Origin of the sequence: Neptunomonas antarctica (genome assembly GCF_001305295.1) — a bacterium.
Taxonomy (GTDB): domain Bacteria; phylum Pseudomonadota; class Gammaproteobacteria; order Pseudomonadales; family Balneatricaceae; genus Neptunomonas; species Neptunomonas antarctica.
Map to the genome: position 1 here is coordinate 807,402 of NZ_LJSI01000053.1, position 57,671 is coordinate 865,072.

At 44.3% G+C, this 57,671-nt stretch carries 54 protein-coding genes and 1 tRNA gene (1 of these 55 only partly in view); 37 read left to right on the top strand and 18 right to left on the bottom strand.

The annotated features are described in order from the left end of the window. Positions 1-595, top strand: partial view of a chemotaxis protein CheW gene (locus Nant_RS21620; protein ID WP_054343088.1) — the 3' portion only. 782 nt of this gene lie to the left of the window's left edge; the window shows 595 of its 1,377 coding nt (coding positions 783-1,377); its start codon lies beyond the left edge, outside the window; its stop codon occupies positions 593-595. A 63-nt stretch (positions 596-658) separates the two neighbouring features. Next, positions 659-1,069: a DUF2802 domain-containing protein gene (locus Nant_RS18465; RefSeq protein WP_054343089.1), complete on the top strand. Its 411-nt coding sequence runs from the start codon at positions 659-661 to the stop codon at positions 1,067-1,069. Positions 1,070-1,092: 23 nt separating this feature from the next. Here Nant_RS18465 and Nant_RS18470 read toward each other — a convergent pair whose 3' ends face one another. Next, positions 1,093-1,356, bottom strand: a complete 264-nt coding sequence (locus tag Nant_RS18470; RefSeq protein ID WP_179078903.1) for an EscU/YscU/HrcU family type III secretion system export apparatus switch protein — start codon at positions 1,354-1,356, stop codon at positions 1,093-1,095. After that, positions 1,353-3,263 carry a flagellar hook-length control protein FliK gene (gene fliK / locus Nant_RS18475; protein ID WP_162224957.1) on the bottom strand — a complete coding sequence of 637 codons (1,911 nt, stop codon included), beginning with the start codon at positions 3,261-3,263 and terminating at the stop codon, positions 1,353-1,355. Before fliK ends, Nant_RS18470 begins: the two co-directional genes overlap by 4 nt. 158 nt (positions 3,264-3,421) lie before the next feature. Here fliK and ccmA point away from each other — a divergent pair, with 158 nt between their 5' ends. From ccmA to Nant_RS18535, 12 genes are all read left to right on the top strand, one after another. Then, positions 3,422-4,057 carry a cytochrome c biogenesis heme-transporting ATPase CcmA gene (gene ccmA / locus Nant_RS18480; protein ID WP_054343091.1) on the top strand — a complete coding sequence of 212 codons (636 nt, stop codon included), beginning with the start codon at positions 3,422-3,424 and terminating at the stop codon, positions 4,055-4,057. Next, the gene (gene ccmB, locus Nant_RS18485) at positions 4,057-4,764 is read left to right on the top strand and encodes a heme exporter protein CcmB (RefSeq protein ID WP_054343092.1); all 708 of its coding nucleotides are present in this window, start codon (positions 4,057-4,059) and stop codon (positions 4,762-4,764) included. The genes ccmA and ccmB overlap by 1 nt, the downstream gene beginning before the upstream one ends. 29 nt (positions 4,765-4,793) lie before the next feature. Continuing rightward, positions 4,794-5,549: a heme ABC transporter permease gene (locus Nant_RS18490; RefSeq protein WP_054343093.1), complete on the top strand. Its 756-nt coding sequence runs from the start codon at positions 4,794-4,796 to the stop codon at positions 5,547-5,549. 8 nt (positions 5,550-5,557) lie between these two features. After that, positions 5,558-5,737, top strand: a complete 180-nt coding sequence (ccmD, locus tag Nant_RS18495; protein ID WP_054343094.1) for a heme exporter protein CcmD — start codon at positions 5,558-5,560, stop codon at positions 5,735-5,737. Further along, positions 5,734-6,195, top strand: coding sequence for a cytochrome c maturation protein CcmE (ccmE, locus tag Nant_RS18500; protein ID WP_054343095.1), 462 nt, complete (start codon positions 5,734-5,736; stop codon positions 6,193-6,195). The genes ccmD and ccmE overlap by 4 nt, the downstream gene beginning before the upstream one ends. Continuing rightward, complete coding sequence (locus tag Nant_RS18505) at positions 6,192-8,177, top strand: heme lyase CcmF/NrfE family subunit (protein WP_054343096.1); 1,986 nt, start codon at positions 6,192-6,194, stop codon at positions 8,175-8,177. The genes ccmE and Nant_RS18505 overlap by 4 nt, the downstream gene beginning before the upstream one ends. Continuing rightward, positions 8,177-8,728, top strand: coding sequence for a DsbE family thiol:disulfide interchange protein (locus Nant_RS18510; RefSeq protein WP_274378339.1), 552 nt, complete (start codon positions 8,177-8,179; stop codon positions 8,726-8,728). The genes Nant_RS18505 and Nant_RS18510 overlap by 1 nt, the downstream gene beginning before the upstream one ends. 2 nt (positions 8,729-8,730) lie before the next feature. Next, the gene (locus Nant_RS18515) at positions 8,731-9,198 is read left to right on the top strand and encodes a cytochrome c-type biogenesis protein (RefSeq protein ID WP_202905037.1); all 468 of its coding nucleotides are present in this window, start codon (positions 8,731-8,733) and stop codon (positions 9,196-9,198) included. Beyond that, on the top strand, positions 9,195-10,448 hold the full coding sequence (gene ccmI / locus Nant_RS18520; RefSeq protein WP_054343098.1) for a c-type cytochrome biogenesis protein CcmI: 1,254 nt from the start codon (positions 9,195-9,197) through the stop codon (positions 10,446-10,448). Before Nant_RS18515 ends, ccmI begins: the two co-directional genes overlap by 4 nt. Before the next feature lie 108 nt (positions 10,449-10,556). Then, positions 10,557-12,062 carry a cell division protein ZipA gene (gene zipA / locus Nant_RS18525; protein ID WP_054343099.1) on the top strand — a complete coding sequence of 502 codons (1,506 nt, stop codon included), beginning with the start codon at positions 10,557-10,559 and terminating at the stop codon, positions 12,060-12,062. A gap of 153 nt (positions 12,063-12,215) precedes the next feature. After that, positions 12,216-14,267 carry an NAD-dependent DNA ligase LigA gene (gene ligA / locus Nant_RS18530; protein WP_054343100.1) on the top strand — a complete coding sequence of 684 codons (2,052 nt, stop codon included), beginning with the start codon at positions 12,216-12,218 and terminating at the stop codon, positions 14,265-14,267. Further along, complete coding sequence (locus tag Nant_RS18535; RefSeq protein ID WP_054343101.1) at positions 14,264-14,482, top strand: YheU family protein; 219 nt, start codon at positions 14,264-14,266, stop codon at positions 14,480-14,482. Before ligA ends, Nant_RS18535 begins: the two co-directional genes overlap by 4 nt. A 17-nt stretch (positions 14,483-14,499) precedes the next feature. Here the strand turns inward: Nant_RS18535 and Nant_RS18540 are convergent, their stop codons facing one another. After that, entirely contained in the window at positions 14,500-15,144 is a 645-nt protein-coding gene (locus Nant_RS18540) for a CBS domain-containing protein (RefSeq protein WP_054343102.1), read from the bottom strand. A 39-nt stretch (positions 15,145-15,183) separates the two neighbouring features. Then, positions 15,184-16,506, bottom strand: a complete 1,323-nt coding sequence (gene mnmC1, locus Nant_RS18545; protein WP_054343103.1) for an FAD-dependent 5-carboxymethylaminomethyl-2-thiouridine(34) oxidoreductase MnmC1 — start codon at positions 16,504-16,506, stop codon at positions 15,184-15,186. A 317-nt stretch (positions 16,507-16,823) separates the two neighbouring features. Here mnmC1 and tviB point away from each other — a divergent pair, with 317 nt between their 5' ends. The 15 genes from tviB (at position 16,824) to Nant_RS18620 (ending at position 35,709) form a co-directional block, all read left to right on the top strand. Further along, positions 16,824-18,104, top strand: coding sequence for a Vi polysaccharide biosynthesis UDP-N-acetylglucosamine C-6 dehydrogenase TviB (gene tviB, locus Nant_RS18550; protein ID WP_054343104.1), 1,281 nt, complete (start codon positions 16,824-16,826; stop codon positions 18,102-18,104). Positions 18,105-18,113: 9 nt separating this feature from the next. Next, positions 18,114-19,145: an NAD-dependent epimerase/dehydratase family protein gene (locus Nant_RS18555; protein WP_054343105.1), complete on the top strand. Its 1,032-nt coding sequence runs from the start codon at positions 18,114-18,116 to the stop codon at positions 19,143-19,145. 222 nt (positions 19,146-19,367) lie between these two features. Then, complete coding sequence (locus tag Nant_RS18560; RefSeq protein WP_054343106.1) at positions 19,368-21,170, top strand: ABC transporter ATP-binding protein; 1,803 nt, start codon at positions 19,368-19,370, stop codon at positions 21,168-21,170. 2 nt (positions 21,171-21,172) lie between these two features. Next, positions 21,173-22,798: an aldolase catalytic domain-containing protein gene (locus tag Nant_RS18565; RefSeq protein WP_179078904.1), complete on the top strand. Its 1,626-nt coding sequence runs from the start codon at positions 21,173-21,175 to the stop codon at positions 22,796-22,798. A gap of 129 nt (positions 22,799-22,927) precedes the next feature. Further along, positions 22,928-23,659 (top strand): 3-deoxy-manno-octulosonate cytidylyltransferase, encoded by a 732-nt coding sequence (locus Nant_RS18570; RefSeq protein WP_054343107.1) that lies wholly within the window; start codon positions 22,928-22,930, stop codon positions 23,657-23,659. Then, a complete protein-coding gene (locus Nant_RS18575; RefSeq protein ID WP_054343108.1) occupies positions 23,656-24,303 on the top strand; it encodes an HAD family hydrolase in 648 nt (215 codons plus the stop codon). The genes Nant_RS18570 and Nant_RS18575 overlap by 4 nt, the downstream gene beginning before the upstream one ends. 121 nt (positions 24,304-24,424) lie before the next feature. Next, on the top strand, positions 24,425-25,675 hold the full coding sequence (locus Nant_RS18580) for a hypothetical protein (RefSeq protein ID WP_054343109.1): 1,251 nt from the start codon (positions 24,425-24,427) through the stop codon (positions 25,673-25,675). Between the two features lie 38 nt (positions 25,676-25,713). After that, a complete protein-coding gene (locus Nant_RS18585; protein ID WP_054343110.1) occupies positions 25,714-26,946 on the top strand; it encodes a glycosyltransferase family 4 protein in 1,233 nt (410 codons plus the stop codon). Then, positions 26,939-28,270: a polysaccharide pyruvyl transferase family protein gene (locus Nant_RS18590; protein ID WP_054343111.1), complete on the top strand. Its 1,332-nt coding sequence runs from the start codon at positions 26,939-26,941 to the stop codon at positions 28,268-28,270. Before Nant_RS18585 ends, Nant_RS18590 begins: the two co-directional genes overlap by 8 nt. Before the next feature lie 64 nt (positions 28,271-28,334). Beyond that, positions 28,335-29,453: a glycosyltransferase gene (locus tag Nant_RS18595; RefSeq protein ID WP_054343112.1), complete on the top strand. Its 1,119-nt coding sequence runs from the start codon at positions 28,335-28,337 to the stop codon at positions 29,451-29,453. A gap of 7 nt (positions 29,454-29,460) precedes the next feature. Continuing rightward, entirely contained in the window at positions 29,461-30,594 is a 1,134-nt protein-coding gene (locus Nant_RS18600; RefSeq protein WP_054343113.1) for a glycosyltransferase, read from the top strand. A 562-nt stretch (positions 30,595-31,156) separates the two neighbouring features. Beyond that, the gene (locus Nant_RS18605; RefSeq protein ID WP_054343303.1) at positions 31,157-32,278 is read left to right on the top strand and encodes a glycosyltransferase family 4 protein; all 1,122 of its coding nucleotides are present in this window, start codon (positions 31,157-31,159) and stop codon (positions 32,276-32,278) included. Next, positions 32,271-33,227 (top strand): UDP-glucose 4-epimerase family protein, encoded by a 957-nt coding sequence (locus Nant_RS18610; RefSeq protein WP_054343114.1) that lies wholly within the window; start codon positions 32,271-32,273, stop codon positions 33,225-33,227. Before Nant_RS18605 ends, Nant_RS18610 begins: the two co-directional genes overlap by 8 nt. An 8-nt stretch (positions 33,228-33,235) precedes the next feature. Then, positions 33,236-33,787 (top strand): sugar transferase, encoded by a 552-nt coding sequence (locus Nant_RS18615; RefSeq protein ID WP_054343115.1) that lies wholly within the window; start codon positions 33,236-33,238, stop codon positions 33,785-33,787. 26 nt (positions 33,788-33,813) lie between these two features. Next, positions 33,814-35,709 carry a polysaccharide biosynthesis protein gene (locus Nant_RS18620; protein WP_054343116.1) on the top strand — a complete coding sequence of 632 codons (1,896 nt, stop codon included), beginning with the start codon at positions 33,814-33,816 and terminating at the stop codon, positions 35,707-35,709. Between the two features lie 490 nt (positions 35,710-36,199). On the opposite strand, the gene Nant_RS18625 is transcribed toward Nant_RS18620, so the two are convergent. From Nant_RS18625 to rpsU, 5 genes are all read right to left on the bottom strand, one after another. Beyond that, positions 36,200-36,276, bottom strand: a tRNA-Ile gene (locus Nant_RS18625). 133 nt (positions 36,277-36,409) lie between these two features. Then, positions 36,410-38,266, bottom strand: a complete 1,857-nt coding sequence (gene rpoD, locus Nant_RS18630; protein WP_054343117.1) for an RNA polymerase sigma factor RpoD — start codon at positions 38,264-38,266, stop codon at positions 36,410-36,412. 165 nt (positions 38,267-38,431) lie between these two features. Next, positions 38,432-40,225 carry a DNA primase gene (gene dnaG, locus Nant_RS18635; protein ID WP_054343118.1) on the bottom strand — a complete coding sequence of 598 codons (1,794 nt, stop codon included), beginning with the start codon at positions 40,223-40,225 and terminating at the stop codon, positions 38,432-38,434. 32 nt (positions 40,226-40,257) lie between these two features. Continuing rightward, the gene (locus Nant_RS18640) at positions 40,258-40,707 is read right to left on the bottom strand and encodes a GatB/YqeY domain-containing protein (RefSeq protein WP_054343119.1); all 450 of its coding nucleotides are present in this window, start codon (positions 40,705-40,707) and stop codon (positions 40,258-40,260) included. Positions 40,708-40,759: 52 nt separating this feature from the next. Further along, positions 40,760-40,975 carry a 30S ribosomal protein S21 gene (gene rpsU, locus Nant_RS18645; RefSeq protein ID WP_054343120.1) on the bottom strand — a complete coding sequence of 72 codons (216 nt, stop codon included), beginning with the start codon at positions 40,973-40,975 and terminating at the stop codon, positions 40,760-40,762. A 214-nt stretch (positions 40,976-41,189) separates the two neighbouring features. Between rpsU and tsaD the strand changes: the two genes are divergently transcribed. From tsaD to folK, 3 genes are all read left to right on the top strand, one after another. Then, a complete protein-coding gene (tsaD, locus tag Nant_RS18650; RefSeq protein WP_054343121.1) occupies positions 41,190-42,218 on the top strand; it encodes a tRNA (adenosine(37)-N6)-threonylcarbamoyltransferase complex transferase subunit TsaD in 1,029 nt (342 codons plus the stop codon). Positions 42,219-42,296: 78 nt separating this feature from the next. Continuing rightward, on the top strand, positions 42,297-42,653 hold the full coding sequence (gene folB, locus Nant_RS18655) for a dihydroneopterin aldolase (protein ID WP_054343122.1): 357 nt from the start codon (positions 42,297-42,299) through the stop codon (positions 42,651-42,653). Next, complete coding sequence (gene folK, locus Nant_RS18660; RefSeq protein ID WP_054343123.1) at positions 42,653-43,168, top strand: 2-amino-4-hydroxy-6-hydroxymethyldihydropteridine diphosphokinase; 516 nt, start codon at positions 42,653-42,655, stop codon at positions 43,166-43,168. Before folB ends, folK begins: the two co-directional genes overlap by 1 nt. A 37-nt stretch (positions 43,169-43,205) precedes the next feature. Here folK and Nant_RS18665 read toward each other — a convergent pair whose 3' ends face one another. Genes Nant_RS18665 through Nant_RS18700 form a run of 8 tightly spaced genes read right to left on the bottom strand, consistent with a single transcriptional unit; the run spans position 43,206 to position 51,786 of the window. Continuing rightward, the gene (locus tag Nant_RS18665) at positions 43,206-44,372 is read right to left on the bottom strand and encodes a tRNA nucleotidyltransferase/poly(A) polymerase-related protein (RefSeq protein ID WP_054343124.1); all 1,167 of its coding nucleotides are present in this window, start codon (positions 44,370-44,372) and stop codon (positions 43,206-43,208) included. A gap of 5 nt (positions 44,373-44,377) precedes the next feature. After that, complete coding sequence (gene glpE, locus Nant_RS18670) at positions 44,378-44,719, bottom strand: thiosulfate sulfurtransferase GlpE (protein ID WP_054343125.1); 342 nt, start codon at positions 44,717-44,719, stop codon at positions 44,378-44,380. 26 nt (positions 44,720-44,745) lie between these two features. Continuing rightward, positions 44,746-45,573, bottom strand: coding sequence for a symmetrical bis(5'-nucleosyl)-tetraphosphatase (locus Nant_RS18675; RefSeq protein WP_054343126.1), 828 nt, complete (start codon positions 45,571-45,573; stop codon positions 44,746-44,748). A gap of 6 nt (positions 45,574-45,579) precedes the next feature. Then, positions 45,580-45,966 carry a Co2+/Mg2+ efflux protein ApaG gene (gene apaG, locus Nant_RS18680; RefSeq protein WP_054343127.1) on the bottom strand — a complete coding sequence of 129 codons (387 nt, stop codon included), beginning with the start codon at positions 45,964-45,966 and terminating at the stop codon, positions 45,580-45,582. Between the two features lie 47 nt (positions 45,967-46,013). Continuing rightward, positions 46,014-46,829: a 16S rRNA (adenine(1518)-N(6)/adenine(1519)-N(6))-dimethyltransferase RsmA gene (gene rsmA / locus Nant_RS18685; protein WP_054343128.1), complete on the bottom strand. Its 816-nt coding sequence runs from the start codon at positions 46,827-46,829 to the stop codon at positions 46,014-46,016. Then, complete coding sequence (gene pdxA, locus Nant_RS18690) at positions 46,819-47,826, bottom strand: 4-hydroxythreonine-4-phosphate dehydrogenase PdxA (protein ID WP_054343129.1); 1,008 nt, start codon at positions 47,824-47,826, stop codon at positions 46,819-46,821. The genes rsmA and pdxA overlap by 11 nt, the downstream gene beginning before the upstream one ends. After that, positions 47,826-49,124: a peptidylprolyl isomerase gene (locus tag Nant_RS18695; protein WP_238377189.1), complete on the bottom strand. Its 1,299-nt coding sequence runs from the start codon at positions 49,122-49,124 to the stop codon at positions 47,826-47,828. The genes pdxA and Nant_RS18695 overlap by 1 nt, the downstream gene beginning before the upstream one ends. Continuing rightward, on the bottom strand, positions 49,111-51,786 hold the full coding sequence (locus Nant_RS18700; protein WP_054343130.1) for an LPS-assembly protein LptD: 2,676 nt from the start codon (positions 51,784-51,786) through the stop codon (positions 49,111-49,113). Before Nant_RS18700 ends, Nant_RS18695 begins: the two co-directional genes overlap by 14 nt. A gap of 136 nt (positions 51,787-51,922) precedes the next feature. Between Nant_RS18700 and Nant_RS18705 the strand changes: the two genes are divergently transcribed. Genes Nant_RS18705 through djlA form a run of 3 tightly spaced genes read left to right on the top strand, consistent with a single transcriptional unit; the run spans position 51,923 to position 54,517 of the window. After that, a complete protein-coding gene (locus Nant_RS18705) occupies positions 51,923-52,954 on the top strand; it encodes an aminoglycoside phosphotransferase family protein (protein WP_054343131.1) in 1,032 nt (343 codons plus the stop codon). Positions 52,955-52,961: 7 nt separating this feature from the next. Then, positions 52,962-53,666 (top strand): N-acetylmuramate alpha-1-phosphate uridylyltransferase MurU, encoded by a 705-nt coding sequence (gene murU / locus Nant_RS18710; RefSeq protein WP_054343132.1) that lies wholly within the window; start codon positions 52,962-52,964, stop codon positions 53,664-53,666. Positions 53,667-53,671: 5 nt separating this feature from the next. Next, a complete protein-coding gene (djlA, locus tag Nant_RS18715) occupies positions 53,672-54,517 on the top strand; it encodes a co-chaperone DjlA (RefSeq protein ID WP_054343133.1) in 846 nt (281 codons plus the stop codon). A 44-nt stretch (positions 54,518-54,561) separates the two neighbouring features. Here the strand turns inward: djlA and Nant_RS18720 are convergent, their stop codons facing one another. Continuing rightward, positions 54,562-55,716, bottom strand: a complete 1,155-nt coding sequence (locus Nant_RS18720; RefSeq protein WP_162224958.1) for a DUF3530 family protein — start codon at positions 55,714-55,716, stop codon at positions 54,562-54,564. Between the two features lie 106 nt (positions 55,717-55,822). On the opposite strand from Nant_RS18720, the gene rpe reads away from it, so the two are divergent. Next, a complete protein-coding gene (gene rpe, locus Nant_RS18725; protein WP_054343305.1) occupies positions 55,823-56,506 on the top strand; it encodes a ribulose-phosphate 3-epimerase in 684 nt (227 codons plus the stop codon). Beyond that, positions 56,506-57,177 (top strand): phosphoglycolate phosphatase, encoded by a 672-nt coding sequence (locus tag Nant_RS18730; RefSeq protein WP_054343135.1) that lies wholly within the window; start codon positions 56,506-56,508, stop codon positions 57,175-57,177. The genes rpe and Nant_RS18730 overlap by 1 nt, the downstream gene beginning before the upstream one ends. Positions 57,178-57,671: the final 494 nt, after the last annotated feature.

The following is a 57,671-nucleotide window of genomic DNA, read 5'->3' on the forward strand; positions in this document are numbered from 1 at the left end:
GCCAGAGCCAGAGCCAGAGCCAGAGCCAGAGCCAGAGCCAGAGCCAGAGCCAGAGCCAGAGCCAGAGCCAGAGCCAGAGCCAGAGCCAGAGCCAGAGCCAGAGCCAGAGCCAGAGCCAGAGCCAGAGCCAGAGCCAGAGCCAGAGCCAGAGCCAGAGCCTCCTTTTATTATGGGGGAATTAAACTGTGTTTTAGTTAATGTTTATGGGCTTAAGTTGGCGCTGCCTTTTGAACATATAGAGGGTGTTATGTCTCTAAGTACGGTGACATTGGCGCTTAATAATGATTATGACTGGATCTTAGGCAGTTTTGGGCGTTCGTTACCAGATACATTTATTGTTGATACAGGCTGCTGGTTAATGCCCAATAAATACGACGCAACAAAATCTCGCTATGAGGAGTTTGTGGTGCTTGAAGGACGGCGCTGGGCATTGGCTTGCGATGAGTTGGTCAAATCAGTACGTATTCCGCGCGACCGCATTAATCCAAACGCCGATAGGCAAAGTCGTCCATGGCTCCTCGGTACCTACATGGAAGAGCGTTGTGCTATTGTTGATGTCAGAGTATTACTTGAACAGTTAGAGCAATCGTTTTAAAAGTGAATAATACTGTTAATCTTTGTGGAATTAAAATTTAACAGTCTGACCTAGGGGGCTCTGTTGACAGAATCTAGTGTGTGGTTGGTTTCTTTTTTGACCGTCATAGTTGTCTTGTTTGCGGGATTAAGTCTTTATGTTTTCTCTCGGCAAAAGCAGCATGAACGACAATATAAAGCGCTAGTCACCGTGCTGCGTAATGAAATTCGTTCGATAACAGGTAGCTCTATTGGTATGGGGAAGCGCCTTGCAGATATTGAACAAAAACTCAATATTACTGTTGAAAAGCAGTTGGAGCTTGAAAATAGAGATCCAGGAGAACTGGCTTATAATCAGGCTGCTCGTTTAATGGAAATGGGCGCAGATGTTGGCGATTTGGTGAAAAATTGTGGGATTGGCAGACCCGAAGCGGAATTAATGGCGTTACTCCATAAAGAGTTGCATACACATCACGGTATAGAGCAGAAGCATTAAAATGTTGCGCTAAAGTATTGCCGTTATTTTTTTAGGTTATAGGCAAAAGCAATTACTTCAGCGATTGCTCTATAGAGCGCTTCAGGTATCTCATCGCCTAGCTCCAATCTTATTAACACCTCTAGTAATTCGGGGCTTTGGTGAACATGTATGTCATGTTCTTTTGCCAATGCCAGTATTTGCTTAGCAATGTCACCTTTGCCTTTTGCTACTATTGTCGGTGCGGCGGCTGAGCTGTGGTCGTATTTTAGCGCAATAGCCGCCTCGATTTTTTTGTCATTATTCATGTTTTAATATCAATTAATTGTTTATGGATAGGTGTTGTCCGGGCTCTATGCTGACCTTGTTTGCATACCAGTGTGGGCACTTGTAATCCCAGCGTGTTGAGTTGTTTTTTGAACTGATCAAGTTGGTTTTTGATGGATGTTACGGTCTCTTGTTGTGAGCAGGTGAAAGAAGCGGTCAGTTCATTTTGCTCTTCATTAAGGCTTAGATCTGCATCTATACTCCCTTCTTGTTCCAGCTCAAAATGGAGTCTGACTGTCCAGAGGGTTTCAACCTCGCCACGGGTGTTTTTCTGATTACGTTGACTTATATGTAGCTCGACATTTTCGAGTGATTGCTGGTTTTGAATAGGTAGATCTAATTGGAAAAAGCGCTCATTACTCTCAATTCTATCCTGACGTTGTTGTACAGTGCTTAATTGATTAGTGGTGATGCCAGCTAACATTTTACTGACAGTCGCTTGGATTATCTGTTTTTGATCCGCAGGGAGCTGTTCAGATAGTGACTGAATTTTTCCCAAAAATTGCTTGATGTCTTTATTCACCGGTTTATTCTGCGCCAGTTTGTTTTCTGTAAACAATCCACCAAAGTGAATGTTTTGTTTAATGGCTTGCTGTGCCTGCATTGCCCCTGGCTGGACGCCGAAAAGCTGAAGTAATGACTGAACTACTTTATCAATATGCCCAGCTGTTGTCGTGTTACTCATCTGAGTGCTATTCAGTAGCTGCTGGATGCCGCTAGAAAGAGGAATTTGTTGCGGCATAAATTCCCGGAAACTAGTTTCTACCGTTTGAGTCTGAGGTGGAGTTAATGGCTGTGTCAAGGAAGGTTGAGGGCTTGAAACCGGCTGTGACCAGCGAATAGTTAATTGTTCCCCGCTACCTCGGGTTAGCATTACCTGTTGTAATGGCGGAGGGTTAGCGGTTGTTTGCAGTACTATTGATTCACCTTTTATATTCAGCGTCATGGTGTTAGCAAGTTGAACAGTACGATATTGATTCGAACTGTGTTGAGTAGGGGATGCTTGTTGTGAGGGCGCTTGGGTCTGGAGTTGAGTCGCTTGCTGCACCAAATTTTGTGGTTGAACTGCAGGCTTTATTGCCGGTTGAGCAGGCGTCTGAATGGGTGACGTTGGTTGTGTTTGAATTTGTGGCTGGGTTTGAAATTGTGATGGCATCTGGCTAGGTTGTTGAATCGGACTATGTGCTTGAATAGCTGAGGATAATGTTGAGCTCTGTGGTTGATATATAGATTGGCTTTGTGGCTGAGGTATGGGCTTTATTGCCGGTTGAGCAGGTGTCGGTATTTGAGCTGTTAGCTGTGGTTGTGTTGTGGTTTGGGGTTGCGTTAGTGGTTGAGTAGGCGTCTGTTGCTGGATGCCTGTTTGTAACGGTAGCGGCGTTAACGCTGGTATGGGCGCCGGGGTAGACGTCGCTGCCGGAGTTTGTGAAATAACTCGGGCATTAATGGTTTGGCCGCTAGGAACTAAGCGCTCAAGCGTAGTTAGATCGCGTTCTGAGCGGATAACAGGTGTCGCCGCAATCTGATAGGTTCTGGTGGTCACTACTTTATCAGAAGCAGTAGCGTTGGTATTCGTCGTTTGCGCCGCAGAGGCTGTATTTAAGGTCGGCGCTGGGGTGCTCAATTGTACCGACAGTTGGCCATTATTCGAGCGCGATAGTATCACCTGGCTGCCCTGTGCAATGGGTTGTTGCACTTTGAGTTCCATCAGTAAGCTATTGGCTTCGAGCTTAAGCCTGAAGACGTTTGGGCTGAGTTTATCCTGAGATACTTGCCGGACTGTCGCTTGCAGTGATTGTCCTGGCGGAATTAGCTTGTCACTGCTGCCCGTGCGTGTATTCCCTGAAGAATCGAGCAGGCTAAGTGATTGCGGTACTATGGTATTCATGACGGTATTCATTGATACACACTTTTTACATGAAATCTAATCAAGAGCAATGCCCCTGTTGAACCTTATTTGTATATAATGCACTGCTTATACATCGGCCGATAGCGTATAAAGTGTAGCGTGATACTTTTAAATACGCAGTTTCCGAGGAAAAGATAGTGTCAAAGCCGTTATTAGCTGTCGTAGATCTGTTTTGCGAACGGGATGAGCGTACTTTATTTGAAGCCCTTTCGTTTGAGCTTGCGGCAGGAGAGTTGCTGCAGATAGAGGGCGCGAACGGTAGCGGAAAAACAACATTGCTAAGAATATTGAGTGGGCTTTCTAATGATTTTGAAGGTGCCATGTACTGGTGTGGTGAACCTATTGCTCTGGCGAAAGACGATTTTTTGTCCTCGCTACTATATTTCGGGCATCAGCCTGGGGTAAAGGGTGTATTAACGCCGGTCGAGAATTTGCAGTGGTACGCTGCTATTCATCCTGCGTTATCGGCGGATAAAATTTTACCCGCCCTAGAAGCTGTTGGTCTTAAAGGTTATGAAGATGTTCCTTGTCATTCACTGTCTGCAGGTCAGGGGAGACGGGTCAGTTTGGCGCGGCTTTATATGAATACCGCCAGACTATGGATTTTGGATGAACCTTTTACCGCCATTGATAAACATGGTGTTATCGCTAAAGAAGCACTCTTAGCATCACATGTTAGGTCAGGAGGGAGTGTTATTTTGACGACGCATCATGATTTGACCGCTTGCGGGCCTGTAACAAAGATTAATCTAGACCAATTAATGGGAACTTGATGGCTGAATTGTGTACTAACCCATCTGAAATATCGTTAGGGAAGTTGTTCTCTGCTGTACTGAAAAGAGATTTATTACTGTCTTTCAGACGTAAGAGCGATTTGGTTAATCCGTTGATTTTTTTCCTGATGGTGGCAACCTTGTTTCCATTAGGTGTGAGTCCTGAACCCGATTTTTTGGCTGATGTTGCCCCGGGTGTTGTTTGGGTGGCTGCATTGCTGGCAACGCTGTTGTCATTGGATGGTATATTCCGTTCGGACTATGACGATGGCACTTTAGAACAAGTGATTTTAAGTCCGCAGCCGCTTATGGTGGTTTGTTTAGCAAAAGTTATCGCGCACTGGATGACCACCGGTTTACCGTTAGCGCTGATGTCGCCTTTATTAGGCGTGATGTTATTTTTACCCGCCAGTGCGATGTTCGGATTAGTAACAAGTCTGTTAATTGGCACCTTGGTTCTTAGTTTGGTTGGCGCCATTGGAGCCGGTCTGACGGTTGGTTTGAAACGCGGAGGGGTGTTGATCTCTTTGTTGGTGCTACCGCTCTATATACCCGTACTGATTTTTGGTTCGGGTGCGGTACAGGCCGCTGTAGCAGGTTTGCCTCTGACAGGTTATCTGGCGTTGCTGGGAGCGATGCTAGCGTTAGGAATGGTTTTGGCGCCGCTGGCAATTAGCGCGGCAGTACGAATTTCAGTAAGTGGTTAAGGGACTTTGAAACTAAGGGGTTTTGAAAAATGGCAGTAAGTAAATGGATTCCACGTTGGTTTTATCAACTGGCATCGCCCCGCTGGTGTTATGACATCACAGGTAAGCTACTGCCTGTTTTTTTAGTGGCGGCTGCATTATTACTTTTGGTCGGTCTCGTATGGGCACTCGCTTTTGCGCCGCCTGATTACCAGCAAGGAAACAGTTTCAGAATAATGTATATCCATGTTCCTTCTGCAATACTGGCGCAGTCATGTTATATGCTGATGGCAGTTGCGGGTGCTGTGGGTCTGATATGGAAGATCAAGGTGGCGGATATGGTGGCCTTTGCCTGTGCTCCGATTGGTGCGTCTATTGCCGTAATGGCTTTGGCGACAGGCGCTATCTGGGGTAAGCCTACATGGGGTTCCTGGTGGGTGTGGGATGCGCGTTTAACATCAATGCTGATTTTGCTTTTTCTCTATTTAGGTGTGATGGCACTGTATGCGGCGATGGATAATGAAACCATGGCCGCAAAAGCAGCCTCGGTATTATCGTTGGTGGGTCTGGTTAATATTCCGATTATTAAGTATTCAGTCGAGTGGTGGAATACACTGCACCAGCCTGCGACATTTAGTTTGACCGAGAAACCATCAATGCCGATTGAAATGTGGTTGCCCCTCTTAGTTATGGTATTGGGCTTTTACTGTTTTTTTGCCGTGTCTTTGATGTTAAGGCTACGGAATGAAATTATCCGTCGAGAGCGTCGCTCAGGTTGGGTGCGTGAATTGATTACTTCCCGCTGAGGTTATTTGTGCAGTTTGAAACGATTTCTGAATTCATCGATATGAATGGACATGGGCTTTATGTCTGGGTGTCATATGGGCTTGGTATTGCGATTATCATTGGCAATATTGTCTTACCACTATTTACACGTAAAGAGCTGATAAAAAATCTGGCTCGTCGTATGCGCAGGGAGAATAAAACTCAATGAATCCGAAACGAAAAAAGAGGCTTATCCTCGTACTTTTTCTTGTTTTTGGTGTGGGTGTCGCGGTGAGTTTAGCGCTCTATGCTCTGAATCAGAACATTAACCTCTTTTATTCACCTCAGCAGATGGCTAAGGGGGAAGCGCCCGAGAATACCCGTATTCGTGCTGGCGGGATGGTGGTAGAAGGTAGCGTCGTACGTGATCAGCAAAGTCTGCATGTTCAGTTTGATATAACGGATTATGCTGAGTCGGTTACGGTTGAATATACCGGAATCTTGCCTGACCTTTTTCGTGAAGGCCAGGGCATCGTTGCACAAGGTTCTATGGACGCGAGTGGTGTTTTTCAAGCGGTAGAAGTGTTGGCAAAACATGATGAAAACTATATGCCACCAGAAGTCGCTTATGCGCTCGAAAAGGCAGGAAAAATGCCAGTAACACCTAAAGAGGCCTTTAATAAATGATTCCTGAACTTGGTCAATATTCGCTGATACTGGCGCTCACACTTTCGGCTCTTTTAGCCATTGTTCCTTTGGCTGGTGCCTATACAGGCAACAGGCTTTGGATGAGCTATGCCAGACCGCTGTCTAAGGGACTGTTTCTGTTTTTGCTGATTAGTATGTTGTGTCTTGGTTATGCCTTCATGACGGATGATTTTTCGGTGTCTTATGTCGCCGGCAATTCAAATACAGCCTTGCCTGTGTATTATAAATTCAGTGCTATCTGGGGCGGCCATGAAGGGTCCTTGCTGCTGTGGGTGTTTATTCTGAGTTGCTGGACCTGCGCTGTTGCTGTGAAAAGTAAAGAATTACCGCTGGATATTGTTGCGCGTGTTTTATCTGTGATGGGCATGATTAGTGTGGGTTTCACCATGTTTACGCTGATGACATCGAGTCCTTTTACACGCTTGCTGACGAATACCCCGTTAGAAGGTGGCGACCTTAATCCCTTGTTGCAGGATATAGGGCTGATTATTCATCCTCCTATGCTCTACATGGGATATGTTGGCTTTTCGGTTGCCTTTGCTTTCGCTATTGCGGCGCTAATGAGCGGTCGACTGGATTCTGCATGGGCACGCTGGTCTCGTCCTTGGACAAACGTTGCCTGGGCTTTTCTGACATTCGGTATCGTACTGGGTAGTTGGTGGGCTTATTATGAGCTTGGCTGGGGCGGTTGGTGGTTCTGGGACCCTGTTGAAAACGCATCGTTTATGCCATGGCTAGTGGGTACCGCACTGGTACATAGTTTGGCAGCGACGGAAAAACGCGGTGTTTTCAAAAGCTGGACAGTTTTGTTGGCTATCTTTGCCTTCTCGCTTAGTTTGTTGGGAACCTTTTTGGTACGTTCCGGGGTGTTAACCTCTGTTCATGCGTTCGCTACGGATCCGGAACGGGGTTATTTTATACTCGCGCTCTTAGCGATCACGATCGGCGGCTCTTTTCTCCTGTATGCCATCAAGGCGGCCCATGTTAAAAGCGAATCATCGTTTGAACTGGTATCACGGGAAAGCTTCTTATTAATTAATAATATTCTTTTAGTGATCGTCTGCCTGATGGTGTTATTGGGAACTCTGTATCCCTTAATTATTGATGCCATGTCGCTGGGAAAAATTTCGGTGGGTCCTCCTTACTTTAATGCGCTGTTCGTACCGCTTATTGCGATTATGGTGGTGTTTATGGGTATTGGCTCTGTCACTCGCTGGAAAAAAACAGACCCTCATTACCTGCTAAAACAGTTAGGTATTCCGGCTGTCATCGCCGTCGCTTTGGGTTCGGTTTTTCCGCTTATCTATGCAGGTGCTTTCGAGTTTAAAACGGCGTTAGGTATGGTGTTAGCCTTCTGGGTGGTGCTCGCCGTGTTGCGTGATGTACTCAATAAAGTTAAAAACAAGCGGACCTTGTCGGCCGGTTTAAAAGGTCTTTCGCGCAGCCATATTGCCATGATGATTGCGCATGTGGGTGTTGCTGTGTCTATCACCGGTGTATCACTGGTCTCAATCTATAACGAAGAACGGGACCTGCGTATGATGCCGGGTGATACCCTGGTATTTGAGAATTTCACCTTTGTGTTTGAAGGCTCAAAGCATATCCAGGGGCCGAATTACACGGCTGACCGAGGCATACTGACCGTCCTGAAAGATGGCAAGCCTTACACCGTTATGCATCCTGAAAAACGTCTGTACACGGCGCGGGGCAGTGTTATGACGGAAGCTGATATCGATCCTGGCTTGTTTGCTGATCTGTATGTGGCGATGGGTGAGCCGTTAGCAGACGGTGCCTGGGCTATCCGGGTGCAGTATAAGCCTTTTGTACGCTGGATCTGGTTAGGTGGTTTGTTAATGGCATTGGGTGGCGTGTTAGCGGCGAGTGATCCGCGTTATCGTAAGCAGCGCGCGCGTCAATCTGGTCTGAATAAACAGCTTTCTTCTGAAAGTGTGACGGTTTAATGGGTATCAATATGCGTCGCTTCTTTCTTTTTATCCCGCTTATCATCTTCCTTGTGATCGGTGCCTTGTTTTGGCAAGGCTTAAAGCTGAATCCCACTGATTTGCCCTCAGCATTAATCGACAAACCAGTGCCAGACTTTAGTTTGCCCGCGTTGCAGGATGATGCGCGCGCTATTACTCAGGACGATCTTAAGGGAGAGCCCGCGTTGCTGAACGTCTGGGCGACCTGGTGTCCTACCTGTAAACAGGAACACGCGCAGTTGAATAAAATTGCCCGTGAAGAAAATGTCGTGATATACGGCATTAATTACAAAGACGAACGCGCCGCCGCAACAGAGTGGTTACGCCGCTATAGGAACCCTTATGTCTTGAATGTGTTTGATAAGGACGGAACCTTAGGTCTGGATCTAGGTGTCTACGGGGCACCGGAAACCTACGTGCTGGATGCACAGGGCGTGATTCGTTATAAGCATGTGGGCGCGGTCAATGAAAAAGTATGGGCCGAATTAAGAAAGATTCTGCAACAGGTTTCTGCAGATTCTCAGGGGTAATGATGAAATCCATAATTGCGCTATTATTAGTGTTCGTGTCAATGGGGGTTAATGCCGCGATTGATGCCTACGAGTTTAAAGACGATGCTAACCGCGAACGTTTTCAGCAACTCACCACTGAACTGCGCTGCCCTAAGTGTCAGAATCAGAATTTGGCTGACTCCAACTCGCCGATCGCCACTGACCTTCGCCGTGAAGTGTATCGTATGGTTGAAGCCGGTCAGCAGGATGAAGAGATCACCGATTTTATGGTGTCCCGCTACGGTGAATTTGTCTTATATCGCCCGAAAGTGAACGAAAGCACCTGGATCTTATGGTACGGGCCTTTTGTGTTATTGGCTGTGGGTGCTGTGGTTATTTTACTAATTACCCGCAAACGTAAGCGTACTAATAACACTCCGGATGATTCGTTAAATGAAAATGAAAAAACGCGCTTGGCGAGATTGCTGAATAAGGGAAATGTTAAATGATTCAATTGTGGTTAGGTATAGCTCTGCTAACAGTGTTGGCGCTGTCTTTTGTATTTATCCCTTTTATTAAGGCGAACAGAGCACAGAAGAATGCTGAAACGGTGGGCCGAACCCATAAGAATATCGAAATATTTGAAGAGCGTTTAGCTGAACTTGATGTTGAACGAGTCGCCGGTAATCTACAGGATCACGATTACAACGAGCTAAAGCTGGAGCTTGAAAAGAACCTGCTTGAAGATGCGAGTGACGATGAAAAAACAGTTTTACCCATGCAGGTTGGTTCCAGGCAGCTAGTGGCGGTTACATTAATGGCGTTGCTGATTCCTGTGATCTCATTCGGATTGTATTTTCAGTATGGCAGCGCCCAACAGTTGCAGGTGGCACTAGAGGGGCCTGAACAAGTACAGTTTGCCAGCGGTGAGCAGCCAACGGTAGAAGAAGCATTGCAGATGCTGGTAAGTGAACTGGAAAAGAATCCAGATAATGCCGAAGGGTGGTATATCCTGGCAACCACCTATATGAATGTAGGTGAATTTGAAAAAGGCGTATCTGGTTTTAAACGTGTGTTGGAATTATTGCCTGAGGATGCTCCTCAGTATGTGGGTGTGATGGGGCAGTATGCGCAAGGGCTCTATTTTGCAAAAGGCGGCAAAATGGATGAAGAAGTAAGGCAACAAATTCAGCGAACGCTGGATCGAGAGCCATTAGAAGTCACCGCGCTGGGATTACTGGGTATTGATGCTTTTGAACAAAGCCGATTGGAGGATGCAATAGCTTACTGGCGTAAAGCGCTAGTCAATGCTGAACCCGCTGCTGCCGAGTCTATAAAGTCTGGTATCCAGCGAGCATTAGAACAACTCGCTACAGAGGGTAAACCAATACCCGACGTACCTGAATTAGTGAACGCATCGATTCAGTTGCAAGTCAGTATTGCTCCACAGTTGCTTGATAAGGTTACGCCAGATCAAACCGTGTTTGTATTTGCGAAACCCGTCGGCGGCAGGATGCCGGTTGCTGCTGTACGTTTGACGGTAGCTGAGTTGCCAAAAATGATCACGTTGGATGACAGTTTGGCTATGACGCCACAAGCAAAATTGTCACTACAATCTGAGGTGGAGATTGGTGCCCGGATTTCGTTCACGGGACAGCCGCAGGCAACCGTCGGCGATTTACAATCGGCAACGGTGTTGGTTTCAGTCAAAGATTCGTCAGAAGCCGTAATGCTGTCTATCGATCAGATTGTTCAGTAGTGCTGTTGGGTTTATAGTAAGCACTGTAGTTGTAAGTTCTATAGTTGTAATACTATAGTGCTAAGTGTCATTAATACCTTAATGTTATTCGAGGCAAATATTTAAACCATGGATATCGGCTTAAGAGAATGGTTAATAATTGGGGGCCTTTTAGTGATAGGCCTGATTGTTTTCGACGGTTGGCGCCGTATGAAAGGGCAGCGCAACACCCTGAAAATAGATATTGATTCAAATTTTGTTGACTCAGAAGAAAATGATCACAATTCAGAATTGCCCAACGGCGGCGCCAGAATGCTTCGGGATATAAAGACAGGTTTGTTTTATGTCGATCCCGCCGCTGATCCATCGCGTTCTCATGAACGTATAGATCCTGGTTTTGATCATCTTGCCGAATACGTTGAGCCGGAACATACTAAAAAAGCCGATGCTGAGCTCAAGCGCAATGAGCCCGGATATGAATCCGAATATGGACCAGAATATAGAGCACCTGCCAGCGAAAAGCGTGAAGCAGAAGAACAGTTACGTCCCTCTCAGGCGTCGTCGTCTTCGAAATCAGATAGGCGTGAAGCTGGTTATTTCAGTGAGGATGAAGAACTGGATCCGTTATTTGATGATATTCCTGAAATACTCTCTCCTGCCAGAAAATCCAGCACCGATCTGTCAAGAAATGATGTGTTTGCAAATGATACGGCTCAAGTGGACCAGAGTGAATTCAATAGAGCTGATTTAAAAACAGCATCGATAACACAACGTTCAGAGTCGATATCTGCAGTTCAGGAAAAAATAGCTACAGATCAGGAAAGAGCTTCAGCCGTTCAGAAAAGAGCTTCAATAGCTCAGAAGAAAGCAGGGCAGTCAGAATTTCTTGATTTGGAACAACCGATTACAGTATTGATGCGCCAGGCGTCTGAAAAAACTGGCTGGAATGAAGACCCGCTGCCACAGGAGGAAGAGTCTACCTCTTCAACCACAGATAAAGGACATCCTTCCACGGCGACTGCTCCCGAATCTTCTGATAGTTATCGTCGTGATACAGACTCTTCTGAAACGGATGAAGCTGTATTTATAGATGAAGCCTTATCCGAAGAAGAGCTAATCGACGAACCTGGGCAGGATTCTCTTTTTGATGACAAAAAACTAGCACACGCAAGAAGTGACCGAAAAGCAAGAGAGCAAGCGCCAGAGCCTGAAGAAGTGCTGGTTATCACGGTAGTCGGTAAAGATGCACCGTTGGAGGGGCAAACATTACTGCAAGTTGTCTTGGCCTGTGGCATGCGGTTTGGTGATATGAATCTATTCCATCGTTTCGAGGAGGGAATAGATAAAGGTGCAGTACAGTTTAGCATGGCCAATGCAGTGAATCCGGGTACGTTTGATCTTGAGCATATGTCTGGAATGACAACGCCGGGTGTCAGCTTCTTTATGTCGATGGGTGAACCGGCTGATGCGAAGAATGCGTTCGAGTGCATGCTTGCAACGGCTGAAACAGTATCTAAGCATGTAGGTGGTGATTTGCTGGATGAAAACCGTTCGGTTATGCGGCCTCAGACGAAGGCCCATTATCGGGAACGTATCCGTGAATTCGAATTACATAATAGGCATCGTCGGGGCTAGTCTTAAACTAGTCCACCCGAGGCCTTTAGGGTCTGCGTTTTATAAGCCCAACATTAAGATTCAGTATCGCAGCTCTTGCTGCAAATTTTTGTGTTGTAAAGCAAGCTGCCGTGTCAGCCAATTTCTAATATATAGCCTGAATAATTACCTTATATGCCTTTAAATACCTCTTTAAACAGTTCTCTGCTTCAGGAAATTCAGCAGCTGCGTGCTGTTATTGATCAACATAACTATCGTTATTATGTGCAGGATGAGCCCGTCGTCCCTGATGCTGAATTCGACCGATTATTTCAACGACTAAAGCAATTCGAGCAACAGCATCCGGAACTGATAACGCCGGACTCTCCGACACAGCGTGTCGGCAGTAAACCTATCAGTGGATTTACTGAAGTACAGCATGAAATGCCGATGTTATCGTTAGATAATGCGTTCTCAGAAGAAGATCTTCGAGACTTTGATCGCCGTGTGCGTGAACGTCTGGGTGATGACTCGCGTAACATTGACTATGCCTGTGAGCCAAAATTAGATGGTATAGCTGTGAGTCTGCTCTACGAAAACGGCGTTCTTATTCGTGGAGCAACCCGTGGCGATGGAACCACCGGTGAGAACATCACACACAATGTCAGAACCATTCCTTCCATACCGCTTAAACTCTTAGGGGATGGTATTCCTGATCGCCTGGAAGTGCGTGGCGAGATCTATATGCCAAAAGCCGGTTTTGCTTCGTTGAATGAGCGAGCACAAAAAAATGCAGATAAGGTCTTCGTTAATCCTCGTAATGCGGCAGCCGGAAGCTTACGTCAACTGGATGCGAGGATTACAGCAACACGTCCGTTAGAGATGTGTTGCTATGGTATTGGCGTATTTTCCGGAGGAGAGATGCCAGCAACGCATGTGGAAACCATGCAGCAGCTTAATCGCTGGGGTTTTAAAATGAGCCGATATCTGGAGCAGGTCGAAGGAACAGAAGGCTGTCTGGATTACTATCATCGGATGGCGGAGCTCAGAAACGGTTTGCCATATGAGATAGATGGTCTTGTCTTCAAGGTTAATGAGTACTCACTTCAGCAGCGTTTAGGATTTGTTTCACGTTATCCTCGTTGGGCTATTGCTCATAAATTTCCTGCGCAGGAAGAGATGACTCAAGTAGAAAATATTGAATTTCAGGTAGGTCGCACCGGCGCCATCACGCCAGTAGCGCGCTTAAAGCCTGTCTTTGTGGGTGGGGTGACCGTCAGTAATGCCACCCTGCATAACATGGATGAAATCACACGCTTAGGCGTAAAAGTCAAAGACTGGGTGATTATACGGCGTGCCGGCGAAGTGATTCCTAAAGTCGTCAGCGTGGTCGTTGATCAGCGTCCTGCGGATGCTGTTGATGTGATATTTCCAGAAGTCTGCCCGGTATGCGGTTCCGATGTGGAGCGTATTGAAGGTGAAGCGATTGCCCGATGCAGTGGTGGGCTCAGTTGCTCAGCGCAGCGTAAGGAGGCCTTGCGCCATTATGCTTCACGCAAGGCAATGGATATTGAGGGCTTAGGGGTAAAGCTTATCGATGCGCTGGTGGATAAAGATCTTTTGAATTCAATTGCTGATATTTACCATCTAAAACATGAAGATATCGCTGGGCTGGAGCGTATGGGGCCGAAGTCTGCCTTGAATGTACTGGCCGCCATTGAAAAATGTAAATCAACAAGCTTGGCGCGTTTTATTTATGCCCTGGGTATTCGTGAGGTGGGAGAGGCAACCGCGCGTAATTTAGCTAATGCGTTTGGTAATCTGGATGGCGTGATTCAGGCCAGTGAAGAGCAACTATTGGGTGTGTCCGATGTAGGCGACATTGTTGCCCGGCATATAAAAACCTTCTTTCAGCAAACGCATAATCTTGAGGTGGTTGATGCCTTACGCCAAGTAGGCGTCAATTGGCCAGAACATACACCAGCGCCGGAGGAAGACTTACCGCTGAGCGGTAAAGTCTATGTACTGACCGGCACGCTTGAGCGTATGAGTCGGGACGAAGGCAAGGAGAAATTACAATCACTGGGTGCCAAGGTATCGGGTAGTGTGTCTAAAAAAACGGATTGTGTGGTCGCCGGTCCAGGGGCGGGAAGTAAGCTAGCGAAAGCTGAATCGTTAGGGGTCAGTGTGCTGGATGAAAACGCCTTTATACAATTGCTTACATCTTATGGGGTCTTAGTAGAATGATTGTACCGGTAGAAGCTGTCTCTGATGAAGCGCTTGAGGGCATGATAGAAGAGTTTGTTACTCGTGACGGAACCGATTACGGTTTTGAGGAAACGCCCCTCGCGCAGCGCGTAGAACAGATAAAACGTAAATTGACAAGTAAAGAAATCGTCATATTATTTAGCGAAGCCACGGGCGAAGCTAATCTTGTGCTACGAGAGCGCTTACAACGCTAAGCTTATCGGCTAACGGTTCAGGCCCAGCTTTCAATGTGAGGTCCGCTGATTAATAACCGCAGTAGATCCGACCGGCAAATTATTCCTAATAACTGGCTTTCCTCATCGAATACTGGCATCGCATTGATTTTATAATCAATAAAGCTGGATGAAATAACCGAAATATCGGTGTCGGGTGAAGCGGCAATCAATTGTCGAGTATAAAAGTTGGCAATGCTGACAGTTGATTCTTTGCCGTGCTCAATAATATCAATATGTGAAATGATTCCTACCGGATCATCGTTGGCCCCTGTCACCATTAAATGGCTGATATGTAGCTCCTGCATCCGTATCCAGGCGGCTTTGAATGTGACTTCACGGGCAATCGTATGCACCGGCCATGTCATAATTTGTGCGGCCTTGAGTTTTACGCTGTGTGATTTAGGTTTATCGGGATTAATGGCGCTGTAGGTGTTGGGCGTCTGTTGTTTAGGGCTGTTGGCTGTTGTTTCCCCTTTAAGGAAATCAGTAAAACTTTCGCCATCCGCATGCAAGCGCTTTTCAGTCCCTGAACTGTCGTGTAGTGCCTTGGGTTGCGTAGTCGCATCTACTCCGCGTGCCGGAAACAGAGAGCTAATCGGTGTTTCGATCCGGTTACCATGATCTATAATAATTAACGACATCAGTATATTTTCCTCAAGTGTTAATTGAATAGCGGCTGATTACTTTACTCCTTGAGATTCATTATGGTTGTTGCTTCGGACCAGCGATTTAATAATAAAACGTGCAGGGTGCAATGCATAGCTAATCTTGCGGGAAAAAGGTAACGGTTCTCCGCATATCGATGCAGCCAAATACTCCGCTGCCAATGGCGCTGTAATCAGTCCTTTCGAGCCATGACCGACATTCACATAAAGGCCACTATGTAACGGCGCCGGGCTGTTAGCAAACTTCCATTTTCTATCATGCTGTAATTTAGCATAGTGGTCCATATATTGATGAACGATAGGTGCGGGGCCAGCAATCGGTAAGTAATCAGGTGTCGAGCAACGGTAGCCAACTTTGCCTGTCCATTCATCAATGGGTGGGAGTTGATTGGCGAAATCAGGCACAACATTAGATAGCATAGTAAGGTTGGCTTCATGATCTACATGCCGTAGCTGTGGCGATTGATCATGCAGATCAAACGTGGCACCAAAACTATAGCGGTTATCCAGAGAGGGTGAAATATAGCCTGCACCACAGATCACCGTTTTTAAAACGGGCATGCCAGACGCTGTTGGTGTTACGGATACCTGTCCGCGAATCGGTTTAATCGGTAAATGGCTGAGTAAATTAAATTCTTTAGCCTGTGTGGCTGACGCGACGATCAAGATATCGGCGCTATGCTGATTGTCGCTCTGGTCGGTCACGCTCCAGCTACAATCGCCCGGTTGAGTAGGGCTCTGTTGAGCGATAGAGATGACTGTAGTTGACAGCGTTAGCGTAATATAGGGATGGTTAATCAATGTATCGCAAAAGCTTTTAGGCTGAACCCAGCCAGCCCGTGGCAAGTAAAGTGCCTGATGTTGAATATCAGTGCCGGCAATAATCGAGGCTTGCTCCGCCGATACACTCGAAACCACCTCATGCGGGTAATGCTCGCTGGCTATTAAAGTATTCTGACGAGCCACTTCCTTCGCGGAAGTAGCGAGTTGCAAGACACCGCATTGAGAAGCTATTTTGCCATCCATGCAGCCCTTAATCATTAACAATCGCAGCGTGTATTCCAGACCGCATAAATGAAACTCACCTGCCAGCGTAGGTGCCGTAGGCAGCTTAGCGTATAAAACGCCCTGATGATTACCGGAAGCCTCCTGACAAATAGCATCACAACGATCAATCAACTGCACACTAATTCCGCGCCGGGCCAGTGCTTCGGCCATAGCGCAGCCTGAAAGGCCCGCACCGAGGATGATCGCTGTTTTAGGTTTAGTTACGGTCGGTAACGTAAACCAAGGCTGCTTATTGTGTTCGGGGGCAGGTGCCGTTTCAGGTGGTAGCATAGGTATGTGGGCTCATTGGGGCGGAAAAGAGTATTGTAGGGGAAATGGTAGTGAATGTGAGGGGCTTATCGTACAAGTCCATCCTCATATGCTAGAATTGCCTTCATTTTACTGATTGAAGAGCTGTGGTTTTTTGTCTAAATTGGTAACTATTAATTTTTAATGAGTAGTATCTATTAGTGGCTAATCTCTGTTTTTCGTCTACGCTTTTGTCTCAAGGAGGAGATGGCATATACTCTTACCTGTAGCAAATATGAATAAATGATTTTAATGAACTTTCTTCTCTTTTTATTGGCTTTTAATCGGTAGGCACGTTAATGGATTTTTCTATTCAAGACACTCGCATCGCAATTCTTGGTTTAGGTTATGTCGGGCTACCTCTCGCCGCTGAGTTTGGTAAGCATTATCCAACGGTAGGTTTTGACATCAATAAAGCCCGGCTGGAGGAGTTACAGGCCGGTGTTGATAGTACGCTTGAAGTCAGTAGTGAAGAACTCGCAGAAGCATCATTATTAACATATAGCTCTGAAATTGACGCGCTGAAAAGTTGTAATGTTTTTATTGTGACGGTGCCAACGCCTATTAATGAACACAAGCAGCCTGATCTTACGCCCTTGCTTAAAGCCAGTGCCGTCATCGGCAAAGCTTTGAAGCAGGGTGATGTTGTTATTTATGAATCGACCGTTTATCCCGGTGCGACAGAAGAAGATTGCGTTCCTGTTTTAGAACGTGAATCTGGTCTGAAATACAACGTTGATTTTTTCTGTGGATATAGCCCCGAGCGTATCAATCCGGGTGATAAAGAACACCGTGTTACCACTATCCTGAAAGTGACCTCCGGATCGACACCCGACGTAGCAGATTTTGTCGATAGCCTTTACCGCTCAATTATTACTGCCGGCACCTATAAAGCCAGCTCTATCAAAGTGGCCGAGGCTGCCAAGGTTATTGAAAATACGCAACGTGATGTCAATATCGGTCTGATTAACGAATTAGCGGTTATTTTCAATAAGCTAGGTATCGATACAGAAGAAGTACTCAAAGCAGCCGGAACGAAATGGAACTTCTTACCCTTCCGTCCGGGTTTGGTCGGTGGTCATTGCATAGGCGTAGATCCCTATTACCTCACTCATAAGGCACAGTCTGTTGGTTATCAGCCTGAAATTATTCTGGCAGGGCGTCGTCTGAATGATGGCATGGGTGCATATGTCGTTAGTCAGTTAGTTAAATCTATGCTGAAGAAAAGAATTCAGGTAAATGGTGCGCGTGTGCTGGTATTGGGATTAACCTTTAAAGAAGATTGCCCCGATCTGCGTAATACCAAAGTGGTCGATATCATCAATGAACTTTCAGATTACGGTATTAATGTTGACTGTCATGACCCTTGGATCAATGTGACAGATGCTGAACACGAATATGGTATCACACCGGTATCAACGCCGGAGCAGGGTGCTTACGATGCCGTTATTATTGCGGTAGCGCACCAACAGTTTAAAGCGATGGGAGCAGAAGGCATTCGATCATTTGGTAAGCCGGAGCATGTACTCTACGATCTTAAATACATTTTGCCTGCAGAAGCTACTGACCTTCGTCTTTAAGGAAAAAACATGACTCGTTACGAACAGATTAAAACAGAGCTTCTGGCCACCCCGAAAACCTGGCTAGTGACAGGTGTTGCAGGTTTTATCGGATCTAACCTATTAGAGCATTTATTGAAACTGAATCAACGTGTTATCGGCCTGGATAACTTTGCAACCGGCTTTCAACATAATTTAGATGAAGTGCAATCACAGGTAACGGCTGAGCAGTGGAAAGGGTTCAGGTTTATTAAAGGCGATATTCGCCAGCTTCAAGACTGCCATACAGCCTGTACGGGTGTTGATTATGTATTGCACCAGGCAGCATTGGGTTCTGTGCCCCGTTCGATTAACGATCCTATCGCTACCAATGAAACAAATATCAGCGGCTTTCTGAATATGCTGGTGGCAGCACGTGATGCAGAGGTAAAAAGTTTTACCTATGCGGCGAGTAGCTCCACCTATGGTGATCATCCGGCATTACCCAAAGTGGAAGAGACTATTGGCAATCCACTATCTCCTTACGCTGTTACAAAATATGTAAACGAACTCTATACAGATGTGTTTGCGCGCACCTATGGCTTTAAATCCATAGGACTGCGTTACTTCAATATTTTTGGCAAACGCCAAGATCCGGATGGAGCCTATGCGGCAGTTATTCCTAAATGGACCGCCGCCATGATCAAAAATGAGGAAGTTTTCATTAATGGTGATGGCGAAACCAGTCGTGACTTCTGTTTTATTGAGAATGCCGTGCAAGCGAATATATTGGCTGCTACCTCCGGTGAAGCAGCAAAAGGTGAAGTGTATAACGTTGCTGTGAGTGGGCGAACGGATCTGAATCAGTTATTTAACGCCATTAAACAGAGCCTTGGCGATAATGAAGTGCGTTACGATAAAGAACCTGTATACCGCGCTTTTCGTGCCGGTGATGTGCGCCATTCTCAGGCCGATATCAGTAAAGCGCAACGTCTGCTGGGTTATGCTCCAGTATTCGATATCGAAGCAGGGATAACTAAAGCGATGCCTTGGTATGTAAGTTTTATGCAAGGTGATAAGTAGTTTATGAAGATTTTTCCTGCCGGTGATGTCAGTAGTTTTACAGGATATTCTTAGTTCAACGGATAATGTTTGCATAGTTGTGTCTAGTGGTAACTGATGCATATATGTGCACTCTAGTAGAAACAAGTAATATTAGCTGTGGCATGTAACCCATTTGAGGGTGATGCATTATTTTTGAACTTATTTTTACTATAAAAATAGTTTATAAGGTTTATAGGGTTTATGAAAACTTTTCGGAATATCCTTGATTTGTTGACTCATCATGAAAAGCGTCAAGGTCTAAGGGTTTTATTGATGGTTATTGGGATGGCTTTACTTGAGTCAATAGGCGTGGTTTCGGTGATGCCATTTCTTGCTGTTTTAGGGAACCCAGAGATGATTAATATAAATCCTGTGTTAAGCGAATTGTTCGATATGTCGAAGAGTTTTGGTGTTAATAGCGCAGATCAATTTCTCATGGCGCTTGGTGTTGGCGCGTTTTTGATTATAATTACCTCTTCTATATATCGGGCCTTTACTCACTTTTATCTTAATCGATTTATTGAGATGCGTAGAGACTCGATAGGTTCTCGATTACTTGAGACTTACCTGTATCAGCCTTACTCCTTTTTTCTTGGTCGTCATAGTGGAGAGATGTCAAAAACTGTATTATCAGAAGTGGATCAGTTTGTACATCAAACTCTGCGCCCTGTGATTATGATGCTGGCTTATTCAGTTGTGCTTGTAAGTCTGATTGCTCTACTTGTGATAGCTGATCCGAAACTCGCCATAATTGTAGCGGCGACATTTGGTTTGCTTTACTTTTTTGTGTACCTGGCAATTCGTGGTTATCTTGAAAGAACAGGTAAATTACGCGTAGAAAGCAACAGCGAACGGTTTTTGATGGCGGCTGAAGCTTTTGGAGGTATCAAAAGTATCAAATTGCGCGGTTGTGAGCCTTTTTATATGGACCGTTTTTCTTCTGCGTCAAGGCAGTTTGCGCGAATTTATGCCGGGCATCAAACGCTGACTCAGGCCCCCAAATTCTTAATTGAGGCAATTGCCTTTGGAGGAGTAATCCTACTCACATTAGCTTTGCTGCATCAGCAAGGAGGTGGGCAAGGTGGTGCATTGGGGCAGGTGTTGCCTTTGCTTGGATTATATGCATTTGCTGCATATCGTATCCAGCCTGCGACTACAGCAATTTATTTAGGTATGGCAAATCTTAGATATGGAGCTCTTACCGTTGAAAACTTACGCCGGGATTTGTCGATCGGAGTGCCTGATTCTCATCAGCAAAATGTTACAGGTTTTGATCATGCGCGAGAGTATATTGAATTAGATAATGTGGATTTTAGTTATCCTGAGACGACAAAAATGACATTATCGGGCATTAATTTAAAAATACCGGTCGGTAGCTCTATTGGAATTGTCGGAAGTACAGGATCTGGTAAAACCACGCTAGTCGATATTATTTTGGGGCTTCTTCGGCCATCGGAAGGAGCGATACTGGTTGATGGTAAGCTAGTGACTGAGAATAACCTTCGAGATTGGCAGCGAACTCTTGGATATGTCCCTCAGGAAATATTTTTGACCGATACTAGTATAGCTCAAAATATTGCTTACGGATTATCGCGAGAAGAAATCGATATGGCGCAGGTAGAGCGCTGTGCGCGGATGGCTCAGGTGCATGACTTTATTTCTCAAGAGCTTCCAGGAGGTTATGAATCCTTAGTTGGTGAGCGTGGTGTTCGTTTGTCAGGAGGGCAGCGCCAAAGAATTGGTATCGCCCGTGCTCTTTATCATGATCCCTCTGTTATGGTCTTTGATGAAGCAACGAGTGCCTTGGATACCGTTACAGAACAAGCTGTCATGCAAGCAATAGAAAAATTCCAAAATAATAAGACAATTATTATAATTGCTCACCGCTTAAGTACAGTTAGTAATTGCGATAATGTGGTTATACTGGCCGGTGGGCACGTCAAGGCTCAGGGCAGTTTTAATGAACTATCAGAGAGTGACCCACAGTTTAAGGCTATGGTGTAATCATGAATATCAAAAAAAATAACATTAAGATGCTCGATTGTACGCTTCGTGATGGTGGTTATTATACAAACTGGGACTTTTCGAGTGAATTGATAGGGCGCTACCTTCGTGCGATGAAAGCGGCTAAAGTGGATGTTGTTGAATTAGGATTCAGGTTTTGGGGAAATGAAGGATTTAAGGGGGCTTGCGCCTTTACAACAGATGAGTTTTTGCGAACGTTAGAAATTCCTTCTGGGCTTACGGTTGGTGTGATGCTAAATGCGTCAGATATCATAATGGACGGTGCCTTAAGCGAAGAGAGGTTGCAGCTCCTAATACCTGAGTTTGCAAGTACTACACCACTTGATTTGGTCCGTATAGCTTGTCATGTTCATGAGTTTAGAGCCGCTTTGCCGGCGGCTAGCTGGCTAAAATGTCGAGGGTATCAAGTTGGGTTTAATTTGATGCAAGTGGCAGACCGATCTGTTCAGGAGCTTGAGAGTCTAAGTCAGGAAGTTGCTGCTTTTCCTGTGGATGTACTCTATTTTGCAGACAGTTTGGGAGGGATGCAGATCAGTGATGTTTCGCGCGTGATCAGAGCTCTTAGTTCAAGTTGGCCGGGTCTAATAGGAATACATACTCATAATAATCAAGGGCTAGCTATGTCCAATGCTTTAAAGGCATTGGATGAAGGAGCTGCTTGGGTTGACTCGACTATTGCAGGGATGGGGCGTGGGCCTGGTAATGCGCGAACAGAAGAAATGGTTGTTGAAGTGGATAGCCTGCTGAATAGGACCTCGGACTCGCTGCCCTTATTGAGCTTGATTAGCAGTACATTTGGGCCTATGAAGGAAAAAAAAGGCTGGGGGACAAGTATTTACTATTATCTTTCAGGGAAGTACGGTATACATCCGACCTATATCCAAGAGATGCTAAGCGATCCACGCTATGATGATGAGGATATTCTTGCCGTGATTGACCATCTCCGCGAAAATGGTGCGAAAAAATTCTCAATTGATGAGCTTGATATCGCTAGTCGTTTTTACAAAGGTGAGCCTAGGGGAACATGGGAGGCCGCTTCGCTACTCGAAGGCCGTGATGTGCTGATTCTTGGAGCGGGCCCGTCTGTTATTGAACACAGAGAAGCAATCGAGCGCTACGTGCATCGACAGAAACCCTTGGTTCTTGCTCTGAATACAAGGACTGATATTGCTGGTGAGCTTATTGATTTCAGAGTTGCGTCTCACCCTGTGCGAATGCTTTCAGATGTAGAAGCCCATCTTTGTCTAAGTCAGCCGTTGATAACACCCGCTTCAATGTTACCGAAGAATCTTTTGGCATCCTTTGCCGAAAAGGTTTTGTTGGATTTTGGTGTGGGTGTTGAACCAGATACCTTTAAATTTGGGCGAGAGTATTGTATTACACCTAGTCCGTTGGTTATGGCATATGCTCTTGCAGTTACTTATAGTGGAAAAGCTAAATCTATTTCTCTGGCAGGTTTTGATGGGTACCCACGAGGGGATGCTAGGAATGATGAAATAGATATGGTTCTGCAGAGCTTTAAAGTAATGAATACTCGTCAACCTTGTGTATCTATTACTCCGACTATTCACAGAGGTATAGTTGTCAAAAGTGTCTATTCTTTATGATGCTCAACTTTCTCCTTATTTTACACCTGTGGCTACAGGAATAAGTATTTTGAGTTGGAATCGCTGACAATTCGGTGCTTAGTTAACAATTCTTGTTGATTAATAAATTTAAAGAGTAACTTATATATTATGTCTAGTTGCGTAATTATTCCAGCCCGTTATGCCTCAAGTCGTTTCCCTGGTAAGCCTTTAGCTAAAATTCATGGACGTCCGATGATTCTTTGGGTCGCAGAATTATCTGCAGAAGCTGTCGGGAGAGAGCATGTATATGTGGCTACAGAAAGTGAGCTTATTGCTGAAGTTGTTATTTCAGCGGGATTTAATGCGATAATGACTGATCCAGAAGCGTTGACGGGAACAGATCGAGTTGCCGAAGCAGCACAAAAACTGGATTACGACGTGTTTATAAATGTGCAAGGTGATGAGCCGATAGTCCGTCCTGAAGATATCCGTCGATGTATCCAAATCAAACTAGATCATCCTTATGATATCGTATGTGGATACTGTTGGATGAATGATAAAGAAGACCCTACAAGTGTAAATGTGCCTAAGGTCGTCGTTAATGAAGCTGATATGATGGTGTATATGTCAAGATTGCCTGTTCCTGGTCATAAAACTAAGCAGAGTGCCCCTGGTAAATACGCTAAGCAGGTATGCATATATGGTTTCAGTCGTTCCGATTTGGCTCAATATAGGGCGTTCGGTCGTAAAAGTTACCTCGAGAGTTGTGAGGATATAGAAATACTGCGCTATCTTGAATTGAACCTAAGCATAAGGATGTTTGAAACACCTTCGGGAAGTCTTGCTGTTGATATACCGGAAGATATAAGTGCAGTAGAGGAGGCGATATTTCTACGATGAATCTCCGAAAATATAATACTTTCATCTTCGACTGTGATGGTGTGCTTCTTGACTCGAATAGATTAAAGACTGCAGCATTTTACCAGGCTGTTGAGTCATATGGAGATCAGGCAGCCGAGAAGTTTATCCAGTATCATATAGAGAATGGGGGTGTTTCCCGGTATAAAAAAATTGACTACTTCTTTAATGATATATTAAAAGTTACTATCGAAAATTTCGAAAAAGAACGTGTATTAGAGCTTTACGCTCATTTAGTCAGAGATGGTCTTATGAAATGCAAAGTTGCATCTGGATTACATGCTTTGCGTAAAAAATACCCAGCAACCCTATGGATGGTTGCGTCTGGGGGAGATCAAAAAGAGCTGAGAGAAGTCTTTGAGGCCCGAAACTTATATCAGCTATTTGATGGAGGGATTTTCGGAAGCCCTGATGATAAGGGTCTTATTGTTAAACGTGAAAAGGAATCTGTTAACTTCTTACATCCAGCAGTATTTTTTGGAGATAGTCAGCTTGACCATAAGGTTGCCAAGCAAGAAGATATAGATTTTATTTTTGTCCATGAGTGGACTGAGTTTTCGCAGTGGAAGAAGTACTGTGATGAACATCAAGTACTTTCAATAAATAACTTGGCTGAAATTAGTTAGTACTTAGAATGAATAGATCGTATTTGATTGTAATGAATATATATAGCTTAAATAATAAATCATATCCTTATGAATCGTGAATGCTATATAAATATTACAGCGCCAATTTTTTGAGATTTTAATGCAAAAAAAAATCAGAATAGAACAAATAGTTTTTCTTTGGAGGAATTTAGTTATCCTCATCTTGAAAAACAGAGTGACCTCACGACTAAGGATAGGGCTGAAAAAAATGGTGCCCGAAAAAGTAGTTAGAAATTTTGACGGCTTTAGGAAAACCTCAAGTGAAAGACGGTATGAAAAAATTAGTAATGATATTGACGATATAGAGTGCGCGGAACACCACTCCGATGATTCAATATCATTTTTAGTAGGTGACCTGTTAAATAAATACAAATTGGATGGCGTGCGCCCCTGTATGAGAAGTATTCAAGGGCTTGATAGCGATAGCCTGTCAACTGACCAATGGTTACAGGCTTATTTTTCCTTTTTTTCCAACGGCTTGGTTTCAGAGTCCGCAGTATTGAGATCTAAAGCTGTTGCTCGCTCCATACAGAAGCATGAACAAGTGCCGGGAGATTTAAAACGAGATCATCGAGCAATGAGTGCGATGATGGAACTTGGTTGGGATGTAAAAAAAATAAAATCGACAATGGGTGGCTTGTCATCTGAGCTTGACCCAATAATTCAAGCAGGGTTTTCTCGGTATCAGAAAAATGTTTCCAATAATATTAAAGATGAAAAATATGCAAAGATGGTGAGTGGGAAACGTATCGCTATACTGGGCCCTGCAGCATCAAAAATGCTAGATGTCGAAGAGTTGAGGCAGTATGATCTATTGATAACGACTAATGAGCATGGGTGTAATCCACTCGCGAATGAGTTTATAGCTAGTGGTAAATGTATATCATACTATAACTCCTACCATTCTAAATTGCTCCATCAAGAGCGTACTATCCGACCTTACAATACAAAATTGTTCTCAATATACAGATCTTTCGAATATGATTACCAAGTATATCAAGCAGTCCGAGATCATGCGAGATTAATACATAGAAATGATTATTTTTTCAATGGTGTGCCTCAAGCATTTCAAGCGATTTTGCACGATCTATCATATTTCGAATTTTCAGAAATTAAAGCTTTCGGTTTTGACCTTTACACATCGGAGCATCCTTATCGCAGCGGTTACCAATCTCCTACGCATAGGGTGTTATATGATCTTGGTAGACATGATTTAATATCAAATTTCCTTTATGCAAAGTCATTTTATGACTCAGGAAGATTGAAAGCTGATGATTCATTGCATCGTGTGCTAACGTTAAGCTTGACAGAATATTTGGAGAGGGTCGAGAGCTGTATCGTACACTGGTGAATTGATAATTGATAATTGATAATTGAGAAGATGATTGTATGAGTAAGACTGTTCGCTCGATTCTTGTATTTACACAAATGTTTCCAAAGTCGGGAAATGATGCTGTGATTAGTGGAATGATAAAAAATCCTTTCTATCAAACAATATCTCTAAGTAAGATGGGTTGTGATATAGATGTTGTTTCGACAGGTGATAGCCGCGATTCTTATGAGTTGGATGGGGTAAGGGTTTACTCTATAGGTGATGGTGTCTTAAAAGGGATGGTGAAATCTTTTTCTTATGAATTGAAGATGTTTATAAAATACCTCTCCTTATCTAGAAATAATAGTTACGATGTTATACATGTACATCACCTCAATATCCCATGGCTTGGTCTTCTGAAAAAAATGGGTCTTTTAAAATCACATCTTGTTTATACTGCGCATGGTACTTCGACACCAGAACTTAAGGCTGCTCGTCAAGGTGGCTGGTTGTTTTATTTTTTACTAAAAGTAAATGGTAAATTGCAACACAGTATGGATAAATGGTGTTGGAAGCAAGCGGAGTTACTATTGTCGCCGAGCGCGTTCCAGATAAAAGAAATGCAAGAACTTTATGCTGTTGGAAATAAACCAGTTGAAGTCGTTTATAATGGCTATGATGAGAACCTTTATTTCAAACATAAAGAGTCTGGACAAAAAATAAAAAATCGATTGGGAATCGGTGAAACGGAAAAGGTAGTTATTTTTGTTGGCAGGGCTGCGCGCAAAAAGGGGATAGATCTTCTGATCAAAGCAATGGATGAAGTCCGAGATACATTAAGTGACACTAAACTTATAATAGTGATGGGCTTTATTGGTCGTCAAAAAGATTTCAGGAAGCAAATATATAATATGGCGTCTGAAAGGGAATATGTCATATTATGTGAGAATGTTCCAGAGTCTGATTTGGCTAGCTACTATAACGCAGCAGATTTATGTGTAGTGCCTTCGCTTGGGTATGAATCAATTCCTACTGTGATTTATGAAGCTATGGCTTGTGGTTTGCCTGTGTTAACTCAGGGAGCGTGGGGGATTCCTGAGGTTTTGAATGGAGACTTTCTTAAGGAAAGTGAGCTTAAAAATAAGGCATTCCCGAAGCGAATTATCCAGTTGTTGAGTGACGAAGAGCTTCTCAATCGCTATGCGACAGAGAATTTGAAAAATGTCGCACAGTTTTCTTGGCGTAATGGGGGGAGTAAGCTTTTAGCTATCTTCAATAAGCATTTTAAAAATGAATTTGATAATGAGTAATTTAGTGAAAAAAAAGCTCCTTCTTTTGGATTTTGCCCAAGAGACAAACTCCGGTGACGATATTATGCAGAGATCGATTATAGAGCTCTGCGAAAGACATTTGGAGGGAGAACTCAGTATTACTAGCTACTTTGGTACCAATGAGTTTTCTTATGCAAAGAGAGAGTTCAGAGGATACAGGGAAGATTATTCCTTAGATACATCAGGAGGAGTCTATCCTACCGTGTTTCTTAAACCTATAGATGGACTTTTAGGGCGGTTAAAGCCGACTAAGAACATTCTTCGGGTAATGTATGTTATGTGGTTTTGTGTGATTCTTATGTTGTTGCGGATGGGAGTCCCGTTGATTATTACAAAATTTCTCTTGTCTAAATCTCAGAGGCAGGCTTTTAAAAAGTATTTATCTGCTGATATAGTGGTTTGGAATGGTCGTAATTTTAGAGGTAAAGGACGTTTTTCTGAAGCCTTAAAGATTTTTGAGTTGTGTGTTAACCCCCTTATTTGTATGTTTTTAAAAAAACCTGTTATATGCGTTGGTTCGTCAGTGTGGACTTTAAATAGCAGTATTTCACGATATTTGATTCGTTTGGTGGTTCGCAATTCAAAACTGTTTTTAGTTAGAGAAAAAAGTACACTGCGCTATATAAACGAGTGTGTATTAGGAGGAAATAGCTGTAAGTCTCTCCAATATATGCCAGATTTGTCATTTTACTCATTGAATAAGGTCATTACACAAAAAGAACTTAATTCTGTCAGTGAGTCCAGAAGGGTAGTCGCTTTGACACTTGTAGGAAGACGAGAGTTTTTAAACGATGAGGTTCACCTGCGTTACCTGAAGGCTATATCAGATCTTATTAATCATATCACTCATTTGAATTATAAAATTCGGGTAATACCACAAGTAACTTACTCACTAGAACCTTATGAGCAAGAACTACAGAGCATCATTAGTCAGAATGTTGATGCAGATATAGAAGTCGTTCAAAGCTATCTAGGAACTGAAGAATTATTAAATGAGTATATCTCTGCTGATGTGTTGGTGGCCTCACGCATGCATTCAGCGATTTTTGCCAGTTCTGTGGGCACTCCGATTATAGCGATCTCATATGACTCTGGTGCTAAGTGGGCTATATTGGATGACCTTGGCGTAGACTCTGAGATGATTCTGTCAGCAGACTGCGTATCATCAAGCGCGCTCATAGAAAACTTTAATAAAGCAATTTTACTTGGTAAATTAAACGACTCTAAAAACCTGACGCAGCAGCTTGCTGCGCAAATTGACAGAGTCTTTTATGAGCTTAAATCAAAATCATGGATGGTGTAGGTATTCTGATGGCTGATGTTGGATTTTCGCCTATTTTTCTATTTCTGAATGAGTTGCTTCTAAAATGGCTTCATTAAAAAAAATTAGTTTAATTATGCCCTCTTTCAGAGGAGGGGGGGCAGAGCGGGTCTTTATCGACTTGGCCGAGGGGCTGGCTGATAAAGGTTTTAATGTTGATTTAGTAGTGATCAATGATGAAGGTCCATATCGAGATAGCGTCAATCCAAAAGTTAACGTTATATGTATTTTTGGGCGCAGTGCTTCTCGAAGTGTTTTTAAATTGCAGCGTTATATTAAAGGCTGTGGTTCTACGACTATATTCTCATGCCTTACCCATCTGAATATTATTGTATTGATAGCCTCACAACTGGCACGTTTTAAAGGTAGGATTGTGGTAACCGAACATAATCACTATTCACTAGAAAAAGCAGGCCTGCCCAGTCGTAAGGCATTTCTGCTTAAATTATGTGCGAAATATTTATACCCATTAGCTGAGAATGTTATCGCTGTATCTGAAGGGGTGGCAGATGATTTGAGTGTAAGCTTAGATCTTGATAGAGATAGCCTCCAAGTAATATATAACCCGATCGATTCTAGCCGCATTCGCACGCTCTCTGAGTGTATTCCTCTTAATATTAGTCCTATTGTGAATGAGCTGTTCTCAAAGCGCTACCTGATCGGGATTGGTAGATTAGTGAAACAGAAACGATACGACTTAATGATAAAGGCGTTTCGTCAAGTGCGGAGCCGCGACAAAAATATCATTCTTGTTATCTTAGGAGATGGGCCTCAAAAGAATCAGCTTATGAAGTTAATTGAGGATGAACAGCTAAATGATTGTGTTTACCTTTTAGGCTTTATCGACAACCCTTTTTGTTTTTTAGCTGCAGCTGAAGCTCTGGTCTTGTCATCTGACTTTGAGGGGTTCGGTAACGTCATTGCTGAGGCGTTAGTCTTAGGTGTGCCTGTAATATCTACCGATTGCCCTAGTGGGCCAAATGAAATTTTGATGGGAGGTCAATTTGGTACTTTAGTTAAGCTTGATAATCCTGATTCTCTTGCGGCAGCAATGGTGGCTGTGCTTGAAGAAAATAGATTTCAAAAGAATGAGTTGATTGAAAGAGGAAATGAGTTTGATAAGGTGGTTGCAGTTGAACAGTACGAGAAACTATGTAGAGGATGAACTTCGGATGAAAGTATTGCATGTTATAACTGACTTAAAAGATGGAGGAGCGGAGGCTGTGCTATACAGATTAGTACATGCATGCCCAGAGCATAGTCATTATATTGTATGTCTTGGTAAGGGTGGGAAGTACTCGGATTTATTTTTTCAAGAAGGCTTTTCTATTACTTTACTAGATATAAAGTCTGGAATAGGAGGTTTTTTACGGGCATTAACTTTTTTAAAATTAGTAAGAAGATTTAAGCCCGATTTAATTCAATCTTGGATGTATCATGCCAATTTCTTTGTTGGTGTGTATGGGTTTTTTTTTCCCAAAGTTCCTGTTTTTTGGGGAATACATCATACTAATCTTGATAAGATAGCAGATCCAAAAACTACTCATTTGATGTCTAATTTATGCTCTAAGCTTTCTTATAAAGTTCCTGTGTCGGTTATTTGCTGTGGTTATAAGTCACAGTTAACTCATTTGGAATATGGGTATTCAAAAATTAATCTGATGGTTATACCTAATGGTTATGATACAAGTGATTTTATGCCTGCTTTAGAAAATAGTAGTTCTATTAAAAATTCAATACTCAGTAATCATGATGGGCGGTTTGTTATTGGTTCGGTGGCTCGCTTCGCGCCTCAAAAAGATCATGAAAATTTATTACTCGCTTTAGCAAATGTGAAAGAGAAAGGCGTTTATTTTTGTTGCTTATTAATAGGTTACGGATTGGTTAAAGAAAATAGGGAGCTAGTGTCGAAAATTTCGGAATTAGGACTAGAAAATGAAATTATTCTTTTAGGTCAGCAGAATAACATAAACGAAATTATGAACATACTCGATGTGCACGTAACTTCAAGTGCTTTTGGGGAGGCTTTTCCTAATGTTATATGTGAAGCAATGGCTTGTGGTACTCCGTGCATCACCACGGATGTAGGTGACGCAGGATATATAGTTGAGGGTTCAGGTTGGGTTGTTCCATCTAAGGATCCGGCTGCCCTTGCAGAGGCAATAATTAAAGCAAAATGTGCCATGAATGATTTTGGTTGGAATGTGCGTAAAGATAATGCTCGTAACCGAATTGTTGATAATTTTTGTATTGATAAAATGGCTCTTAATTATAATAATCAATGGGATAAAATAAAAGTAGATTAATTGGTTAATTTGTAGGTCTATGTATTAATTTCTAATAATAAATAAACCTGTATTGATAAGTATATAATTATTTTTCAATGTTTTTGGTGCACTAGTAAGGTTGGTTTTTAAGTATGGACTATTTTGAAACTAGTATTTATGACCCTCCTGTTTTTTTTACTACTCTTAGGGCTTGGTTATAAAATAGCTGGAGTTTTTTGGTTTTAATGCTGCATTATTTTTTATTATAGTTATATTTCTGATACTTTTAAATATTAGCCCCTCATATTTTGGTAGTGATCATGTTGCTAAGGTGGTGGCGCTTTATTCTATTATCCCTTTGTCTGTAGAAATATCGCCTATTAGTTTGGTTTTTTGTATTTTTTCTATTAATTTGGTTATATAAAAAATATTATAACTCGTGTTTCTAGTTTGTTTTATCCTATATTTGTAAGCTATATGCTGCACTTTTTATTCGATATTATTTTTTTGTTGTTTTTTGTGCTGATTTTCATATAAGACCTTTGTTAGATGTTAATAAAGATAAAATTCGTTTCTATTAAATTTGGTTGGTGACATTTTGTTGAAAATTATATTTGTCGTAAATTCTCTTGAGTTTTTTATTTCTCATCGCTTGCCTATTGCGATTACTGCACGAGACTGTGGCTATACCGTCCATATTGCATCTATGGGTAGTGTAGAAGTTGAAAAAATCAAGAATTATGGTTTTGTTCATCATAGAGTTCCTTTTACTCGCAGAGGTCAAAATCCATTCGTTGAATTTAGAGCATTTATTTACTTATATCGTTTGTTTAAAGACGTACAACCAGATTTGGTTCATTTGATAACAATTAAGCCCGTGCTTTATGGTGGTATAGCCGCTAGGATGGCTAGAATAAAGTCAGTGGTTGTAGCTATCACAGGCTTAGGTACTGTGTTTATAGCGCAAACTAAAATGGCGATTATCCGTCGCAGGCTTATATCTTTAATGTATAATTTAGCAATTGGAGAGACGGCGACTGTAATTTTTCAGAATCTTGATGATCGAAACATACTTTTAAAGTTTTGCCGCCTAAAGTTAAAGCAAGTTAGAATTATTAAAGGTTCAGGCGTAGATCTTGATAGCTATCGGTTGAGTCCTCAACACCAAGGTGTTCCCGTTGTCGTAATGGCTGCACGTTTATTGCGAGATAAAGGGGTCTTTGAGTTTATAGAGGCTGCAAGAATACTCCGCCTACGTAGCGTTCCTCTAAAAATGCGCTTAATCGGAGAGATTGATCAAGGTAATCCGACAAGCGTTTCCGAATCTGAAATGGAGTTATGGAGAAAAGAGGGTGTAGTAGAGTTGATAGATTATTCTAAAAATATTCCTCATCAGTATGCAGCAGCAAATATTGTGTGTTTACCTTCTTATCGTGAAGGCTTACCAAAAGGACTTGTAGAAGCAGCAGCATGCGGTCGCGCAGTTATAACAACTGATGTACCAGGTTGTTGTGATGCCATCGTACCTGGAGTTACAGGGATTTTAGTTCCAGTAAGGAATGCCACAGCACTGGCTGATGCAATTCAAGACTTAATAGAGAGGCCTTTAAAACGTAAGAAAATGGGTGAAGCAGGAAGGAAGTTAGCAGAGCAGGAGTTTGGTATTAAAAAGATCGTTGAGCAACATATGAATATCTATAAAGAATTATTGACCGATGCTTGACGGTGTTTGTGTGTTAATTACAGGCGCTAATGGTTTTCTCGGTAAGCACCTAATACATGTTTTTTCTGAGAAAGGTATTGATGTTATTGGTGCATATCGTGCTGTTTCAACTTCTAGTGATCAGAATTCGGTTGCTATAGGTAATATTGACTCAATGACAGATTGGTCAAACGTACTGAAGAAACGGCAAGTGGTTATCCATACAGCAGCGCGCGCACATATAATGAAAGACTCAGCAGTTGATCCATTAACAGCCTATCGTGAGGTCAATACTGCCGGTACACTACACTTAGCGCGTCAGGCCGCTATGGCTGGTGTTAAACGTTTCATTTTTATCAGCTCAATAAAAGTTAATGGTGAAACTACGACATCTTTACCGGCTTTTGCTGTGAATGATACGCCAGCACCCCAGGATCCCTACGGTGTGTCCAAAATGGAAGCCGAAGACGGCTTACGTAAAATTGCACAGGATGCGGGTATGGAGGTCGTTATTATCCGTCCTCCTTTGATTTATGGGCCAGGAGTAAAAGCTAATTTTCGTAACTTAATGAAGCTGGCAAATACCGCTGTACCGCTACCTTTTGGTGCTATCCATAATATACGCAGTATGTTGTATATTGGTAATTTAGTGGGTTTTATTGTGAAGTGTATTGATCATCCGGCAGCGGCAAATCAGACTTTTTTACTCTCTGATGGACAGGATTTGTCGCTTACGGAGCTGTTATGTTTGTTGCGTTCATCTATGAAAAAACCGACTCGTCTGGTTCCTGTGTCTGCTTCTTTTTTTCGTGTAGCAGGTTCAGTTACAGGTAAACGCGCTGTGGTTGATCGCTTGGTGGGGTCGTTACAAGTTGATTCTAGTAAAGCCTGTGAGTTATTAAATTGGCAGCCGCCTTATACGGTTGAGCAAGGAATTAAAGCGACAACCGATCATTTTTTAAAAGAGTAAATAGTACAATGTTACGTATATTTGATGTTGTTTTTGCATTACTGGGACTGGTATGTGGCTTTCCAGTGTTACTGGTAATTTACATTCTTGGGCTATTCGATACAGGATCACCGTTATTTTTACAGGAACGCGTGGGCCGAAATAAAAAGCCTTTTACGCTGGCAAAATTTCGGACTATGAAAGTAGATACTGCTTCAGTTGCTAGCCATCTTGCTTCCTCTTCATCGATTACTAAGCTAGGTGGCTTTTTACGTAAAACGAAGTTAGATGAGTTACCACAATTGTGGAATGTACTAAAAGGTGAAATGAGTTTAGTGGGCCCGCGCCCTAATTTGTACAATCAGGAAAAGCTGATCAGTGAGCGTGATGCGCTTGGTGTTTATGCTGTTCGCCCCGGTATTACTGGTCTGGCGCAGATCAGTGAGATTGATATGTCTACTCCTCAATTACTAGCAAAAACGGATGCTCAAATGATTCGAGAAATGTCGCTCATTAATTACTTTCAGTATATCTTTAAAACGGTTGCCGGTAAGGGCGCTGGCGACCGAGTTCAATCTTAATTAGTATCGTTTTTATGGATGAGTAGATGTTTAGTTCTATTACCTGGTTGTTCAAACAACCGCGCAGTATAAAACGGATCATTAGTGTTGTACTTGATATTGTTTTTATCACCTCTGCATTTTGGGGGGCATATATACTTCGGCTTGAAAATTTAGAGTTGTTATCATCTGCTAAGCATTGGGGTATGTTGGCTGCCATCTTGCCAGTGACGATTTTATGTTTTATCCGCCTGGGCTTGTACCGTGCTGTTTTGCGTTATTTAAGCCACCAGGCCATTACCACTGTGTTAATCAGTATCGCTGTTTCAGTAGCAGCTATGGTTATTTCAGCACATTATCTACATGCCTTTCTGCCTCGTTCAGTTCCTGTGCTTTATGCTGCATTCGTACTTATTTTGTGCGGGGGGGCGCGTCTTTCTGTGAGAGCTCTGTATAACCAGAGTACCAAACGACAAAAAATTCCGGTTATCATTTATGGCGCAGGCTCTTCTGGCAGGCAATTAAATACCTCATTGCTTCACGGGAATGAATATCGGGCGGTGGCATTTGTAGATGATAATTCTGTATTCGTTAACAGTGTGTTACAGGGCTTAACCGTTTACTCTCCTTCTGAACTTGCTTGGCTAACTGAGCGTTTTGGCGCGCAAAAAATATTGCTGGCGGTGCCAAGCTTAACACGCCAGCGTCGACGTGAAATTATTGAAAGTTTAGCCCTTTTACCTCTCGAGGTTCTGACGATTCCGGGGATGGCAGATATTGTTAGTGGTATGGCTAAAGTAAGTGAGCTCCAGGAAGTCAGTATTGATGATCTGCTGGGAAGAGACCCTGTTGAGCCTTATACTGATTTAATTGCTGCCAATATCACTAATAAGGTCGTTATGGTTACGGGGGCGGGTGGCTCGATTGGATCGGAGTTATGTCGACAGATACTGCAACAACGGCCCACTATACTTGTATTGTTTGAGATGTCTGAATTCGCGTTGTATCAGATAGATCAGGAGCTAAGTGGAATCTGCAACACTACAGCACTTAATGTGCGTGTTATTCCACTGATGGGTTCGGTTCAGCGGCAAAATCGTTTAGAAGCCGCCATGCATGCCTACAGTGTACAAACTGTTTATCATGCGGCGGCTTGTAAGCATGTTCCCTTGGTTGAATATAATGTGGTTGAAGGCGTGCGTAATAATGTGTTTGGTACCTGGCGAGCAGCCGAAGCTGCGATTAATACGGGTGTTGAAACGTTTGTATTGATATCTACTGATAAGGCGGTGCGGCCCTCCAATGTGATGGGTACCAGTAAGCGCTTGGCTGAGTTGGTATTGCAAGGCTTGGCGCAGCGACAAAGTAGTACACGTTTTTGTATGGTCCGTTTTGGTAATGTATTAGGGTCTTCTGGTTCTGTTGTTCCTTTATTTAAGAAGCAGATAAAAGCGGGTGGGCCAATTACGTTAACGCATAAAGATATCACGCGTTATTTTATGACGATTCCCGAAGCGGCTCAGTTAGTTATTCAGGCGGGCGCCTTAGGTCAAGGTGGTGATGTTTTTGTACTGGATATGGGAGAGCCCGTACGTATTATTGATTTAGCCACAAAGATGGTTCGTCTGATGGGTTACGATGTAAAGAGTCTTGCAATCCCTGCTGGTGATATCGAGATTAAAGTCACAGGATTACGTCCAGGTGAAAAGCTATATGAAGAGTTACTGATAGGTGGTGATGAGCAGCCCACCTTGCATCCGCGTATACGCACAGCACATGAAGTATCACTTCCCTGGGATCAGATGGCGGCTTATCTCGCTCGCCTTAATATTGCGTGTGAGGTTTATGACCAAGCGGAGATCAGGGCGTTATTACTGGAAGCGCCTGTGGCGTTTTCGCCGCAGGCTGGCATCTGTGATCTGCTATGGGTTGAGAATAATTAGATAGGTCTGATTGTATGAATATTCGAGTAAACGAGATCAATAATAACCGTAGAAGCCAGAAAGATTAGAAAAATATGACTAAAAACACGAAGGCTAGAGCAGCAAGAGAGATAAAAAAGAATTAATGGTTTTCATCCTGAATACCCGCCTGAGCCACCTAACTTACGCAGAATAGTGACGATTACAGACAATAACATGGGCACCCTATAGCCCAAGAATAGAACTATATCGTAGTAACTATATTGATTGCTATGGTACCGGACAGATACTGAAATTATTTAATATTAGCTTCATTGTGCAGGGTGGAATTATTCTGACTCTACAGAGGATCTTAGGTGAGACAGTATCAACGTGAAAATGTGTTACGCCGCCTATTACTTGAGTATCGAATCGAGGCAAAGGCATATAAGTAATGTGACAATTTTGTAGAAAGAGATGAAAGTCGAAAGGGTAGGGGGAAGTTGTAACTTGTTGATTGTATCAGTGAAAATGGTGGGCCTTACTGGACTTGAACCAGTGACCGTTCGATTATGAGTCGAGCGCTCTAACCAACTGAGCTAAAGGCCCATTTACACTTTTCAGGAGGAATCGACTGATTATAAGTCGAATGCTCTAATTAACTGAGCTAAAGGCCCTGAAGAGGCGCAAATAATACATGCTCTGTATCATTTGCGCAATAGGTTGATATGCAAAGAGAAAACTATTCGTCCAGGAAGCTGCGTAAATGATCCGAGCGGCTCGGATGGCGTAGCTTTCTTAGTGCTTTTGCTTCGATCTGGCGGATACGTTCACGTGTTACATCAAACTGTTTGCCTACTTCTTCAAGTGTGTGATCGGTATTCATATCAATACCGAAACGCATTCTCAGAACTTTGGCTTCACGTGCGGTTAGTCCGGCCAGTACTTCTCGTGTTGCTTCGCGCAGGCCTTCGCCGGTTGCTGAGTCGACAGGGGAGGTATGGTTACCATCTTCGATAAAGTCGCCAAGGCTGGAGTCTTCATCATCACCGATAGGTGTTTCCATCGAGATAGGTTCTTTGGCAATCTTCAGAACCTTTCTGATTTTATCTTCTGGCATTTCCATACGCTCTGCCAATTCTTCTGGCAGTGGCTCGCGGCCCATCTCTTGTAACATTTGACGAGAGATGCGGTTCAGTTTGTTAATCGTTTCGATCATGTGAACCGGAATACGGATTGTCCGTGCCTGATCCGCAATAGAGCGGGTAATGGCTTGTCGAATCCACCAGGTAGCATAAGTCGAGAATTTGTAACCACGACGGTATTCGAATTTGTCGACGGCTTTCATCAGACCAATGTTACCTTCCTGAATTAAATCGAGGAACTGAAGGCCGCGGTTGGTGTATTTTTTAGCGATAGAAATAACCAAACGAAGGTTAGCTTCTACCATTTCTTTTTTGGCACGTCGGAAATGCGCTTCACCGATTGATAGGCGACGGTTAACGTCTTTAATATCGGCCAGTGTAATCTGTGATTCTTCTTCAAGTTGAAGAAGTTTGCGCTGTGCGCGTTGCAAGTCGGGTAGATTAGCCTTTATTGCGGGAGCAAAGTCAGCGTCAGATGACGCCATCTCATCCAGCCATGCAGAATTTGTTTCATTACCAGGAAATTCTTTAATAAAGAATGTTCTTTTCATTTTAGAACGTTGTATACAGATACGCATAATAGTGCGTTCTTGTTGGCGTATACGTGTAATGAAGCCTCGCACGCGTGAAACTAATGTTTCATAAAAACGAGGTGATAATTTAATAGGAGAGAAGGAATCTGATAATTCCAGCATTGCTACATCAAATTCTTTGCTGTGACGGCCGCTATTCTCGATAGCTTCGTATACGGCAAGTAAGCTCTCTTTGATCCGCGTGAAACGTATGCGTGCTTCTTCAGGATCCGGACCGCGATCAGCTTCTTCTTCGTCTTCGTCACTTGAGTCGCTATCGTCATCGCTATCACTGTCGTCATCAGTGGCGTTGGCGGCGGCTTCTTCTTGCAGTGCTTCGTCGATCTTAGCTCGGGCCAGCATGACGCTATCCGGGTCGATATAACCACTGAATATGTCGCTGAGTCGGCCTTCTTCCTGAACGACAGAGTCATACGCTTCTAGAATGATCTCTACGGAACCTGGGAAGCATGCCAAAGCAGACATGACTTCACGTATGCCTTCTTCGATGCGTTTGGCGATAACGATTTCGCCTTCGCGGGTCAGCAGTTCGACGGTGCCCATTTCGCGCATGTACATACGCACAGGGTCTGTAGTGCGACCTGCGTCTGATTCAACCGCTGCGAGTGCTGCAACGGCTTCTTCATCGGCGTCTTCTGATGAATCGCCGCCCTTCATGAGAAGGGTTTCAGCATCGGGTGCTTCTTCTGACACGGGAATACCCATGTCATTGATCATGCGGATAATATCTTCAACCTGATCGGGATCGGCGATGTCTTCAGGCAGGTGATCATTCACCTCAGTATATGTAAGATAACCCTGTTCTTTACCACGGGCGATCAGTTCTTTGAGACGAGATTGCTGCTGAGAGATACCTGTCATAGATGTCCTACGATGATGCGATTTTGAACGACAAAAAAAGAGAGCGCAACATTATAACGTCGCACACATACCAAATCCAGCTTAAACCCGAGTTAAGGGCCACACAGGGTTAACTTTAGTCTATTTCTGTATAATTGGGGTTAAATTGAGAAAAACAACCGGTTGTTAGTTTGATGTTAGTGATCGTAAGCGTTTTTTTTCTTCTGTTGTCAGTGTCGAGAGTGACTTTTTTTGTAATTTTTCCAGCTCTGCTTCATTTTGTCGTGAAAGCAGTCTTGTCCACACTTCATCAAAAAGTTGATTAGGGTCGCCACTCAGGACGGGATCCAGATGAGAAATTTCACTTAGCTGTAGTAAGTGGCGGTTTAGGGTAGCGTCGTCGCGCCAGTCAATCAGTAGTGGGCCTAAAGAAGGGCTGGATGTTTGTTTCAGGTAGTCGATAAGTAAGCGTAATAGTTCAATATGATGCTCGTTGAGAGAGGCCAGGCTTTGCGAGCTCTCAATTTTTTCTATCAATTTAGGGTGATGCAGTAGTAAGGAAATAATATGGCTGCAAAGGCTCGCCGTTTCTTTCGTAGGTGTGGTTTGTGCCTGCTGTTGTATTCTGCGGTAGGGCTTGGGTGCTTTGTCTTCCTGATGTTGTGAATAGGAAGGGATGCTTTGTGTCAGGTTTATTGTGTTGTTGATTTGATCCAGCGTCAGTCCTGTTACTTTGCAGATACGATCGAGCATCATTTGCTGCAGTAAACTGGTTTGCATTTGCTGTATAAGAGGAAGTGCTGCATTGCTGAATTTTGCCTGGCCATCCATTGACGTCATATCGATGTCTTCCTCTAATGAGCGGAAGAAAAACTCGGACAGCAGTGGTGCCTCGTTGAGACGTTTCTCGAAGCCTTCTCTTGATTCGCGTCGGATCAGGGTGTCTGGATCGTCTCCTTCGGGTAGAAAAAGGAAGCGTGCCTGAAAGCCGTCTTTAATAATTGGGAGTGTGGCTTCAAGGGCGCGTTCAGCTGCTTTTCTGCCGGCGCTATCACCGTCAAAACAAAAGATAATTTCTGGCACTGTTTTGAATAGGCGTTCAATGTGTTGTGCGGTGGTCGCGGTGCCAAGCGTCGCTACGGCGTAAGTAATTCCGAATTGAGCCAGGCTGATGACGTCCATGTAGCCTTCGACAATAATAATGCGCTCAAGTTTTTGAGAAAGCTTACGCGCTTCATAGAGGCCGTAAAGTTCCCGGCTCTTATGGAAGGTATCCGTTTCGGGGGAGTTCAGGTACTTGGGTTTGTCGTCTCCGAGCACTCTGCCGCCAAAGGCGATGGTACGTCCGCGCATATCCCGGATAGGGAAAATAATTCTCTCCCGAAAGCGATCGTAAAGACTGTCGCGTTCTTCGTGCCTGATAAGCATGCCGCTTTTTTCAAGCAAAAGTAAATTATCGGGGGTGGTGCCAATCTTTTTAAGTAGATTGTCCCAGCCCGGAGGTGCATAGCCGATGCCGAAAACCTGTGCGATTTTTCCGGTTAAACCACGGGACTTTAAGTAGGTTACAGCTTGGTCGCGATGTGAACTGGTTCTTAACTGTTCTTGGTAGAATGATGTGGTTTCGTCAAGAATATTGTACTGGGCTTTATATTCGCTGTGGCGTTGTTCTTGCTGCTCATCTCGCGGGACGTCGACGCCTACAAGTTTGGCGACTTCTTCTACAGCTTGAGGGAATTCAAGGCGATCGTATTCCATCAGGAAGCCGATTGCATTGCCACCTGCGCCGCAGCCGAAACAATAATAAAATTGCTTGTCGGGGCTAACAGAAAAAGAGGGAGATTTTTCTTGGTGAAACGGGCACAAGCCGGAATAGTTTTTTCCGGTTTTCTTAAGTTTTACGCGACCGTCGACGATATCGACGATATTGACCCGTGCAAGAAGGTCGTCAATAAAATTTTGCGGTATACGTCCAGCCATATTCTACTCAATCATAAGGATTGTTGAGAATCTTAACGTGTCAGACGCTCTTTTACGAGTTTAGAAAGCATTCCCATATCAGTACGGCCTTGCACTTTTGGCTTTAATTCAGCCATTAGTTTTCCCATGTCCTGCATACTGCTTGCGCCTGTTGTGGCGATCGCTTCTTCCAGAGCCATGTTTACTTCATCAGCATTTAGCGGGTGCGGCAAGTAGGTTTTAATCACCTCCAGTTCTTGTCGCTCGATGTCCGCCAGGTCAGTGCGGTCCGCTTTGTCAAATTGTGAGATTGAATCTTTGCGCTGCTTTGACATTTTGTCTAGCGTCGCGATGACTCTTTCATCATCCAGCTCAATACGCTCGTCTACTTCGATGCGTTTGATTTCTGCCAAAATTAAGCGGATGGTCCCCAGTTGCACTTTATCTTTAGCGCGCATGGCTGCTTTCATCGCTTCAGTAATCTGTTTTTTGAGTACTGGCATTGTGGCCTGTCCTGTGCTGAATAATGTTTAAATCTCGAAAAAATCTTTCTGCTTAGTACATGCGTACGCGACGTGAAATATCACGTGAGATTTTCTTAGCATGACGTTTTACAGCGGCTGCTGCTTTACGTTTACGTACAGATGTAGGCTTTTCGTAAAATTCGCGTTTACGTACTTCAGCTAATACACCCGCTTTTTCGCAAGAACGCTTAAAGCGACGAAGTGCAACATCAAATGGCTCGTTATCTTTTACTTTTACTGCAGGCATGTTTAATCAACCTAACCTTGTTAATAAAATAATGAAATCTCACCGGTATCTTGCTAAAACCATATTTACAAATATGCTTAAACGCAATCATCCCAAATGAGGCGGTAAATTTTAAGGGTATGAGTGGGTATTGTCAAAGTGATATTCGTGTAATTGAGTAACATATAAGGGATAATATGGCAGTTTCCGCAAAAAAGTGAGTTAAAAAAGAATAATGAAAGTTTTGGGAATAGAAACGTCGTGTGATGAGACGGGCGTCGCCATTTATGACAGTGAGCAGGGTTTGCTGGCGGATACTCTTTATAGCCAGGTTGCCATGCATTCTGAGTATGGCGGGGTCGTGCCTGAGCTGGCATCGCGTGACCATATTCGTAAATTATTACCTTTGATTAGCGAAACCTTAGCATTGGCGAACCTCGAGGCATCATCTATTGATGCGGTTGCTTATACTGCAGGTCCGGGTTTAGTGGGGGCGCTGATGGTTGGTGCATCGACAGGTCGGGCTCTGGCTATGGGGTGGGGAGTTCCGGCAATTGGCGTACATCATATGGAGGGTCATCTGCTTGCACCTATGCTGGAAGACAACCCGCCTGAGTTTCCCTTCGTTGCATTGCTGGTGAGTGGTGGGCACACACAGCTCGTTAAAGTGCCCCGCATAGGGAGTTATGAATTATTAGGTGAGTCTTTGGATGATGCGGCCGGTGAAGCCTTTGATAAAGCCGCTAAAATGCTCGGCCTGGATTATCCCGGTGGACCTTTAATTGCGAAATTGGCGGCAAAAGGTGATCGCTCACGGTTACGTTTCCCGCGTCCTATGACTGATCGCCCCGGTCTTGATTTTAGTTTCTCCGGTTTGAAAACCTTTACGATGAATACCATTGCTGCACATAAAGTGGATGGGCAGCTCTCTGCGCAGGATCAGGCGGATATTGCGGCGGCGTTTGAAGAAGCGGCTGTTGATACCTTAACCATCAAGTGTCGGCGTGCGCTTCAGCAAACAGGACTTAAGCAGCTTATTATTGCCGGAGGGGTGAGTGCGAATCTGCGGTTGCGTGAATCCCTGGAAAAAATGGTTAAAAAAGAAAAAGCTAAGCTGTTTTATGCGCGACAAGAGTTTTGTACGGATAATGGTGCGATGATTGCTTATGCCGGATGTCAGCGTTTACTGGCGGGGCAGTCAAGTGATCTTGTGATTGAAGCCAGGCCTCGTTGGCCCATGGATCTTTTAGAAGATTGTCGCTAATTTAATCTTTATCAATCAGCCTAATTTAATGTTTATCAATAGGCCTCATTTAATGTTTACCAATAGGATAGCTGTCTAGTGGATATTGTTTATATCAGGTCCTTGCAAGTCGAAACAGTCATCGGGATTTATGACTGGGAACGCGAAATTCGTCAAGTAGTATCATTGGACGTGGAAATGGGTACGGATATCCGTCAGGCGGCGTTAACTGAAGATATAGAAAGCACGCTCAACTATAAAAGTGTTTGTGATCGCTTGATTGCATTTATCCAGGGCAGTGAGTTTTTATTAGTCGAGACGATGGCTGAAGAGATTGCCACATTAGTCATGCAGGAATTTAGCGTGCCCTGGATAAGATTGCGAGTAGGTAAGCCCGGCGCTATCCCTGAGGCTGCTGAGGTTGGGGTGGTGATAGAAAGAGGGAATCCTCTCTGATGCTGCGTGTTTACCTGAGTATTGGCAGTAATATCGAACGATATAAACACGTTATTGCGGGTCTGGATGTATTAGAAAAACGTTTCTCTCCGTTGTCTATCTCTTCAGTATATGAAAGCGAAGCCGTTGGTTTTAAGGGAAACCCTTTCTTAAATCTGGTTGTCGGTCTTGATACCGAACTCGATATCGGTGGGTTTTCAGCATTGTTGAAAAGTATTGAGGATGATAATGGACGCCTTCGTGGGGGTGCTAAATTTGCGCCTCGTACATTAGATGTCGATATTTTAACATTCGGAGATCAGGTGGGTTTGATTGAGGGTGTTCAGTTACCCAGAGATGAGATTCTAACCAATGCTTTTGTGTTGTGGCCGTTATCTGAAGTGGCGTTTGACAAAAAGCATCCGGTGTTAAAGCAGACATACCTGTCGCTCTGGAATAGTTATGATAAAACCCAGCAGAAACTCTGGCCAGTAGATTTTAAGTGGCAGGGCAGACTGATTTCTTTGGCGCGCTGATAAGGCTCTTGTTTTGTGCGTTGCTTGTTTGGTTTATTTACAGAATCGATGGTTCATTTTCGCACATTGTCAGCTGCTGGCGTTTTATTTCAGTACCGAGTGCCGCGCCTTTAAAGCCTTGCTGAATTATTTGGGCAGGGCTGATGTCTTTGAGCTTGATGAGCAGTGATTCGAGTGCCTGTGTATTTAATCTTTCCTGGTAAAGCGCACTGATCAATAAAGTACATGTTTGCAGTATTGAACCAAGACGCTCCGGGCGGCGTATAAGGTCGAGTGCCTGAATCAAGGTAAGACGTTGTTCTGCAGAGACGGTCGACCAGTGATGTAAAACGGGCAGTGCGGTGAGGGTGTGAAGCGCCAGATCTCTGTACTGATTTGGAGTTCTCAGTTGTTGACAGAAATTGAGCAAGGCTTCTTTGGCGTCAGCTGCTTCTATAAAACCTTCTTCTCTAAAACAAAGCACGCACAACGCTGCAAAGCGAATCTCGTTGGCTGTGTCATCTGTAAACAGCTGTTGTAGCGATGTTGCCGCCGTCGCTGTTGCTGCTGATGTTACTGAAGGGACCAGTTTCTTAAAAACTGGAAATAGTGTCGTTAACGCGTTTGCCTGATCTAACGTAGTGAAAAATACCAGAGGTGTTTTTTCAGCCAAAGCGCGATCCAGTTCTTGCCATACCCGTTCGCGTGTTAAGTGCTCGAGTTCATCGCTGGCAGAGATATTCTGCATTAATTGCAGTGTTTCAGGGGCTAGCGTGAATCCAAGATGGGCATAGCGCGCAGCAAAACGAGCGACCCTTAATATACGTAGAGGGTCTTCGCTAAATGCCGGTGATACATGGCGTAAAAGTTTGGCCTGGAGGTCATCCAGGCCACCGTAAGGATCAATTATTTTCCCGTCCTTAGATTGCGCCATAGCGTTGATGGTCAGATCTCGACGTGACAAATCTTCTTCTAGCGTCACCTCCGGGCTGGCATAGTACTGAAAGCCGGTATAACCTTTTCCGCTTTTGCGCTCAGTGCGTGCCAGTGCGTACTCTTCATTACTGGTAGGGTGAATAAAAACAGGAAAGTCACTGCCGACGGGTTTATATCCCAGTTCGAGCATTGCTTCAGGTGTTGCGCCTACGACCACCCAATCCTTATCGTAAATCGGATAACTGAGTAATTGATCTCTAACCGCGCCGCCAACAAGATAGATTTCCATAGGGGCTATTTATCAGGGTTATTTATTGTAGATTCAATATGTTCAGGTTGGGTTTTGCCCCAGTCTTCAAATCCGCCATCAAGACTGCATACCTGCTCAAACCCCTGATGAACCAGATACTGAGCCGCTGATTGACTACTGATGCCGTGGTAACAGCAGACAATCAGTGGTTTTTCAAAATCAGCCGCCAGCATGAATTCATGCATATTGTCATTTGACAGATTAAAAGCGCCGGGAATATGCCCTTGCTGGAAGCTTTGGCTGTCTCTGATATCGGCAACAATAGCGCCTTTTTCAAGCCATTCAATAGCCTGACCAGAGTTGATACAGGTGTATTTATCCGTCATGATTACTCCGCCGTAAAGGCTGGTTTTTATAAGCTGGGTGTTTGTAAACTGGGTGTATGGTAATAAGTTAAATCATCCAGTCGAAGCGCCGTCAATGTTGAGCCCCAGACACAGCCGGTATCCAGCGCATATGTATTGTCTGTATCCGTTCTGCCTTCCAGCGCGGCCCAGTGACCAAAAATAATTTTTTGATCGTCTGTTTTGCGGTGAGGGTGTTGGTACCAGGGGAGAAACCCTTTCGGTTGTGTTTCTAAGCCGCCTTTAGAGGCAAACTCAAGCTCGCCTTGGGTTGTGCAAAAGCGCATACGGGTTAAGTAGTTAGTGATAACGCGGAGTCTTTCCCAACCTTGCAGTTCGCTATTCCATTTTTTTGGTTTATTGCCATACATATTTTCGAAAAACACAGGCGCGGATGTCGAGCGTAATATGCTTTCAACTTCATGCGCTAAGCCTTGTGCTGTAGGTATGCTCCAGTCAGGAGGAATGCCGGCGTGGACCATGGTAAAGCCCAATGTTGAATCTGTATGTAATAGGGGTTGATGTCGCAACCAGTCCATCAATTCATCACGATCTGGGGCGGCAAGTATCGAATCCAGTGTGTCATTATTTTTTTTGCGTGTCGGGTTAAAGTGTACCGCTAATAGATGTAGGTCATGATTACCCAGCACAGTAACGGCTTGGGATTGCTCACTCAACTGCTTAAGGAAACGTAGCGTTTGGAGAGATTTCGGACCCCGGTTTACCAGATCACCGCATAGCCAGAGCGTATCTGTCTGATTGAAGTTGATGCGCTCCAGTAAGTTCTGGAGTTCATCAAAACAACCTTGAATATCACCAATCGCATAAGTAGCCATAAGCTGTTAATGCAATGCGTTGGGTAGCGCTAAGGTAAACGCAGGAATAGGTGCGTTAAAGCGATGGCCGTCCGAAGTTTCCATCGTGTAATGGCCGAACATGCTGCCAACACGCGTAGCAAGCACAGTGCCGCTGGTATATTGGTAATATTGCTGAGGTTGTATGATGGGTTGCTCGCCAATCACACCTTCGCCTTCAATTTCCTGTACATGTTCATTACCATCGGTCACGACCCATCGGCGGCTAAGAAGCTGAACGGGTTGGCTGTATTCGTTGGTAATGGTTATTTCGTAAGAGAAGACGAAACGGTGAGATTCTGGATCTGACTGCCCAGGTAAAAAGCGTGTTTGTATTTCGATTTTGATCTGGGTGCTGGGGTCAATGTGATCCATGAAGTCTCTATTATCTCTGTTTTGGTGTCGAATTCGGTCATTAACAACTAAGGTGTCAACGGCTCAGGCGTTAAAAAATCTGCAATGCTAATAAAGTCTTTCAATGACAAGCGTTCAGGGCGCAGTGAAGGATCAATATTAAGTGATTCAAGTGTCTCTGTACTAATCAGTTCTTTTAAATTATTACGCAATGTTTTACGACGATGTGCGAACGCTGTTTTAACCACCTGCTTTAATAATAGCGGATCTTTTGCTACAAAAGGCAGTACTTTATACGGAGTCAGCCTTACGATGGCTGAGTCTACCTTAGGTACCGGATTAAACGCCTCAGGGGGAACGATAAATAAGGGCTCAACTTCGCAATAGTACTGCGCCATAATACCCAGACGACCGTAATTGTTTTCGCCCGGTTTGGCTGCCAGCCTGTCAACGACTTCCTTTTGCAGCATAAAGTGCATATCTAACACATCACCGGAGTGGCTGAGCAGATGGAAAATCAGTTGTGTCGAGATGTTGTAAGGGAGGTTGCCGACAATACGTAGCGGGCGATCATCTTCACGCAGACTTTTAAAATCAAACTTCATGGCATCCGCTTCAAAAATGCGGAAACTGTCTTCATATCTGAAAAATTTAGTACGTAAAATGGGTGGCAGGTCCCGGTCCAGCTCGATCGCGTCGAGAGCGCCTGCTTCAGCCAGAATTTCTTCTGTCAGTGCGCCTAAACCCGGACCTATTTCAACCATATGGTCGCTGGGATGCGGTGCAATTGAGCGGATAATTTGTCGAATAATGCCTTGATCCTGAAGAAAGTTTTGACCAAAGCGTTTTCTTGCCTTATGCATAACGGGTTGTTTATGACTCATGAATACTCTTTGACTTGTTGCGAGCCATCTCGGCTGCATAATGAATGGCTAACGTCAGGCTGCCGATATCTGCTTTACCGGTTCCTGCCAGATCCAGGGCGGTTCCATGATCAACAGAGGTTCGGATAATAGGCATGCCCAGCGTGATATTGACGGCATTACCGAAGCCTTTGTACTTTAATACGGGCAGGCCCTGATCATGATACATGGCAAGCACTGCATCGCAATGATTTAAATACTTAGGCGTAAATAAGGTGTCTGCAGGCAGCGGTCCCTGTAGCTCATAGCCTTTGTTACGTAGCTCATTCAGTACTGGTTCTATGGTGTCTATCTCTTCGCGGCCCATATGGCCACCTTCCCCGGCATGTGGATTTAAGCCAGAGACAATGATTCTTGGCGAGCTAATGCCGAACGTATGAATCAGATCATGCCGTAGCACTTCAATGATCGTTCTCAATAAAGGTTGAGTAATAGCCGTGGCTACCTGGTTCAGTGGGATATGCGTGGTCACCAGTGCAACCTTGAGTCCCTCCGTTGCCAGCATCATCACGACTTGCTGGCTGCCGGTCAGCGTTTCCAGAAACTCAGTATGACCGGAAAAGGGAATGCCGGCATCGTTGATGATGCCTTTGTGAACCGGTGCCGTCACCATGGCATCAAACTGTCCGCTAAGGCAGCCATTCGCGGCGATGGTCAGTGTTTCCAGAACATAATTAGCATTTTTGGTATCGAGTTGTCCTGCAATGACTGTTCTGCTCAACTGAACCGGAAGCACTTTGATCGTCCGTGCTACTGTGGGTGACGGCGGATCCTCTGGATTGAACTTCTCAATAACGATCGGCATATCCAATTGAAGAGCGCGCGCACACAGCATTTCGGGATCGCAAATAGCTATTAGTTCATCTGGATGCGATTTCTGTACCAGTTGAATAATCAGGTCAGGGCCTATGCCCGCTGGTTCTCCGGCGGTGATAGCAAGACGTTTACAGTGTGACATTATGGCTTAATCTCGACATAGGCTTGTGAACGGATTTCTCGTAGCCAATTCACCAGTTCTTCAGCATATTTGCGCTTGCTGATGGTTGATCTGGCCTGGGATTCCTTGACTTGATCCCCCATATCCTGAGTCCGGCGGTCCTGTACTTGTAAAATATGCCATCCAAAACGAGATTCGAACGGTGCGCTAAGTTCACCGATAGGTGTGCGTTGCATTACTTGCTCAAACTCAGGAACCATTTGTCCTGGAGATGCCCAGTTAAGGTCGCCTCCCTCAGAGCCACTGGCGGAATCATCGCTTAGTTCTTTTGCCAGTTCTTCAAATGATTCGCCCTGGTTCAAACGCGTGTATAGTCGCTCAATCAGTCTTTTGGTTTGTTCCGGGGAGCGAATTTCACTCGGTTTTAGTAATATATGCCGTACCTGAGTTTGCTCTACTAATTGTACTGTGCCACCACGCTTGTCTCTGAGTTGTGCAATGTAGAAACCACTGGGTGTTTTAATGGGTGCACTAATGTCCCCGGGTTTCATATTGGAGACCGCTGCTGTCAGAGTTTCTGGTAGTTCAGTTGCTTTGCGCCATCCCAGATCACCACCATTGAGTGCATTAGGTGCGTTGGAGGTGGCGATGGCTGTCTCAGCAAAGTCGGCCTTGTTAACGAGCGCCTGATAAATTGAATTGGCTTTTGTATCGGATGCCTGGATCTGTTCTGGAGACGCCTGTTCAGGGATCGCAATAAGAATAATGCTAAGTAATAATTCAGATTGATTAGCGGCACCGCTGTCGGATTTCAGAAAGTTTTTGATCTCCTGATCAGATACGCGGATACGGCGGCTAACGTTGCTTTGTTGAACCTGCGCTATCAGCATCTCACGGCGTATCTGCTCTCGCGCCGTGAGATAATCTTGTCCTTCTGCAATTAATGCTTCACGGAATTGCGGCAAGGTCATGCTGTTACGACTGGCAATATTATTGATTGCGTCATTCAGTTGGCGATCCGTTACTTTGATACCTTGTTGATCAGCCAGTTGTAACATCAGGTTATCGAGCACTAGCCGGTCCATTACCTGGGGTTCTAAAATATTATCCGGTGGTATGCGTTGCTTACGAGCGTTTAATTGCTCACGTATTATTTGAATCCGTTGTTTAAATTCGGATGCCAGAACGACATCATCGTTGACGATAGCGACAACGCTGTCAAGTTGAAGGGGGGCCGCATGTAAGTGGCTGCTAAGAAGTAGCGAAGCCAGGGTTACAAGGCCAAATTGACGAACTTTCATTAATTTAGAATTGATCATTTGTCTCTTCGCGTTGTTCAAAACCGGTTATTTTTTCAGCGAAACTTGATCCGCCGCTGCTACCAAAACTGCCGAGTCCTTTTAGCACGAACTGCAGATATATGGCTGTATCTTGTTCATCAGTATCCTGAAGCCACTGGCGTGTAATGAGTCGGGTTTTCCAGCAACAGCTTTCATACTCAATACCGATGGCGGTATCCAGATTATCACTATTAAGCCAATCATATTGCCAAACCCCTAAAGCTGACCAGTTTTTACTGACTGGCCAGATGAAGGAAGCGGTACTTTGATCGCGGACATCCTCGGAAAAACGGTAGCTTAAGTTAACAATACGATTGATATCTTCCTGATACCGAACGGCCAGATTGTTCTCCGTATTACGGGTATCTTCATGATCGAAGTTAGCATTAAAGGTAACGTTCATGCGAGTATTCGGACGCCAGCTAACGCTGGTGGCAATGTCTGAAAAATCCGATGTTTCAGCATCGGTGTCGCTGTCCAGGGTGACATCACGGTCGCCAAAATAGATAGCTTGTCCAATGCTCGCCGTGATTGCTTCACGTCCTTTTAGGTCGATCAGGCGGGTAGTGACCCCAAGCGATATTTGTTTTGTATCCCCGATGCGGTCATACCCGCTGTAACGGTTATTTCTAAAAAGTGACGCGTAACTGAAACTATATTCCGTTGTATCAAAATCCGGTATGGCTGATTGATCTTGATATGGAACATACAGTCCATAGAGGCGAGGTTCAAGCGTTTGCTGATAAGTGTTATCTGCTAATGTGAACTCGCGGTCAAAGTAAAGCCCTGAATCAATACTCACCACAGGTACGCTGATCGACGGTGAGTCGTTTAAATCATCTACCTGATTATCGAGCTGATATTGTGAATACCATAGTTTGAATCCGGGTTTAATGTATCCGCTGGTGCTACGAAACGACGCCGTTAGCTCGGGTTCCATATGAAAACGGCTACCAATAATTCGCTCATCATCTGTTAGCCCCGTCAAATCACGGTCAAACTGTGTCAGGCTAACCACATAACTAGCCGATAACCAGTCAGGCTCAAGCGTCGGGTTACCCCATATTTGTAGTTGCGGTAAGCTACGGTAAGGCGCTGTGTTGTCATCGATGGTTTGATAGCTTTGTAATAATAGTTCTGCCTGCCATTGATTTCCATAATAGGTAAGCGAACCGCTTTGATTAAGATGGCTTTCTTCGGTAACACTTAGTTTGGTACCCAGATCATCAAAATAGTCGTTATCACTGACCTGAAGGTAATTAATATTACTTCTCCAGTGCTCACTTGGTATGCCCGTATGCTCAACCCCCAGCAACCAGCGGTCTTCGTCTGTCAGGCTGTCGCTGGGTAGAAACGAGGTGCTCAGTGTGTTCATTGAATGCGAATTCATATATCTGAATTCGTTTTCCAGCAACAGGCCCCTTTTTTCCAGAAAACGTGGGGTCAGTGTGTCGTCCATATTGGGCGCAATATTAAAATAGTAAGGCGTGCCAATATCAAAGCCCTCGGTATCTGAGTAGCTTATTGTCGGGTACAGAAACCCTGAGTGACGTCTGTCATCTATAGGGAAGTAAAAATAGGGAACATAAAGTATCGGGATATTTGATATGCGTAATGTGGCATTTTTTGCCCAACCAAAACCACTTTCCTGGTCCAGATGTATTTCTTTAGCGAATACTTTCCATGAATCAGTATCAGGCGGACACTGAGTATAAGTACCTTCTTTTATCGTGATTGTAGCATCTTCATTACGGGCGATTTGCGCAACAGAGCCTCTGATGTTTTTCTCATAGAGTACATATTCAGCATCGTTTAGCGTTGTCTTTTTTGAGTTGGTATTTGTTTGGGCTGTTTTTCCTGTAAACAGTAACCCTGGCTCGCGATAGGTTGCGCCACCTTTAAGGTCAATCTGCCCCGTTTCCTGATTAATTGTTGCCGAACTGCTGTAAAGGCTGCGAGTGCCTTGGACAACTTTTACGCTACCTGTTAATTCCGTCCCCTGCCCCAGCTGCGTGCGTGCCTCTGATGCATCGATGACGATTGGCTGGAACTGGAATGGTGTCCCATCATCGATAGGGAGTTCCGGTTCTATATAACGACCGCTGCAATGATCGGGTGATTTTCCTTTAGGATAAGGATACCAATTCAGATGCGCATAAGGCGATAGAGGCAATATCGCTTTATAGGGGATATCTGTTGCGGCCGTCTCAGACTGTTCAGGTTTCATCGGCGTCAGCGTTTTAGCGACGGGCTTCTCACCTGAGTTACTTTCTATATTGGGTGCAGATGCCTTAGGGGCTGGGTTATTAAGTGCTGAGTCATTGAGTACTGAATCATTGGGAGTGGCTTCGGTTGGAGTAGGCAATGCCTTGTTGCTTGTTTCAGGCTTAATAGCAGTATTGCCTGCTTCAATGGCTGGTCTAGGCGCGTCTGTTCCCATATCAGTCTGAATGTTATCGGCCGCGGGTATGTCTTTGTTCGTGTTCAAGATAGGCTTTGACGAATCTGAGCAATCCCAACTGCCATTAATCTGGCGGCAGTCCCAATCATTTAGTTCGGCCAGTGCCATTTGATGATGTGACAAAAGGGCAGCAGTAATAGCCAGTGTCAATTTGTGTGAAGCGCGTTTCAGAATTGGCATTCCAGGACTTCCCTGTAGCGGATAACGACCAGCATAGTATCCCGTGAATAGTATATTGATTCTATATTCGGTTGTGTAACTGGCAAAGTCTGGAATAATAAACATTCATACGATGATACGCTAGAGGAAACAGCAGATGGGGCAACGGTTATCTACTTTATTAGGGTGGATTGAAGCATTGGCGGCTTCGGGAGCACTGGATATTGAAGAAGGGTGGGATTTATTGCCTGTTTCCGGTGATGCGAGTTTCAGACGATACTTTCGTGTGAAATCAGGCAATCGTTCATGGATTGCTGTGGATGCACCCCCTGAAAAAGAAAATAGTGACGTTTTTGTGCAAATAGCCAAGGACTGGAAAGCGCAAAAGGTCAATGTTCCGAGTGTTATCAGTGCTGATCTGGTGCAGGGCTTTATGTTGCTGAGTGACTTCGGTGACCGTTTATATCTGCCTGAATTGACAGAAGATAGTGCTGATAATCTTTACCGGCTTGCGTTGACTGAGTTATTTCTCATTCAAAAATGTAATGCTGACGCTTTGCCTGTCTACGATAGCGCTTTATTGCAGCGTGAAATGTCCTTGTTTTCTGAATGGTTTTTGGGGTCTTTACTAAAAATTGATTTTAATCCACAGGAATTAGAATGTATCAATGCCGCTTTTTCATTATTGGAGCAAAGTGCATTAGCGCAGCCCGTAGTGTGTGTGCATCGTGATTATCACTCACGTAATTTAATGATTACCTCTGAAAAGACGCCTGGTGTTATTGATTTTCAGGATGCTGTTAAAGGTCCAGTCACTTATGATCTGGCTTCCTTGCTCAGGGATTGTTATATCAGTTGGCCCGATGCGGATGTTTACGCATGGGTTGAGTCTTTCCGGATAGCTCTGATCGAGCAAGGTGTTATTTCGTTAGAGGTGACGTCCGATTGCTTTAAACGTTGGTTTGATTTGATGGGTATGCAGCGGCACCTTAAGGCGATAGGTATTTTTGCCCGATTAAGTATTCGTGATGATAAGCATGCGTACTTACAGGATATTCCACGGACGCTAACTTATGTGCAAAATGTTGCGGCAAAGTACCCGGAGTTAAGTCACTTTAGACAATTGCTGGAAGAGCGGATTGTGCCTGCGATGTCAGAGAGCCATTATTTTCCAGATGAGACACTATGAGGATGATATGAAGGCGATGATCTTAGCGGCAGGGCTCGGAACGCGGTTGCGACCGTTAACCTTGAGTACACCGAAGCCGCTCGTGCCGGTTAATGGAAAAGCATTAATTGTGTATCATATTGAAAAGCTGGCTAAAGCGGGTGTTAACGATATTATTATCAATCACGCGTGGCTGGGTGAGCAGATTGAAACAGCACTGGGTGATGGCTCGCAGTGGGGCGTGAATATTACCTATTCGCCTGAAGGAGAGCCGTTGGAAACCGGCGGAGGGATTTTTCGGGTGCTGGATAGGCTCTCTGAAAATGACGAGCCATTTATCGTGATTAATGGCGATATCATGATAAATTTCGACTACTCGTTGTTAATGGATAATACGCTGTTAGAAGGTGCTACAGATGATATAGCTCATTTGGTATTAGTACCTAACCCTGAACATCATCCAGAGGGTGATTTTGCTTGTTTGCCGGATGGCAGGCTTTCTATGCAAGGCAATAAGCAGACTTTTTCCGGAGTCAGTGTTCTGACCCCCCGACTTTTTGCCGGATGTGACGCTGCTGCGTTTGCATTAGGACCATTGTTAAAACGTGCGATAGACGAAGGGCAGGTAAGCGGGTCGGTTTATCCCGGGTTCTGGATCGATGTCGGTACTTATGAGCGGCTGCAGCAGGCTGAAACTTTTTATAAGAGCTTACATAAGCTTACAAGAGAATAAATGATATGGCATTTGACGCACAAGCGGCAGGACAAAGCATAGGTGCATCACTGCGAAAGTACCGTAATGGCATTATTATTGGCGCGCTGGTCGGGCTAATGAGCGGCGGTTTATGGGGCTTGATTTTTGGTGGGGCGGTGGGTGGCTTTATTAGCAAAACCCTTTCTAATCTTTTGACAGGAAAGCACTCTCCGCAAGCGGCATTCTTCCGTGCTACTTTTGCCGTGATGGGTAAAGTCGCCAAAGCTGATGGGCGGGTGACCGAAGACGAGATACAGTTCGCACGTGATGTGATGGCGCGTATGAATTTGTCTGATGAGCGAAAACGCGAAGCCATGGGGTATTTCTCTCAGGGCAAGGAAGCAGATTTCAATATTGCAGACGTATTAATGCCTTTGTCTCGTGTTATTCAGTCTCAGGCTTCAGTTAAGATCATGTTTATTGAGATTCAGCTGCAGATTGCGATGGCTGATGGGCAGCTATCACCGGAAGAATTAGCCGTGGTGCAGGAAGCCTGCACATTGTTGAGAATGTCCGGGATAGAGATGGCAGCACTTATGTCAAGAATGCAGGCACAGCAAGCTTTTCAGGAGCAAAGCTATCGGCAGCATCAGCATTTTCAGCCAGCCTCAGAGCTGGGGTTATTGAAAGAAGCCTATGGTGTGCTAGGAGTTAAAGACAGTGATACAGAGGCGGTTGTCAAAAAGGCCTATCGTAGATTGATGAGTCAGCATCATCCAGACAAGCTGGTGGCAAAAGGTTTGCCGCCTGAAATGATGCAGCTGGCTAAGGAAAAAACTCAAGAGATTCAGGCAGCTTACGATCGTGTAAAAACCTCCCGCAAGAACTGATCTTCTGTTCTCTTCTTATAGGGAGGACGGGCCTAAAGGGGTATTTATATCGGTGTTTGGTTTTTATTGCCTGCGGGTTGAGGTTGTGGTGATCCCGGTTGTTGGTTGATCTGTGGTGCTGGCGTAGAGGAGGGCACAGGGTTCTCTTCTTCAGCTTTAATGATATAGGTTTCCAGCAGTCCGCGTGTATACCGCACCAGCCATGGTTGTCCTGAAAGCGTGGTGGCGATTTTGGGTAAACGGCTTTGATGATAGTTGTTCATAGAGTGCCGGCGTGCTTCTTTCACGCGTAATTCGGGTTGTTGTGCGTATGAATTATTGAAGATCTTTGGGGCGGCGCTATAAAGATCCAGAGTTGTGATTGTGAGCTCAGGTATGAGCGTTAATAATGTCGGGGCACTAATATCATTTGATTGCTCTGCATCAATCATCAATAGTTTGATATTTGTCTGTCCCTGAAGATTAGTTGCTAAGGCTGTTGCCCACGTAGCACCGCTTCCCGCTCCGACAAGCACTATGCGATCAATCTGTTTCTGTTGTAATGCCTGAACGGCAGTTATTCCGCGTTGCATAATGCGTTTATATCGATCAGAACTTTGTGGTATTTTTTGTTCTTCCGCTGTTTTTATCTCTGCAGGGGTAGAAGGTTCTGCTGTACCGGGCGTATCTGCATTTATATTCTCTTCGCTTGTTTCTGCTGGTGTTGTCTTAATTGCGGTGAGGGACGGTAGGGTTCTGATCGGATTGTCGGCTGTAACTGGTGCAGGCAGAGGAATAGCCAGGGTAGCCCATCCATAATCTGTCAAACCGATTCGTAATGGATTTAAAATGATGGGCCATGTGGGATGAGTGCGATCATCAGGGAAAAAAATGATGCCGCCATGCAAAATAGCACCGCTCCTGTCACGGTAAAACGCATCGAAGCTATCTTCCCCCGCGCTTAATGGCATAATCTGTGTTTCCGGATCCAGTAAATCATTCGATAAATCCGCTAATAAAGACGTCCGGGGTTGCGGCTCAACGCGAGGGCGTTCCGGAGATGGTTGCGGCGCTTCAGCGGGCTGATCTGTTGATGCTGCCTGTGATGTAGCTTCAGAATTGGCCGCCTGATCCTCAGCTGATACGAAGCTGCTGACGCTCGACATAATCCAGAGTACGCTGATCAGGGTAATGGGGTGCTTTGATATTGTCATATTCATAGGTTGATTATCAGCAAAAAAACGTAACCTGCAAGCTATACGCTGCATATATAAACGCGCTTGGGTACAATAGCCGGATATCTCATTTGTTATGGAATTTCGTGCTATGTCTGATTTTAAAATTGCGCCTTCAATATTGTCTGCAGATTTTGCTCGTCTGGGTGAAGAAGTTGAAAACGTGCTGAAGGCTGGTGCCGATATTGTTCATTTTGATGTAATGGATAATCACTATGTTCCTAACCTGACTATTGGGCCTATGGTGTGCAAAGCATTACGCAAGCATGGCATTACAGCGCCGATTGATGTGCATCTGATGGTGAAGCCGGTTGACCGCATGATTGCTGATTTTATTGAAGCAGGCGCGACCTACATCACGTTTCACCCCGAAGCGTCTGAACATATTGATCGCTCTTTGCAGATGATCAGAGACGCGGGTTGTCAGGCAGGGCTGGTCTTTAATCCGGCGACGCCGTTGCACTATCTGGATTACGTTATGGATAAAGTAGATATGATTCTTCTGATGTCGGTTAATCCTGGCTTTGGTGGGCAGTCGTTTATCCCGGGCACTCTCGCTAAGTTAGCAGAAGTCCGCAAACTGATTGATGCCAGTGGTCAGAATATAAGACTTGAAGTGGATGGTGGCGTCACCGTTCAAAACATTGGCGCCATTGCGGCGGCGGGTGCTGATACGTTTGTGGCGGGCTCCGCTATTTTTAATACCGATGATTATGCCGCCACGATAGAGAAAATGCGTGCTGAACTTGCCAAAGCGAAGGGGTTCGTTTGTTAATGAAATCCCTTTTTGAGGGAAGTTTTCCACAGCTAATTATGTTTGATCTGGACGGGACGCTGGTGGATAGCGTCCCAGACCTCGCATCGGCGATAGATAAAACATTGCAGAGTTTGGGTTTGCCTGTAGTGGGTGAAACCAATGTACGTTTGTGGGTAGGTAATGGGGCGTCAATGCTGGTGGAGCGTGCTTTGAAGCATGTTTCACCTGTTATTGACTCTTCTTTATCTGGCCGTGCTTATGCCCGGTTCTTGAATAATTATGCTGACTGTCTGGCAGATAAAAGCCAATTGTATGGGGGCGTTTTAGACGCGCTTGAAAAGCTCTACGCGCGGGAGATTCCCATGGCGATTGTTACCAATAAGCCCATCGCTTTTACTCATCCTTTGTTAACGGGGCTGGAGATAGCGCACTTTTTCCCTACGGTGCTTGGTGGTGACTCGTTACCGGCTAAAAAACCCGATCCTTTACCTTTGAATACGCTTATCGAGCAATATGGTATACGCCCGGATCAGGCGCTCATGGTCGGCGACTCTGTTAATGATATTCTTGCGGCCAGAGCGGCTGGCTGTCCGGTTATTGCGGTTCCTTATGGTTACAACCATGGGCAAAGTATTTATGAGGCGGGTGCGGATAAGGTGATCTGTGATCTTGGCGAGTTATTAGAGTGAGTTTGTTTTTGATGCTCGCTCTTACTGAAGTGCCACGCTTCAGGAAATTCAGAGCAATCTGACGAGCAGTTTAGACGGTTGCTTCGTTCTCGTCGCTCAATAGAGACGTTAACAAATTGATCGCGTGGGGGTTTCATTTCAGTTACTTCGATTTACATATAAAACTGATATCAGTATTAAAGAAAATATTGATAAAAATAATCATATTTTCTTTAATTATCAGATGGATACGCTATTTAAATATAGTATATCCCCGTCCTTCTTAAAGGCGGGGTGGGTGAAACTGATAATCTGTCAATAAATTCGGTGTTGATTGTAGGCTTGATCGATTCGTATGACGGCTATTAAAAAATATTATGTTATTAGTGTCGCTTCTTGTAAGTTTTTATCTATTTGATATTAAAACAGTTTTTATAATTAGGCTATTCCTTGTCTTAAAAAAGAGACGCTTTGGTCGTATTGCGGAAAATGATATTGTGTTTTTTTGCGATAAG

What these genes read in the sequence shown, in the direction of transcription:
- Nant_RS18470 (WP_179078903.1), bottom strand. Translation starts at nt 1,356, where the DNA reads ATGAATAATGACAAAAAAATCGAGGCGGCTATTGCGCTAAAATACGAC.
- fliK (WP_162224957.1), bottom strand. Translation starts at nt 3,263, where the DNA reads ATGAATACCATAGTACCGCAATCACTTAGCCTGCTCGATTCTTCAGGG.
- ccmB (WP_054343092.1), top strand. Translation starts at nt 4,057, where the DNA reads ATGGCTGAATTGTGTACTAACCCATCTGAAATATCGTTAGGGAAGTTG.
- Nant_RS18490 (WP_054343093.1), top strand. Translation starts at nt 4,794, where the DNA reads ATGGCAGTAAGTAAATGGATTCCACGTTGGTTTTATCAACTGGCATCG.
- ccmE (WP_054343095.1), top strand. Translation starts at nt 5,734, where the DNA reads ATGAATCCGAAACGAAAAAAGAGGCTTATCCTCGTACTTTTTCTTGTT.
- Nant_RS18505 (WP_054343096.1), top strand. Translation starts at nt 6,192, where the DNA reads ATGATTCCTGAACTTGGTCAATATTCGCTGATACTGGCGCTCACACTT.
- Nant_RS18510 (WP_274378339.1), top strand. Translation starts at nt 8,177, where the DNA reads ATGGGTATCAATATGCGTCGCTTCTTTCTTTTTATCCCGCTTATCATC.
- Nant_RS18515 (WP_202905037.1), top strand. Translation starts at nt 8,731, where the DNA reads ATGAAATCCATAATTGCGCTATTATTAGTGTTCGTGTCAATGGGGGTT.
- ccmI (WP_054343098.1), top strand. Translation starts at nt 9,195, where the DNA reads ATGATTCAATTGTGGTTAGGTATAGCTCTGCTAACAGTGTTGGCGCTG.
- zipA (WP_054343099.1), top strand. Translation starts at nt 10,557, where the DNA reads ATGGATATCGGCTTAAGAGAATGGTTAATAATTGGGGGCCTTTTAGTG.
- ligA (WP_054343100.1), top strand. Translation starts at nt 12,216, where the DNA reads ATGCCTTTAAATACCTCTTTAAACAGTTCTCTGCTTCAGGAAATTCAG.
- Nant_RS18535 (WP_054343101.1), top strand. Translation starts at nt 14,264, where the DNA reads ATGATTGTACCGGTAGAAGCTGTCTCTGATGAAGCGCTTGAGGGCATG.
- Nant_RS18540 (WP_054343102.1), bottom strand. Translation starts at nt 15,144, where the DNA reads ATGTCGTTAATTATTATAGATCATGGTAACCGGATCGAAACACCGATT.
- mnmC1 (WP_054343103.1), bottom strand. Translation starts at nt 16,506, where the DNA reads ATGCTACCACCTGAAACGGCACCTGCCCCCGAACACAATAAGCAGCCT.
- tviB (WP_054343104.1), top strand. Translation starts at nt 16,824, where the DNA reads ATGGATTTTTCTATTCAAGACACTCGCATCGCAATTCTTGGTTTAGGT.
- Nant_RS18555 (WP_054343105.1), top strand. Translation starts at nt 18,114, where the DNA reads ATGACTCGTTACGAACAGATTAAAACAGAGCTTCTGGCCACCCCGAAA.
- Nant_RS18560 (WP_054343106.1), top strand. Translation starts at nt 19,368, where the DNA reads ATGAAAACTTTTCGGAATATCCTTGATTTGTTGACTCATCATGAAAAG.
- Nant_RS18565 (WP_179078904.1), top strand. Translation starts at nt 21,173, where the DNA reads ATGAATATCAAAAAAAATAACATTAAGATGCTCGATTGTACGCTTCGT.
- Nant_RS18570 (WP_054343107.1), top strand. Translation starts at nt 22,928, where the DNA reads ATGTCTAGTTGCGTAATTATTCCAGCCCGTTATGCCTCAAGTCGTTTC.
- Nant_RS18575 (WP_054343108.1), top strand. Translation starts at nt 23,656, where the DNA reads ATGAATCTCCGAAAATATAATACTTTCATCTTCGACTGTGATGGTGTG.
- Nant_RS18580 (WP_054343109.1), top strand. Translation starts at nt 24,425, where the DNA reads ATGCAAAAAAAAATCAGAATAGAACAAATAGTTTTTCTTTGGAGGAAT.
- Nant_RS18585 (WP_054343110.1), top strand. Translation starts at nt 25,714, where the DNA reads ATGAGTAAGACTGTTCGCTCGATTCTTGTATTTACACAAATGTTTCCA.
- Nant_RS18590 (WP_054343111.1), top strand. Translation starts at nt 26,939, where the DNA reads ATGAGTAATTTAGTGAAAAAAAAGCTCCTTCTTTTGGATTTTGCCCAA.
- Nant_RS18595 (WP_054343112.1), top strand. Translation starts at nt 28,335, where the DNA reads ATGGCTTCATTAAAAAAAATTAGTTTAATTATGCCCTCTTTCAGAGGA.
- Nant_RS18600 (WP_054343113.1), top strand. Translation starts at nt 29,461, where the DNA reads ATGAAAGTATTGCATGTTATAACTGACTTAAAAGATGGAGGAGCGGAG.
- Nant_RS18610 (WP_054343114.1), top strand. Translation starts at nt 32,271, where the DNA reads ATGCTTGACGGTGTTTGTGTGTTAATTACAGGCGCTAATGGTTTTCTC.
- Nant_RS18615 (WP_054343115.1), top strand. Translation starts at nt 33,236, where the DNA reads ATGTTACGTATATTTGATGTTGTTTTTGCATTACTGGGACTGGTATGT.
- Nant_RS18620 (WP_054343116.1), top strand. Translation starts at nt 33,814, where the DNA reads ATGTTTAGTTCTATTACCTGGTTGTTCAAACAACCGCGCAGTATAAAA.
- rpoD (WP_054343117.1), bottom strand. Translation starts at nt 38,266, where the DNA reads ATGACAGGTATCTCTCAGCAGCAATCTCGTCTCAAAGAACTGATCGCC.
- dnaG (WP_054343118.1), bottom strand. Translation starts at nt 40,225, where the DNA reads ATGGCTGGACGTATACCGCAAAATTTTATTGACGACCTTCTTGCACGG.
- Nant_RS18640 (WP_054343119.1), bottom strand. Translation starts at nt 40,707, where the DNA reads ATGCCAGTACTCAAAAAACAGATTACTGAAGCGATGAAAGCAGCCATG.
- rpsU (WP_054343120.1), bottom strand. Translation starts at nt 40,975, where the DNA reads ATGCCTGCAGTAAAAGTAAAAGATAACGAGCCATTTGATGTTGCACTT.
- tsaD (WP_054343121.1), top strand. Translation starts at nt 41,190, where the DNA reads ATGAAAGTTTTGGGAATAGAAACGTCGTGTGATGAGACGGGCGTCGCC.
- folK (WP_054343123.1), top strand. Translation starts at nt 42,653, where the DNA reads ATGCTGCGTGTTTACCTGAGTATTGGCAGTAATATCGAACGATATAAA.
- Nant_RS18665 (WP_054343124.1), bottom strand. Translation starts at nt 44,372, where the DNA reads ATGGAAATCTATCTTGTTGGCGGCGCGGTTAGAGATCAATTACTCAGT.
- glpE (WP_054343125.1), bottom strand. Translation starts at nt 44,719, where the DNA reads ATGACGGATAAATACACCTGTATCAACTCTGGTCAGGCTATTGAATGG.
- Nant_RS18675 (WP_054343126.1), bottom strand. Translation starts at nt 45,573, where the DNA reads ATGGCTACTTATGCGATTGGTGATATTCAAGGTTGTTTTGATGAACTC.
- apaG (WP_054343127.1), bottom strand. Translation starts at nt 45,966, where the DNA reads ATGGATCACATTGACCCCAGCACCCAGATCAAAATCGAAATACAAACA.
- rsmA (WP_054343128.1), bottom strand. Translation starts at nt 46,829, where the DNA reads ATGAGTCATAAACAACCCGTTATGCATAAGGCAAGAAAACGCTTTGGT.
- pdxA (WP_054343129.1), bottom strand. Translation starts at nt 47,826, where the DNA reads ATGTCACACTGTAAACGTCTTGCTATCACCGCCGGAGAACCAGCGGGC.
- Nant_RS18695 (WP_238377189.1), bottom strand. Translation starts at nt 49,124, where the DNA reads ATGATCAATTCTAAATTAATGAAAGTTCGTCAATTTGGCCTTGTAACC.
- Nant_RS18700 (WP_054343130.1), bottom strand. Translation starts at nt 51,786, where the DNA reads ATGCCAATTCTGAAACGCGCTTCACACAAATTGACACTGGCTATTACT.
- Nant_RS18705 (WP_054343131.1), top strand. Translation starts at nt 51,923, where the DNA reads ATGGGGCAACGGTTATCTACTTTATTAGGGTGGATTGAAGCATTGGCG.
- murU (WP_054343132.1), top strand. Translation starts at nt 52,962, where the DNA reads ATGAAGGCGATGATCTTAGCGGCAGGGCTCGGAACGCGGTTGCGACCG.
- djlA (WP_054343133.1), top strand. Translation starts at nt 53,672, where the DNA reads ATGGCATTTGACGCACAAGCGGCAGGACAAAGCATAGGTGCATCACTG.
- Nant_RS18720 (WP_162224958.1), bottom strand. Translation starts at nt 55,716, where the DNA reads ATGAATATGACAATATCAAAGCACCCCATTACCCTGATCAGCGTACTC.
- rpe (WP_054343305.1), top strand. Translation starts at nt 55,823, where the DNA reads ATGTCTGATTTTAAAATTGCGCCTTCAATATTGTCTGCAGATTTTGCT.
- Nant_RS18730 (WP_054343135.1), top strand. Translation starts at nt 56,506, where the DNA reads ATGAAATCCCTTTTTGAGGGAAGTTTTCCACAGCTAATTATGTTTGAT.